Source organism: Brachybacterium phenoliresistens, from assembly GCF_039530785.1.
GTDB lineage: Bacteria > Actinomycetota > Actinomycetes > Actinomycetales > Dermabacteraceae > Brachybacterium > Brachybacterium phenoliresistens.
Genome location: NZ_BAAAOW010000011.1, coordinates 1 through 56,579 on the forward strand (window position 1 = coordinate 1; position 56,579 = coordinate 56,579).

At 74.3% G+C, this 56,579-nt stretch carries 47 protein-coding genes (1 of these 47 running past the window's edge); 25 read left to right on the top strand and 22 right to left on the bottom strand.

Annotation, left to right across the window (positions count from 1 at the left end; all coding sequences use genetic code 11):
- Positions 1–171 precede the first annotated feature (171 nt).
- The 3 genes from ABD234_RS16970 to ABD234_RS16980 all read left to right on the top strand — a co-directional run bounded on the left by ABD234_RS16970 (position 172) and on the right by ABD234_RS16980 (position 3,806).
- Positions 172–1,584, top strand: a complete 1,413-nt coding sequence (locus tag ABD234_RS16970) for a sensor histidine kinase (RefSeq protein WP_344358748.1) — start codon at positions 172–174, stop codon at positions 1,582–1,584.
- Entirely contained in the window at positions 1,581–2,252 is a 672-nt protein-coding gene (locus ABD234_RS16975) for a response regulator (RefSeq protein ID WP_038374296.1), read from the top strand. The genes ABD234_RS16970 and ABD234_RS16975 overlap by 4 nt, the downstream gene beginning before the upstream one ends.
- Before the next feature lie 87 nt (positions 2,253–2,339).
- Positions 2,340–3,806, top strand: coding sequence for an acyltransferase family protein (locus ABD234_RS16980; RefSeq protein ID WP_344358752.1), 1,467 nt, complete (start codon positions 2,340–2,342; stop codon positions 3,804–3,806).
- Positions 3,807–4,198: 392 nt separating this feature from the next.
- Here ABD234_RS16980 and ABD234_RS16985 read toward each other — a convergent pair whose 3' ends face one another.
- The 9 genes from ABD234_RS16985 to ABD234_RS17025 form a co-directional block, all read right to left on the bottom strand.
- On the bottom strand, positions 4,199–4,561 hold the full coding sequence (locus tag ABD234_RS16985) for a hypothetical protein (RefSeq protein ID WP_344358755.1): 363 nt from the start codon (positions 4,559–4,561) through the stop codon (positions 4,199–4,201).
- 597 nt (positions 4,562–5,158) lie between these two features.
- Positions 5,159–7,060: an ABC transporter ATP-binding protein gene (locus ABD234_RS16990; RefSeq protein ID WP_344358758.1), complete on the bottom strand. Its 1,902-nt coding sequence runs from the start codon at positions 7,058–7,060 to the stop codon at positions 5,159–5,161.
- On the bottom strand, positions 7,057–8,793 hold the full coding sequence (locus tag ABD234_RS16995) for an ABC transporter transmembrane domain-containing protein (RefSeq protein ID WP_344358761.1): 1,737 nt from the start codon (positions 8,791–8,793) through the stop codon (positions 7,057–7,059). The genes ABD234_RS16990 and ABD234_RS16995 overlap by 4 nt, the downstream gene beginning before the upstream one ends.
- On the bottom strand, positions 8,790–9,920 hold the full coding sequence (locus ABD234_RS17000; RefSeq protein ID WP_344358764.1) for a LacI family DNA-binding transcriptional regulator: 1,131 nt from the start codon (positions 9,918–9,920) through the stop codon (positions 8,790–8,792). Before ABD234_RS17000 ends, ABD234_RS16995 begins: the two co-directional genes overlap by 4 nt.
- Positions 9,921–9,965: 45 nt before the next feature.
- Positions 9,966–11,123, bottom strand: coding sequence for a Gfo/Idh/MocA family protein (locus tag ABD234_RS17005; protein ID WP_344358767.1), 1,158 nt, complete (start codon positions 11,121–11,123; stop codon positions 9,966–9,968).
- Positions 11,120–11,920, bottom strand: a complete 801-nt coding sequence (locus tag ABD234_RS17010) for a ThuA domain-containing protein (RefSeq protein ID WP_038374302.1) — start codon at positions 11,918–11,920, stop codon at positions 11,120–11,122. Before ABD234_RS17010 ends, ABD234_RS17005 begins: the two co-directional genes overlap by 4 nt.
- A gap of 111 nt (positions 11,921–12,031) precedes the next feature.
- Positions 12,032–12,910 carry a carbohydrate ABC transporter permease gene (locus tag ABD234_RS17015; protein WP_425546804.1) on the bottom strand — a complete coding sequence of 293 codons (879 nt, stop codon included), beginning with the start codon at positions 12,908–12,910 and terminating at the stop codon, positions 12,032–12,034.
- A gap of 5 nt (positions 12,911–12,915) precedes the next feature.
- Positions 12,916–13,884 carry a carbohydrate ABC transporter permease gene (locus ABD234_RS17020; RefSeq protein WP_344358770.1) on the bottom strand — a complete coding sequence of 323 codons (969 nt, stop codon included), beginning with the start codon at positions 13,882–13,884 and terminating at the stop codon, positions 12,916–12,918.
- 13 nt (positions 13,885–13,897) lie between these two features.
- Positions 13,898–15,127, bottom strand: coding sequence for an ABC transporter substrate-binding protein (locus tag ABD234_RS17025; protein ID WP_344358773.1), 1,230 nt, complete (start codon positions 15,125–15,127; stop codon positions 13,898–13,900).
- Between the two features lie 393 nt (positions 15,128–15,520).
- Between ABD234_RS17025 and ABD234_RS17030 the strand changes: the two genes are divergently transcribed.
- From ABD234_RS17030 to ABD234_RS17090, 13 genes are all read left to right on the top strand, one after another.
- On the top strand, positions 15,521–16,180 hold the full coding sequence (locus ABD234_RS17030) for a TetR/AcrR family transcriptional regulator (RefSeq protein WP_344358776.1): 660 nt from the start codon (positions 15,521–15,523) through the stop codon (positions 16,178–16,180).
- Between the two features lie 35 nt (positions 16,181–16,215).
- A complete protein-coding gene (locus ABD234_RS17035) occupies positions 16,216–17,139 on the top strand; it encodes an ABC transporter ATP-binding protein (RefSeq protein ID WP_344358779.1) in 924 nt (307 codons plus the stop codon).
- Positions 17,136–18,758 (top strand): ABC transporter permease, encoded by a 1,623-nt coding sequence (locus ABD234_RS17040; RefSeq protein WP_344358781.1) that lies wholly within the window; start codon positions 17,136–17,138, stop codon positions 18,756–18,758. The genes ABD234_RS17035 and ABD234_RS17040 overlap by 4 nt, the downstream gene beginning before the upstream one ends.
- Positions 18,759–18,858: 100 nt before the next feature.
- A complete protein-coding gene (locus tag ABD234_RS17045) occupies positions 18,859–20,097 on the top strand; it encodes a LacI family DNA-binding transcriptional regulator (RefSeq protein WP_344359001.1) in 1,239 nt (412 codons plus the stop codon).
- Positions 20,085–21,095, top strand: a complete 1,011-nt coding sequence (locus tag ABD234_RS17050; RefSeq protein WP_344358783.1) for a LacI family DNA-binding transcriptional regulator — start codon at positions 20,085–20,087, stop codon at positions 21,093–21,095. Before ABD234_RS17045 ends, ABD234_RS17050 begins: the two co-directional genes overlap by 13 nt.
- A 178-nt stretch (positions 21,096–21,273) precedes the next feature.
- The gene (locus ABD234_RS17055) at positions 21,274–23,295 is read left to right on the top strand and encodes a glycoside hydrolase family 127 protein (protein ID WP_344358786.1); all 2,022 of its coding nucleotides are present in this window, start codon (positions 21,274–21,276) and stop codon (positions 23,293–23,295) included.
- A 224-nt stretch (positions 23,296–23,519) separates the two neighbouring features.
- Complete coding sequence (locus tag ABD234_RS17060; RefSeq protein ID WP_344358789.1) at positions 23,520–25,157, top strand: type 2 periplasmic-binding domain-containing protein; 1,638 nt, start codon at positions 23,520–23,522, stop codon at positions 25,155–25,157.
- Between the two features lie 29 nt (positions 25,158–25,186).
- Positions 25,187–26,164, top strand: coding sequence for an ABC transporter permease (locus ABD234_RS17065; protein ID WP_344358792.1), 978 nt, complete (start codon positions 25,187–25,189; stop codon positions 26,162–26,164).
- Positions 26,165–26,175: 11 nt separating this feature from the next.
- Positions 26,176–27,111 carry a carbohydrate ABC transporter permease gene (locus ABD234_RS17070; RefSeq protein WP_051487148.1) on the top strand — a complete coding sequence of 312 codons (936 nt, stop codon included), beginning with the start codon at positions 26,176–26,178 and terminating at the stop codon, positions 27,109–27,111.
- Positions 27,111–28,046: a YesL family protein gene (locus ABD234_RS17075; protein ID WP_344358798.1), complete on the top strand. Its 936-nt coding sequence runs from the start codon at positions 27,111–27,113 to the stop codon at positions 28,044–28,046. The genes ABD234_RS17070 and ABD234_RS17075 overlap by 1 nt, the downstream gene beginning before the upstream one ends.
- Before the next feature lie 594 nt (positions 28,047–28,640).
- Positions 28,641–30,752: a serine hydrolase domain-containing protein gene (locus tag ABD234_RS17080; RefSeq protein WP_344358800.1), complete on the top strand. Its 2,112-nt coding sequence runs from the start codon at positions 28,641–28,643 to the stop codon at positions 30,750–30,752.
- 34 nt (positions 30,753–30,786) lie between these two features.
- Positions 30,787–32,052, top strand: a complete 1,266-nt coding sequence (locus ABD234_RS17085; RefSeq protein WP_344358802.1) for a sensor histidine kinase — start codon at positions 30,787–30,789, stop codon at positions 32,050–32,052.
- Positions 32,049–32,705 (top strand): response regulator, encoded by a 657-nt coding sequence (locus tag ABD234_RS17090; protein WP_344358805.1) that lies wholly within the window; start codon positions 32,049–32,051, stop codon positions 32,703–32,705. Before ABD234_RS17085 ends, ABD234_RS17090 begins: the two co-directional genes overlap by 4 nt.
- Here ABD234_RS17090 and ABD234_RS17095 read toward each other — a convergent pair.
- The 7 genes from ABD234_RS17095 to ABD234_RS17125 form a co-directional block, all read right to left on the bottom strand.
- A complete protein-coding gene (locus ABD234_RS17095) occupies positions 32,675–34,987 on the bottom strand; it encodes a heavy metal translocating P-type ATPase (RefSeq protein WP_344358808.1) in 2,313 nt (770 codons plus the stop codon). The genes ABD234_RS17090 and ABD234_RS17095 overlap by 31 nt on opposite strands.
- Positions 34,988–35,035: 48 nt before the next feature.
- Positions 35,036–36,151: a hypothetical protein gene (locus ABD234_RS17100; RefSeq protein WP_038374321.1), complete on the bottom strand. Its 1,116-nt coding sequence runs from the start codon at positions 36,149–36,151 to the stop codon at positions 35,036–35,038.
- Positions 36,148–36,360 (bottom strand): heavy-metal-associated domain-containing protein, encoded by a 213-nt coding sequence (locus ABD234_RS17105; protein WP_038374355.1) that lies wholly within the window; start codon positions 36,358–36,360, stop codon positions 36,148–36,150. The genes ABD234_RS17100 and ABD234_RS17105 overlap by 4 nt, the downstream gene beginning before the upstream one ends.
- Before the next feature lie 121 nt (positions 36,361–36,481).
- On the bottom strand, positions 36,482–37,258 hold the full coding sequence (locus tag ABD234_RS17110) for an SDR family NAD(P)-dependent oxidoreductase (RefSeq protein WP_038374323.1): 777 nt from the start codon (positions 37,256–37,258) through the stop codon (positions 36,482–36,484).
- 133 nt (positions 37,259–37,391) lie between these two features.
- Positions 37,392–39,308, bottom strand: coding sequence for a D-apionate lactonase family protein (locus ABD234_RS17115; RefSeq protein WP_344358813.1), 1,917 nt, complete (start codon positions 39,306–39,308; stop codon positions 37,392–37,394).
- Between the two features lie 138 nt (positions 39,309–39,446).
- On the bottom strand, positions 39,447–40,826 hold the full coding sequence (locus ABD234_RS17120) for an MFS transporter (RefSeq protein ID WP_344358816.1): 1,380 nt from the start codon (positions 40,824–40,826) through the stop codon (positions 39,447–39,449).
- Between the two features lie 216 nt (positions 40,827–41,042).
- A complete protein-coding gene (locus ABD234_RS17125) occupies positions 41,043–41,894 on the bottom strand; it encodes a helix-turn-helix domain-containing protein (RefSeq protein WP_344358819.1) in 852 nt (283 codons plus the stop codon).
- Between the two features lie 135 nt (positions 41,895–42,029).
- On the opposite strand from ABD234_RS17125, the gene ABD234_RS17130 reads away from it, so the two are divergent.
- Together ABD234_RS17130 and ABD234_RS17135 are read left to right on the top strand one after the other, a co-directional pair.
- Entirely contained in the window at positions 42,030–42,728 is a 699-nt protein-coding gene (locus ABD234_RS17130) for a DUF1345 domain-containing protein (RefSeq protein WP_051487203.1), read from the top strand.
- Between the two features lie 38 nt (positions 42,729–42,766).
- Entirely contained in the window at positions 42,767–43,162 is a 396-nt protein-coding gene (locus ABD234_RS17135) for a hypothetical protein (protein WP_344358823.1), read from the top strand.
- Positions 43,163–43,301: 139 nt separating this feature from the next.
- Here the strand turns inward: ABD234_RS17135 and ABD234_RS17140 are convergent, their stop codons facing one another.
- Both ABD234_RS17140 and ABD234_RS17145 read right to left on the bottom strand, forming a co-directional pair.
- On the bottom strand, positions 43,302–44,870 hold the full coding sequence (locus ABD234_RS17140) for a SulP family inorganic anion transporter (RefSeq protein ID WP_425546805.1): 1,569 nt from the start codon (positions 44,868–44,870) through the stop codon (positions 43,302–43,304).
- Between the two features lie 187 nt (positions 44,871–45,057).
- Positions 45,058–45,429 (bottom strand): MerR family transcriptional regulator, encoded by a 372-nt coding sequence (locus tag ABD234_RS17145; RefSeq protein ID WP_344359010.1) that lies wholly within the window; start codon positions 45,427–45,429, stop codon positions 45,058–45,060.
- A 176-nt stretch (positions 45,430–45,605) separates the two neighbouring features.
- On the opposite strand from ABD234_RS17145, the gene melA reads away from it, so the two are divergent.
- Positions 45,606–47,006, top strand: a complete 1,401-nt coding sequence (gene melA, locus ABD234_RS17150) for an alpha-glucosidase/alpha-galactosidase (protein WP_344358825.1) — start codon at positions 45,606–45,608, stop codon at positions 47,004–47,006.
- 167 nt (positions 47,007–47,173) lie between these two features.
- On the opposite strand, the gene ABD234_RS17155 is transcribed toward melA, so the two are convergent.
- Complete coding sequence (locus ABD234_RS17155) at positions 47,174–47,995, bottom strand: phytanoyl-CoA dioxygenase family protein (protein ID WP_344358828.1); 822 nt, start codon at positions 47,993–47,995, stop codon at positions 47,174–47,176.
- A 71-nt stretch (positions 47,996–48,066) separates the two neighbouring features.
- Between ABD234_RS17155 and ABD234_RS17160 the strand changes: the two genes are divergently transcribed.
- A complete protein-coding gene (locus ABD234_RS17160) occupies positions 48,067–48,888 on the top strand; it encodes a helix-turn-helix domain-containing protein (protein ID WP_344358831.1) in 822 nt (273 codons plus the stop codon).
- 20 nt (positions 48,889–48,908) lie between these two features.
- Here ABD234_RS17160 and ABD234_RS17165 read toward each other — a convergent pair whose 3' ends face one another.
- On the bottom strand, positions 48,909–49,682 hold the full coding sequence (locus tag ABD234_RS17165) for a TetR/AcrR family transcriptional regulator C-terminal domain-containing protein (protein WP_344358833.1): 774 nt from the start codon (positions 49,680–49,682) through the stop codon (positions 48,909–48,911).
- A gap of 121 nt (positions 49,683–49,803) precedes the next feature.
- Between ABD234_RS17165 and ABD234_RS17170 the strand changes: the two genes are divergently transcribed.
- Both ABD234_RS17170 and ABD234_RS17175 read left to right on the top strand, forming a co-directional pair.
- Positions 49,804–50,193, top strand: coding sequence for a VOC family protein (locus ABD234_RS17170; protein ID WP_038374665.1), 390 nt, complete (start codon positions 49,804–49,806; stop codon positions 50,191–50,193).
- A gap of 105 nt (positions 50,194–50,298) precedes the next feature.
- Entirely contained in the window at positions 50,299–52,029 is a 1,731-nt protein-coding gene (locus ABD234_RS17175) for an ABC-F family ATP-binding cassette domain-containing protein (protein ID WP_344358837.1), read from the top strand.
- Here the strand turns inward: ABD234_RS17175 and ABD234_RS17180 are convergent.
- The gene (locus ABD234_RS17180) at positions 51,968–52,882 is read right to left on the bottom strand and encodes a sigma-70 family RNA polymerase sigma factor (protein WP_344358840.1); all 915 of its coding nucleotides are present in this window, start codon (positions 52,880–52,882) and stop codon (positions 51,968–51,970) included. The two genes, ABD234_RS17175 and ABD234_RS17180, sit on opposite strands and share 62 nt — an antisense overlap.
- A 161-nt stretch (positions 52,883–53,043) precedes the next feature.
- Between ABD234_RS17180 and ABD234_RS17185 the strand changes: the two genes are divergently transcribed.
- Entirely contained in the window at positions 53,044–53,520 is a 477-nt protein-coding gene (locus tag ABD234_RS17185; protein ID WP_344358843.1) for a carboxymuconolactone decarboxylase family protein, read from the top strand.
- Positions 53,521–53,645: 125 nt separating this feature from the next.
- Here the strand turns inward: ABD234_RS17185 and ABD234_RS17190 are convergent, their stop codons facing one another.
- Positions 53,646–55,439 carry a glycoside hydrolase family 2 protein gene (locus tag ABD234_RS17190; protein WP_344358846.1) on the bottom strand — a complete coding sequence of 598 codons (1,794 nt, stop codon included), beginning with the start codon at positions 55,437–55,439 and terminating at the stop codon, positions 53,646–53,648.
- A gap of 191 nt (positions 55,440–55,630) precedes the next feature.
- Here ABD234_RS17190 and ABD234_RS17195 point away from each other — a divergent pair, with 191 nt between their 5' ends.
- Positions 55,631–56,326, top strand: coding sequence for a TetR/AcrR family transcriptional regulator (locus ABD234_RS17195; protein ID WP_344358849.1), 696 nt, complete (start codon positions 55,631–55,633; stop codon positions 56,324–56,326).
- Positions 56,323–56,579, top strand: the 5' end (the start) of a protein-coding gene (locus ABD234_RS17200) for an alpha/beta fold hydrolase (protein ID WP_344358852.1). 646 nt of this gene lie beyond the right edge of the window; only the first 257 of its 903 coding nucleotides appear in the window; it begins with the start codon at positions 56,323–56,325; its stop codon lies off the right edge, out of view. The genes ABD234_RS17195 and ABD234_RS17200 overlap by 4 nt, the downstream gene beginning before the upstream one ends.

Consider the following 56,579-nt stretch of genomic DNA (forward strand, 5'->3'; position numbering starts at 1 on the left):
GAGCCAGGCAATCGCCTGGCTCGAGGCCCTGGGACAGCCGTCCGTGTCCGCCGGGGGCGGGCGGGGCGGTGCGGGAGGCGGGCAGGGCGGCGCGGGAGTGGCTCGCAGGTACGGGGCGGGACGGTCCCGAGGGGTGATGCGCGCCGTGCCGGACCTCCGTAGCCTCGGGCTGTGGACTCCCCCGACCCTGAAGACCCCGCCGCGACCGCCTCTGCCGCGGCACCGGACCCGCACGGCGCCCCGGCCGCGGTGCCGCGGCGCCGACGGAGCCTCCGCCGGCCGGAGATCGTGCTGCTCGCCGCGTCGGTCGTGCTGTGCGCGGTGGCCGTGCCGGTGCACGCCGTCCTCTACGCGGTGCCGGTGCCGCTGGCCCTCGCCCTCGGGGCGGCGCTGTGCGGGGCGGCGCCCCTCGCGCTGATCCGGCCGCGCCTCGCGATCGCCGCGTTCGGCGTCGCGGCGCTCGCGCTGCCGCTGCTGGTCCCGGCCGATCTGGCGACGTCCTGGCCGTGGCCGTGGTCGGTGCCCGCGATGATCGCGGCCGTCGCCCTGGTGGCCGTCCTCGGCCTCGAGCACGGCTGGCGGACGGCCCTGGTGCCGGTGCTGATCGGCGCGGCGGGGACGATGGCCGCCCCGTGGCTGCGACCGGGCGCCGCGGCGCCGGGCGTGGCCCGCGTCGATCTCATCGTGACGGGCTCCCTGGTCCTGGCCGCGTACCTCGTCGCCGTGCTGCTGGCCGGCCGGAACCGTCTGGGCCGGGAGCTCAGCAGCCAGCGCGAGCTGACCGCGGCGGAGCAGGAGCGGCGCGTCCTGGTGGAGGAGCGGGCGAGGATCGCCCGGGAGCTGCATGACGTCGTCGCCCACGGCATGTCGCTGATCCAGGTGCAGGCCTCCACGGCGCGCTACCGCATCCCGGATCTGCCCGATGCGGCGGCCGCCGAGTTCGACGACATCGCCGCCTCCGCCCGCGGGTCCCTCACCGAGATGCGCCGGCTGCTGGGCGTGCTGCGCACCGAGCAGCAGGGCCCCGAGCTGGCCCCGCAGCAGGGCATCGCCGACATCCCGCAGCTGGTGGAGGGCCTGCGCCGCGCCGGGGCGGAGGTCGAGCTGGAGACGGCGCCGCCGCCCGAGGCCCTGCCGGCCCTCGACCTGCCGCCCTCGGTGCAGATCTCCGCCTACCGGATCGTCCAGGAGGCGCTGAGCAACGCCGTCCGCCACGCGCCGGGCGCCCTGATCCGCGTCGAGGTCGCGGCCGGCGGGCCGGCCCTGCGGCTCCACGTCCGCAACGGCCCAGCCGAGGCATCGGCCCCGGGGCCCCGTCCGGGACGGCAGGATCCCCGGCGGCAGGATCCCCGGCGGCAGGATCCGGGGCGGCAGGTCCCCTCGGCCCGAGGGCCGCATCCCGAGCAGCCGGAGCGGCCCGGGCATCCGGCCCCGCCCTCCCCCGGCCCCGGGCACGGCCTGCGGGGCATGCGCGAGCGCGCCGCGCTGCTGGGCGGCACCCTCGAGGCGGGCCCGGAGCCCGTGGGAGGATGGCGCGTCGAGGCGGTCCTCCCCGGGACGGGGACCGTGCAGGAGGGGCCATGACCATCAGCGTGCTGATCGCCGATGACCAGGGGATGGTGCGCGCCGGGTTCGCCGCGCTGCTGGACGCGCAGGAGGGGATCCGGGTCCTGGCGCAGGCGGCGGACGGCCGCGAGGCCGTGGCGGCGGCCGCCCGGCTGAGCCCGGACGTGATCCTCATGGACGTGCGGATGCCCGAGCTCGACGGGATCGCCGCCGTGCGGCAGATCCTGGATCCGCATCGGCCCTCCGCGCACGCCCCGCGGATCATCATGCTCACCACCTTCGACATCGACGACTACGTGTACGAGGCGCTGCAGGCCGGGGCCAGCGGCTTCCTGCTCAAGGACGCCGCACCGGAGGAGCTGGTCCGCGCGGTGCGCCTGGTCGCGGCGGGGGACGCGCTGCTGGACCCGAGCGTGACCGGGCGGGTCATCGCGCACTTCGCCGCGCAGAAGCCGCGGCCGCCCCGCGCCGGCGCGATCCTCGCCCAGCTCACCGACCGGGAGCGGGAGGTGCTCGTGCGGATGGCCCGCGGCATGTCCAACGCGGAGATCGCCGCCGACCTGTTCATCGCCGAGCAGACCGTGAAGACCCACGTCGGCAAGCTGCTGGCGAAGATCGGGGCGCGCGATCGCGTGCAGGCGGTCATCTTCGCCTACGACACCGGACTGGCCGCCCCCTCCCCCTGAGGTACGGGGCCGATGCGGCTCCGCAGGGTGATGTCCGCCCGGGCACCGCGTCCATAGCCTCCTCGCACATCCCCGAGGAGGAGCCCCATGGTCACCGCCACGCCGCCGCTGCGGCGCATGTCCCCGCGGCATCGCCGCCCCGTCCCGTCCCGCCGGCCCGCCCCGCGCCCGCTCACCGGCCGCGACCGCGGCATCGAGCTGGTCCGCGCCCTGTGCATCGTCGTCATCGTCTCGCTGCACGCCCTGCAGCTGGGCGTCACGGCCGATGCCTCCGGCGCGGTCCTCGACTACACCCCGGCCGGCGCCGCCTGGTACCCGCCGCTGACCTGGTTCCTGCAGGTCATGCCCCTGTTCTTCGTGATCGGCGGCTTCGCGGGCCTGCATGCGCGGCGCCGCGGCGCGAGCCGCGGCACGACGGCGGCCGGATTCGTGGCCGGGCGCGTGCACCGGCTGCTGGTGCCGGCGCTGGCCTCGATCCTCACGGCCGGCCTGGTCCTCGCCCTGCTCGGCGCCGGCGACGGGGTCCCGCCGCAGACCCTGGCCGATGCCGCCGCCCGCTACGGCCAGCCCCTGTGGTTCCTGGGCGTGTTCCTCGCCTGCCAGGCGCTGCTGCCGGCGATGCTCAGGGTGCACGAGCGCGCACCCCGGCGGTCGCTGGCCGCCCTGGTCGTCGCGGCCGTGCTCGTGGATGCGCTGCGGGTCGCCAGCGGCGTCGAGGCGTTCGGGTACCTGAACCTCGCCGTCGTCTGGCTCGCCCTCCAGCAGGCCGGGTTCCACCTGGCCGAGGGCCGGATCGACGCCCTGCCGCGCAGCGTGCGCGCCGGGGCCGGGATCGGCGCGCTCGTGCTGCTGGCCGTCGCCTGCGCGGCAGGCATCTTCTCCCCCGACCTCATCGAGAACCTCAACCCGCCGACCTCGGCGCTCCTGATGCTGGGCACCGCCCAGGTCGCGGCGTTCTCGCTGCTGCGCCCGCGGATCACGGCCCTCGCCGCGCATCCCCGCGTCGCCGCGCTCACGGAGTTCGTCTCGGCCCGCGCCATGACGATCTACCTGTGGAACCTGCCGGTTCTGCTGGTCATGGCCGCGGCCGGCGCCCTGCTCACCGCGAGCACCGGGCTGGAGATGCCCGCCCCCTCCACCGCCGCCTGGTGGATCGGCCGCCCGCTGTGGATCGCCCTCGCGCTGCTGGGGACCGCGGCGGTGGCCGCGATGATCGGCGGGCTCGAGCGACGCCCGATGCCTCCCGCCACCGACTCCCCGGCCCGCGCCGCGCAGGCGGTGCTTCTGGCCGTCCTCGGCGTCGGTCTGGTGCTGGCCGCGGGCTCCGGGCCGCTCGCGATCGCGCTCGGCGCCCCGCTGCTGGTGCTCTCCCTGCTGCGGATCCGCGCCGCCGCACCCGGGGCATCCGATGCGCCCGCTGGGCTCGATGGGCCCGCTGGGCTCGATGCGTCCGATGGGTCCGCTGGGCTCGATGCTTCTGATGCCTCCGATGCATCTGATGCATCCGCCGCGTCCGATGCGTCCGCCGCGGTCCCGGCAGGGCTCGCCCGATGAGCGGCGCGACGCTCGGCATCGCCATCGCGCTGACCAGTGCGATCATCCTCGCAGTGGGGGTCGATCTGCAGTCGCGGGCCGTCGCCGACCGCGGGGCCGGGTCGTGGCGCGCCCTGCTGCGCAGCCCCCGCTGGGTCACCGGGGTGTCCCTGCTGGGGACGTCCGTGCTGCTGAGCATCTCCTCCCTGGCGCTGGCACCGGTGAGCATCGTCCAGTCGATGAGCGTCGTCTCGCTGATCGCCTCCACGGCCATCGGCGTCCGCGCCGCGCGCATCGCCCTGACCCGGCGGCTGATCGCGGCGAACCTCGCCTGCCTGGTCGGGGTGCTCGGCGTGATCACGGTGATCGCCGCCCACGCCGGCTCGGCGCTGCCCGCACAACTCGACGGTCAGCTACATGCGGTCCTCGTCGTGCAGGCGACGGTCCTGGGCGCCGGCCTGCTGGTGATGGCCCTGGACCGCCTCCGCCGGGCCCGCACCGGTCGTCCCACGCGTGTCGGTCGAGGCGGTCGGGGCGGCGCCTCCGGGCATGGGCGGCGCGCCGCGGCGGCGCGGCGGCCGCAGCTGCTGCCGATGGCCGGCCTGGTCGCCGGGGCGACCGGCTTCGCCGGCATCGCCGTCGTGTTCAAGGTCCTCACCGGCCTGGTGCAGCGCGACGGACTGCTCGAGACGATCACCCGGCCCGACACCCTGCTCGCCCTGCCGCTGATGGGCGCGGGGGCCGCCGTCGCCGCCGTCCTGGTGCAGCGCAGCCACGCGAGCCTGCCTCCGACGGCCGTGGTCGCCGGCCTGACCATCGCCGAGACCCTCACCGCCGCGCTGGTCGGGACGCTCGTGCTGCACGAGAGCTCCCCCACCCCGGGCGCCGCCCTGGCGCTGGTGGCGCTGGGCATGCTCGCCGCAGCCGGCGTGATCGGCATCGGCCGCTCCAGCACGGCCGCCGTACCGGCGCCCGCACCGGGTATCGGTCGCACCGGCACGGCCACCGCACAGGGCATCGGTCGCACCGACTCAGCCGCACCTCCGGCTCCCGCGTCCCGGCGTGCCGCCGGCGCCGAGGGGACCGTGCAGGCCGCCGAGGGGCGACTGCGCGGGCCGCCGAGGCGTCCTGGACCCGGTCGGTGTCGTCGGGGCGCCCTCTCGTGCACGCGGGCCGTGCACGAACGGCGGTCTGAGGTCCTCGAGCCAGGCAATCGCCTGGCTCGAGGACCTCAGACCGCCATCCATGTCCGCGGCCGGCCGGAACCGCCGCATCCGTGGCCGACCAGAACCGCCGGATCCGCAGCCAGCCGGGACGACCGGGTCGACGGCCCGCAGGAACCACCGGGTCCGCAGCCCGCCGGAACCACCGGATCAGCGGGCGGTCCACGCCTCCCACAGCCGCGCATACAGGCCCTGCCCGTGGCGCAGCTCCTCGTGGGTGCCGATCTCGGCGATGCGCCCGCGCTCCATGACGATGACGCGGTCGGCGGTGACGGCCTGGGACAGCCGGTGGGCGACGACCAGGCCGCCGCGTCCGGCGAGCACCGCGCCGGCGGCCCGTTCGAGGTCGCGGGCGCCGGAGGAGCCGGCCTCCGCAGTGGCCTCGTCCAGGACGACGAAGGCCGGGTCGGCGAGGGCGACGCGGGCCAGGGCCAGCATCTGCTCCTGCATCGGGGTGAGGCGGTGCCCGCCGTCGCCGACCACGGTGGCCGTCCCCTCGGGCAGGGCGGCGACCCAGGGCGCCGCGCCCACGGCGGCGAGCGCGGCCCCGACCTCCGTGTCCGAGGCCTCGGGGCGCGGGACCCGCACGTTCTCGGCGAGGGTGGCGGCGAAGACGTGGACCTCCTGGCTGACCATGCAGATCCGGCGCCGCAGCTCTGCCGCCGGCAGCTGCCGCACCCCCGTGCCGTCCAGCAGCAAGGTGCCTTCGCGGGCGGGGACGGTGCCGGCGACGATCTGGGCGAGGGTCGACTTCCCGGCGCCGGTCGCCCCGACCACGGCGACGACCTCCCCGGGGGCGATCTCGAGGTCGATGCCCGCGAGCACGGGGCGGCCCTCCTCGTAGGAGTGGCCGATGCCGCGCAGCAGCAGTCCGGCCGGCGCAGCTGCGGACCGGGCGTCGCCGGCCGCAGACCGGGCGGCGAGCGCCGCCGACCTGACCGCGGAGCCGGCATCGGACCCGGCGGCATCGGGCCCGGCCTCGGGGGCGCCGGGCGCGGCGGCGCGCGGGGCCTCCCCGGCCAGGGCGCGCTCGGCGGCGGAGCCGGGCAGGTCGATCACGCCCACCATCCGCGCCAGGGACGCCCCAGCGGACTGGATCTCGTCGAACATGCCCACGAGGGCGCCGATGGGGTTGAACAGGCGGTGGAACAGCAGGGCGGCCGTCGCCACGCCTCCGGCGCTCAGGCTGCCGCCGTCGACGAGCCAGAACCCGGTGATGATCAGGGCGGACAGCACCACGGCCTCGGCGCGGTTGTTGCGGGAGAACGCGCGGGTGAGGAACCGGAACACGTCGATGGACAGGTCGCGGGCACGGGCGGAGGCGTCGTCGATGCGCTCGAGCTCGACGTGCTCGGCCTCGTAGGCGCGCAGCGTCGCGGCGCCGCCGATGCCGCCGAGCATCCGCTGGGACCGGACGCCGAAGGCCCGCCGCTCCTCGCGGTAGATCGGGCCGGAGCGCGGCAGGTACCAGTGCAGGGTCAACGCGTACATCGGCACGGCGATCAGGCCCACCAGGCCCAGCCGCCAGTCGACGGCGCTCATGCCGGCGGCGGAGACGACCACGACGAACAGCGACTGGAGGAACATCGGCAGGATGGTGGAGGCGGCGTCGGAGACGATGCGGGCGTCCTCGGCGACGCGGGAGACGAGGTCGCCGCGACCGCCGGTCTCGATCACGGCCGAGTCCACGTCCAGGGCCGCGTCGAGCACGTCCTCGCGCAGGGCGGCGACGGCGGGCTCGGCGAGCGCGCCCATCCACCATCGGCCCAGCCACGTCCCCACGGCGCCGAGGATCCCGGCCCCGAGGATCCAGGCGGCGCCGGTCACGACGGGCCGCAGGCCGGAGCCCGCGCCGAGCTCGTCGACGAGATCTCCCACGATCCACGGCCCGACCAGCCCGGTCAGCGCGGTGACCAGCCCGGCGACGGCGATCAGCAGCAGCAGGCCGAGGCGCCGAGCCAGCAGGGGGCGGATCGCGGCGAGGACGCGGCGGCGGCCCGCCGTGGGCAGGATCCGCGCGGCGGTCTCCGCTGCGGCGGTGGTCGCGCTCATCGGGCGCACTCCTCGGCCAGGGCGCGGTCGTCCTCGTCGGCGCGGCCGGCGCCCTCGTCCCGTCCGGGGCCCTCCCCCGGCACCGCGGCCCCGGCTCCTCCGGCCGCGGCGGTGCCACCGGGCGCGGCGTCGCTGGCCGGGATCTCCACGACCTGGTCGGCGAGGGCGCGGAACGCCGGGGAGCTGGTGATCACGACCGTGGTGCGGCCGCGGCGGTGGCGGGCGGTGCCGCGGGCGATGCTCCATTCGGTCACGGAGTCCACGGCGCTGGTGGGGTCCTCCAGCACGATCACGTCGGGGTCGGCGTGCAGGGCTCGGGCCAGGGCGATGCGCTGGCGCTGCCCGCCGGAGAGGTTGCTGCCCGCCTCGCGCACCTCGTGGTCCAGGCCGCCGGTGACCACGCCGAGCACCTCGTCGCTCGCGCTGGCGGCGAGGACGTCCTCATCGACCGGCGCGGCGGGGTCGTGGAGCATCGTGATGTTGGAGCGGATGGTGCCGGCGAAGAGGTCCGCGGCGTGCGGGGCGAGGATGAGGCAGCCGGCGAGGGGACGGGGCGCGGCGGCCCGTGACGCCCCGCCGATCCGGATGCGGTCCGCGCCCTCTCCCCCGCCGAGCGCCGCGCCGAGGCGGGCGGCGGCGGCCGGGTCGGCCACGTCGATCACGCACAGCGACCCGTCCCTGACCTGCAGGTCAAGGTGCTGGCCGGGCCCCAGGGCGAGGCCGTCGATGCGCACATCGGCCCCCTGGGGCCGGGCGCCCCCGGTGGCCTCGTCGTGGCCGGCGATGAGGAACTCGGCGATGGTGCCGGCGGCGCCGTGGGAGCGGGCGAGCACCGCCATGGTGGCGGTGAGGGTCTGGATCGGCTCGGCGAAGAACACCGCGACGCCGATCACCGAGACGAGCTGGCCGACGCTGAGGTCGCCGGTGCTGACCCGCCATCCGGCGACCACGACGACGCCCGCGAGGATCAGGCCGACGGCGACGGCCCCGAGGCCGGCCACCCGGCCGGAGACGTCGGCGGTGCGCACCCCGGCGCGGGCCGCATCGGCCGATGCCCGGCGGTAGCGGGCCGATGCCCAGGCCTCGCCGCCGATGGCGCGCAGGATGCGCAGGCCGGCCATGGTGTCCCCGGCGACGGCGCTGGCCTCGGCGACGGCGCGCTGCTGGTCGCCGCTGCGGCGGGAGATGAGACGGGAGGGACCGGCGATGATCGCGAGGGTCAGCGGCACGCCGGCGATCACGACCAGCCCCACCAGCGGGTCCGCCCACAGCAGGTAGGCGGAGGCGCCGAGGATACCGATCAGGGAGGCGCCGCCCACGCCGATCTGCCGGAACACGGTGGCGGCGACGTCGGCATCGGCCGAGGACAGCGACAGCACCGCCCCGGGGCGGCGGCCCTCGAGAGCCCCGCGGGTGAGCAGGGCGTGGCGGGCCACCTCGACGCGCAGGTCGTGCGCCTCGCGCTGCAGGGCGGTGTTCATGCGCCGAGCGCCCCAGCGGTACCCGAAGGACAGCACCGCGAACAGGGCCAGCAGCCCCAGCACCGAGATCGCCAGCGCCCCGCGGTCCCGCGGGACGACGGCGTGATCGATGATCAGGCCGATGGAGATCGGCACGAGCGCCTCGCAGATCTGCCAGGCCGCCATGAGCAGCAGGCCGGGGACCACGAGCCCGAGGCGTCGGCGCAGGGCGCGGCGCAGCAGAGCTCCGCCGGTCGCGGGGGCGGGGGTCATGGGACCTCGGTTCCTGAGGGGGCAGGCGGGGCGGAGGGAGCGGGCGGCGCGGCGTCCGCGGAGGGCGTGTCGGCGTCCGCGGTGGCCGGGGCGGCGCCCGCGGTGAGCGGGGCGGCGTCCGCGGAGGGCGGGGCGGCCCAGGCGGGCTCGACGAGCTGCACGCGGGGCGTGGCGCCCGGGGTGCGCAGCAGGCGCACGAGCTCGCGCACGGCGATCTCGCTGACCTCGACGCGGCGCGGGTCGATGCGGGGCACGTCCGCGAGCAGGGGGCTGACCTCCCCGAGCTCCTCGCCGGTCAGGGCGATCAGGGACAGGGCGGGGTCCGTGAGCGCGCCGGAGGCGGCCGCGGAGAACAGCAGCTCCGGCGCATGGCCCAGCCCGAAGACGGCGGTGCGGGAGCCGGCGGGGGTGAGGGTGCGGGCGCGGTCCAGCACCTCGGGGATCGGTGCGGCGTCGTGGACGATCTCGAGCCGGCGCCCGGGCTCGCGGGCCGCCGACTCCTCGACCTGCGCCTGGACGCCGTCGAGGAAGCGGGAGACCTCGTTGCGGTGCAGGCGCGCGGTCATGCCGCCGAACAGGAGCAGCCGCGCGCAGCCCTCGCCGAGGGCACGGTCCACGACCATCCTCCCCAGGCGCTCGAAGTCGAGGTCGACGGCGCAGATCCCGTCGAGCTGCTCCGGGATGCCGATCAGCACCACCGGCAGGCCGGAGTCCAGCACCGCGGCCACGCGCTCGTCACGGCGGTCCAGCTCCATGAGGATCAGCGCCTCGCACACGCCGGTGCGGACCACGCGATGGATCCCGGCGGCGCCCTCCTGGGCGGTGACCAGCAGGATGTCGTAGCCGTGGCGGCGCGCCTCGTGGCTGATCGCCTCGATGAAGGTGACAGCCTCGGAGCGGCCCACCCGGGCCTGCGGGATCATCAGGCCGATGACCCCGCTGCGGCGCGAGCGCAGGGAGCGGGCGCCGGAGTTGGGGTGGTAGCCGAGCTTCTCGATGGCGTCCTCCACCCGGGCGCGGGTGGCGGCGGAGATGGGACGGGAGCCGGTCAGCACATAGCTGACGGTGCTCTGCGAGACCCCGGCCAGGCGCGCGACGTCCTGGCTGGTGGGCTGCTTCCTGCGCACGGCTTCCGTCCCCTCTGGCTCAGCGGCCCGCGCCGACGGGCCGCATCAGCGCACCCTGCTCAGGCCGGACGCGCCATTTTCCCACGTCGTGAGCGCGGAGCTCCATCCCCCGGCGGCGTCGAGGGCCTTCGCCTCGGCGAGCGCCTCGTCGAGGACCTCGTCGAGGGTGACGCGGCGGCCCGCATCGGCCGAGCGCACGGCCGCCTCGACGATGGCCTGCGTCCAGATGTTCGCGTGGACCTCGGATTCGGGCGTGGTGCCCTCGCGCACCGCGCGGGCGAAGGCGTCCAGGGACGCGTCCAGCTCCCACAGCTCCTCGGCGCCCGGCGCGCGGCCCGGCAGCTGCTGCCCGTCCTCGCCCGTCGCCGAGGGCACGGTGTCCCCGTCCCAGGCCACGGTGCCGCGGGGGCAGCTGAGCGACCATCGGCCGTTCCAGCTGGTCTCCTCCCCGGGGGAGCACCAGGAGCCGGTGTAGGTGTGCGTCGCGCCCGAGGCGTAGCGGATGGTCACCGTCGCCACGGCGTCGCCGTCGTACCAGCTCCACGGCGGGTTCGCGCTGACCGCGTCGACGCTCACCGGGTCGGCGTCGATGAGCACGCGGCCGGCGTCGAAGGCATGGATGGCCATGTCGACGATCAGCGGGTGGGCCATCTCCTCGCGGAAGCCGCCGAAGCGGGGCGCCCGCGAGAAGTGGGTGGTGACCACGCCGGCGCCGCCCAGCTCCTCGGCCAGGCGCCGCGCCTCGCGCAGGTGCGGGTTGTGGCGCCGCGACTGGGAGACCATGAACAGCGTCCCGGTCGTCTCGGCGTGGCCGGCCAGGGACAGCGCCTCGGCGAGGGTCGCCGCGCAGGGCTTCTCGCCGAGCACCGGCAGGCCCGCGTGCAGGGCCTCGGTCGTCACGGGGTGGTGGGCGGCGGGGATGGTCACGTCGACGACGGCGCGCGCGCCGGAGGCCTCGACGACCTGCGCCAGGGCGGTGCCGGCGACGACGCCCTCGCGCCGCTGCGGCGGCACCGTCTCGGCGACGGCGCGCTCGGCGGCGCCGGGGACGATGTCGACCACGCCGACCAGGCGCACCGCATCGGACCGCAGCACGGTGCCGATCCAGGCGCGGCCCATGCCGCCGGCGCCGACGACCACGACGGGCAGCGGCTCGGCGCCCTGCTCCGCCGGCGGGACGGTCTGCGGCTCGGGGGCGCTCATGCGTCCTTCCCCGCGGCCTCGGCGTCGCCCACGCCCTGGCCGCCCTCACCGGTGAGGAACCAGTCGGTGGGGTAGCGGTCCAGGAAGGGGACCTCGCGGTCGGCGACGGCCGGGCGCGCCCACTGCACGCCGTTGGCGATCACGCGGCGCACGTCCGTGTGCTGGTAGACGGGGTAGTCCTGGTCGCCGGGGCTGAAGTAGAAGATCTTGCCCTTGCCGCGGCGGAAGGTGCAGCCCGAGCGGAAGATCTCGCCGCCGCTGAAGGAGGAGACGAACACCAGCTCGTCGGGCACCGGGATGTCGAAGTGCTCGCCGTACATCTCCTGCTCGGGGATGACGATGGGGTGCGGCACGCCCTCGGCGATGGGGTGGGAGGGGTTCACCGTCCACACCAGCTCGCGGTCGGACTCGTTGCGCCAGCGCAGGGTGCAGGTGGTGCCCATGAGGCGCACGAAGGGCTTGGACCAGTGCCCGGAGTGCAGGACGACCAGGCCCATGCCGGCCAGGACGTGGCGCTGGACGCGCTCGGCGACCTCGTCGGAGACCTCGTCGTGGGCCATGTGGCCCCACCAGGTGAGCACGTCGGTCTGCGCGAGGACCTCCTCGCTCAGGCCGTGCTCGGGATCGTCCAGCAGGGCGAAGCGGGTGGTCACGGCGTCGCCGAGGTTCTCGACGATGCCGTCGCGGATCGCCGCGTGCATGCCCTCGGGGTAGTGGGCTCGCACGCGCTCGTCGCGCTGCTCATGGCGGTTCTCGCCCCAGACGGTGACGCGGAGCGGGGTCGCAGGATGGGTCATGGGAGGGGTCCTCTCGGAGGGGTGGTGACGGTGCGCGGTGGTGACGGTGCGCGGTGGTGCGGCAGGCGGGGTGAGGCGGGTGGGGCGCGAGCAGGCGCCGGCGCCGGAAGGCTACTTCACGGCGCCTCCCGTGGCGCCGGCGGCGATGTAGCGCTGCGCGGCGATCATGAGGACGACGGCCGGCAGCGAGGACAGCACGGCGGTGGCCATGACGGCGCTCCAGTCGGTGTCGTTGGTGCCGATGTAGGTGTACAGCCCCAGGGTGACGGGGCGGATGCTCTCCCCCGTGGTGAGGGTCAGCGCCATGAGGAAGTCGCTCCAGGCGAACAGGAAGGAGAAGATCCCGGCGGTGATCAGGGAGTTGCGGCTGACGGGCAGGACGATCGACCAGAAGGCCCGCACGTGCCCGCAGCCGTCCACCCGCGCCGCCTCGACGATGGAGGTCGGGAAGGTCTCCAGGTACGCGCGCATGATGAGGATGGCGAAGGGGACGCCGGCGGTGGCATCGGCCAGGATCAGGCCGGGGATGGTGTTGATGAGCCCCAGCGGGGTGTACGCCGTGTACAGCGCGTTGGCGATGACGATCCCGGGGACCATCTGGCTGACCAGGATGAGGAACAGCAGCACGCCGGTGCCCTTGATCCGGAACTGGGCCAGCGCGTAGGCGCAGGGCGCGGCGAGCACGAGGGACAGGATTGCGGCGCCGATGGCGACGATCAGCGAGGTGACGAGGTTGGGGCCCTGGTCGGCGAGCGCCCGCGTGTAGCCGCCGAGGTCGGGGCGCAGCGGCAGCACGGTCGTGTTCAGGCTGTTGCCGCCGGGGGCCAGGGAGGCGTTGACCATCCAGTAGACGGGGAACAGCATGATCGCGACGAACAGGATGCCGAGGGCGGTGTGCGCGGCGGCGCGTCCCCGACGGCGGCGGGATCCGGAGCGCGGGGCGAGGCCGGGCGAGGCCGGGGAGGCGGAGGGGGCGGTGGCTGCGGTCATGGCGCTCATCCCTTCTCGGCGGCGCGGGCTCCCGCGCGCAGGTGGACGACGGTGAACAGGAGGGCGATGACGATGAGGATGTTGCTCAGCGCCGCGCCGCGGCCGAAGTCGAACTCGATGAAGGACATCTCGTAGGAGCGGGTGGCCAGGGTCTGGGTGGCGTTCGCGGGCCCGCCGCCGGTCAGGCCCAGGATCAGGTCAAGCACCTTGATGGTGTAGATGACCCCCAGCAGCAGGACCACGCCGACCACGGGGCGCAGCATCGGCAGCGTGATGTGCCAGAAGGACTTCCATCCGGTGGCGCCGTCGAGCTGGCCGGCCTCGTACAGCTCCTCGGGGATCGCCTGCAGCCCGCTGTAGAGCAGGGCCACGTTGAAGGGGATGCCCAGCCAGATGTTCACCATGATCACGGAGATCAGCGCCGTGTCGGAGGTGGTGAGCCAGCCGATGGGCTCCTGGATCAGGCCGATGCCCGTCAGCACCCGGTTCAGGACGCCGTGGTCCTGCTCGAGGATCCAGCGCCACACGGCGGCGGAGGCGATCATCGGCAGCAGCCACGGCAGCAGCAGCATCGAGCGCAGCGCCCCGGACAGCGGGAAGCGGCGCCGGAAGTACAGCGACAGGCCCATGCCGATCACGAACTGGCCGATGATCGAGCCGATGGTGAACAGGCCGGTGTTGCGCAGGGCCCGCAGGAAGATGGGGTCGGTGAGGGTGGCGGTGTAGTTCTCCAGGCCGATGAACGGCGCGTGCCCGGTGAAGAAGGTCGTGAAGTCGTAGGCCTGGAAGCCCATCACGAGGTTCTTCACGATCGGGTAGCCGAAGAAGGCCAGGACGTACACGGCGGCGGGCGCGACGAACAGGTAGCGCACGAGCGCCTGGTCGGCGCCGCGGCGGCGCCGGCGGGCGGGGGCGGGCCCCTCGGTCGCGACCGGGGCCGGGGCGCCGGGGGCGGTGGATGCGGTGGTGGTCATGGTCTCTCCTTCCTCAGTCCACGGTCCGGGCGGCCTCGGCGAAGGCGCGGGCCGGGTCGGTGCCGTCGACGAGGACCTGCTGGTTGGCGGTGTAGATCGCCTTGGCGGTGCGCGGCCAGTCGGGCCCCAGCTGCGCGGTGCGGGAGCGGGCGGTGGCGACCTGCTGGACGAAGGTGGACAGGTCGGGGCTGGCGGCGGCGAACTCCTCGGCGGCGGCCGCGTCGCCGGGGATGGTGCCGCGGGCGGTGCCCATGGCCAGCTGGTTCTGCGGGGACAGGAACAGCTTCAGCAGCGCGGCGGCGTTCTTCTGCTTCTCCTCGTCGCCGGTGACGGGGACGGTCCACACCTCTCCGCCCAGCGGGGCCACGGAGTCGTCGCCGGCGGTCGGCACGGGGATGGTCACGACCTCCCAGGGCAGGTCGGGGACGTCGGCCTTCAGCCCGGCGATGTTCCAGGGGCCGTTGACGACCATGGCGGCGCTGCCGGCCTTGAACTGGTCCATGACGTCTCCCTGGCCCCAGTTGACGACGCCGCGCGAGGCGGTGCCCTCGGCGACGAACTCCGCCCAGAGGGCCGAGGCCTCGGTGGTGCCGGGCTCGGCGATCGCGGTCTCGTCCCCGCCGTTGGACCACATGAACGGCAGGAACTGCCAGGTCCCCTCGTAGGTGGCGATGGCGGAGAAGGCCAGGCCGTAGACCCCGTCGCCGGTGAGGGCGCGGGCGGCCTCGCGCAGCTCGTCCCAGGTGGTGGGCGGGGCGACCCCGGCGGCCTCGAGCAGGGCGGTGTTGCAGAACAGGGCGATGGTGTTGACGGTGGGCGCGACGCCGTAGAGCGTGCCCTCGTAGCGGCCCAGCTCCGCGACCTGGTCGGTGAACCCGTCGGTGGAGATGCCGTGGTCCTCGAGCGGGACCAGGGCGCCGGAGGCCGCGACCTGCTGGAGGTCGGGGTTGTCGAGCATGAGGATGTCCGGCATCGTCCGCGAGGAGCCCATCTGGAGGACCTTCGCGATGAGCTGGTCGCCGGGGACCTTCTCGCGGCGGAAGGTCAGGCTCAGCTGCTCGGCGCAGGCGGCGAAGGTCGACTCGATCGCCTCGTCGTCCGCGGGGGTGCTGTAGTAGTCGACGATGCGCAGGTCGGTGGGGTCGGTGGGGGCGGAGCCGCCCCCGCAGCCGGACAGGGCCAGCAGGCCCGGGGCCGCGAGGGCGCCGAGCGCGCGGCGGGTGAGGGTGGGGGTGCGAGACATCGGTGTCCTGCTCTCGTGTCGGGTCGCCGAGGGTCGGTCGGTCGCGAGGGTCGGAAGCCTGGCGTGTCGATTCGAATCGATGATGTCGACGCTCAGGCGGGTCGTGTCGGTGATGGGGGTGTCGGTCCGGACGTCGGTGCTGCGCGTCGGCATCGGCATGCGCGCCCGTCAGCCGGATCCGGACCCATCATGGGCGCTTCCGGCGCCGGACGCAAGAGGACGGGGCGAGTTCGCAGGTCGCGGCGTCGATTCGAATCAATCATCGACCCCCTCACCCCTCCCCCGACCCCGCCCGGGAGCTCCCGCTTGCCAGGGCGTGAACACGCGTTTACGATCATCCCCAGAGGCGTGAACACGTGTTCACGCCGTGGGCCCCGTTCGGAGGAGGACGCCATGGCACCGGAGGCATCGGACGCGCATCCGATCCTGCAGGCGGCGATCGCGCGCTTCGCCCTCGACGGCGAGGCCGCGACCCTGCGCGCCATCGCGGAGGACGCCGGGGTCAGCGCCGCCCTGCTGGTCAAGCGCTTCGGATCCAAGGCCGGCCTGCGCGAGGCCTGCGACGCGGAGATCCTCGCGCGGATCGTGGAGATCAAGGAGCAGAACGTGCGCGACGCCGCGCAGCGCTCCTTCCTCAGCCACGCCCCGGGAGACCAGGAGCAGGCGCTGCTGATCCGCTACATCCTCCAGTCGGTGCGCAGCGGCGGCCCCACCGCCCGCGCGTTCCTGGACCACATGGTCGAGGACGCCGAGCGCTACATCGCCCTGGCCGTCGAGCGCGGCATCGCCCGCCCCTCCCGCGACGAGCGCGCCCGCGCCCGCTACCTCACGATCAGCGGACTCGGCGCGGTGCTGCTGTCCACGATGCTCGCCGACGGCTCCGGGCGCGAGGATCCCGCCGCCCTGCTGGACCGCATGCACCACGAGATCACCCCGCCCATGCTCGAGCTGTACACGCAGGGCTTCTTCACCGACGGCAGCATCCTCGAGGAGTACCTGCTCTACCTCTCCGACCCGCCGGAGGGCCGCCCCGAGCCCGCGCCGGAGCCGTGACCCCCGGCGCCCCCACCGTCCTCCAGGAGACCACCATGAGCGTCATCGACATCCGCGGCCTGACCAAGACCTTCGGCCGCACCACCGCCCTCGACCAGCTGGACCTGTCCGTCGCCCCCGGCGAGGTCCGCGGCTTCCTCGGCCCCAACGGCGCCGGGAAGTCCACCACCATCCGCGTGCTGCTGGGGCTGCTGCGCGCCGACTCCGGGAGCGTCCGCCTCTTCGGCGGGGACCCCTGGGCCGATGCCGTCCCCCTGCACCGCCGCCTCGCCTACGTCCCCGGCGACGTCGCGCTGTGGCCGGGACTGACCGGCGGGGAGATCATCGACTACCTGGGCCGCCTGCGCGGCACGGCGGACCGGCGCCGGCGCGACGAGCTCATTGAGCGCTTCGAGCTGGACCCGCGCAAGAAGGCCCGCACCTACTCCAAGGGCAACCGGCAGAAGGTCGCCCTGGTGGCGGCGCTGGCCTCCGACGCCGAGCTGTACGTCCTGGACGAACCGACCTCGGGGCTGGACCCGCTGATGGAGGCCGTGTTCACCGACGAGGTGCGCGCGTTGCGCGATCAGGGCCGATCCGTCCTGCTCAGCAGCCACATCCTCTCCGAGGTCGAGAAGCTCTGCGACACGGTCACCATCATCCGCGGGGGCCGCGTCGTCGAGGCCGGCACCCTCGCGGACCTGCGCCACCTCACCCGCACCCGGGTGACCGCGGTGGTGACGGGGGACCCCGCCGCCGTCCTCGCGCAGGACGGCGTCCACGACCCCCGCACCGAGGACACCGCCGAGGGCACCCGCGTGACCGTCGACGTGGACGACGCCGCCATGGGCGCGGTGCTGCCCGCGCTGACCGGCGCCGGCGTGGTCACCCTCGCCGCCACGCCGCCCTCGCTCGAGGACCTGTTCATGCGCCACTACGGCGACGACCTCGCCGCGCTCGAGAGCGAGGCCGCGCGATGAGCGGCGCCCTGGCCGGGACGGGGCAGCTGGTCCGCTTCATCCTGCGCCGCGACCGCGTGCGGATGAGCGTGTGGGCCGCCTCGATGACCGCCTTCATCGCCTACTTCTCCGTCGCCCTGAGCACCGTCTTCGACGCCCCCGCCCTGGCCGCCCGCGCCCAGGTCATGCGCACCCCCGCCGGGATCGTCATGGGCGGCCCCGGCTACGGGGTGGACCACTACACGCCGATGGTCGCCGTCGCCAACGAGGGCACCCTGTGGATGGTCGGCGCGCTCTCGCTGATGGCGATCCTGCACATGGTGCGCCACTCCCGCGCGGAGGAGGAGAGCGGCCGGGCCGAGCTCGTCCGCGCCGGGGCCATCGGCCGCCTCGCCCCCGCCGCCGCCGCGCTGACCACCCTGGCCCTGCACCTGGCCGTGATCACGGCGCTGTGCGCGCTGGCGACCTTCGCCGCCGCCGACGAGCGCTCCCTGCCCGACGCCCTCGCCCTGACCGGCGGCAGCGCCCTGGTCGCCCTGGTCTTCGGCGCCGTCGCCCTGGTCACCGGCCAGCTCGCCGCGACCGGTCGCGGCGCGCTCGGGCTGTCCCTGGCCGCGCTCGGCCTCGCGATCGCGGTGCGCGCGGCCGGGGACATGATCCGCCTCGAGGGCTCCGCCCTGTCGTGGTTCTCCCCCATCGCCTGGGCGCAGCAGATGCGCGCCTACGTCGACCTGCGCTGGTGGCCGATCCTGCTGGCCCCGGCGCTCGGGCTCGTGCTGGTGCTCGCGGCCGATGCGCTCGCCGCGCGGCGAGACCTCGGCCAGGGGCTGCTCGCCGCCCGCCCGGGACCGGCGCGGGCGCCGCAGGGTCTGCGCGGACCGCTGGCCCTGGCCTGGCGCCAGCAGCGCGGCGTGCTCGCCTGGTGCGCCGTGGGCATGGGACTGATGTGGTTCGCCACCGGCACGCTCATGAGCATGCTCGAGGACATGGCCGCGGATCTCGTCGCCGGGAACGCCGCCCTCGGCGCCCTGTTCGGCACCGACCCGACGGGCATGAGCAGCGCGTTCCTCGGCGTGATGATGCTCTTCATCGCGCTGTGCGCGGCGGTCTACGGGATCGTCGCCGCCCAGGGCGGCCCGCGCGGCGAGGAGTCCGCCGGCACCCTCGAGCTCACCCTCGCCGGCCCCGTCGGGCGCGGCCGCTGGCTGGGCGCGCAGCTGGTGCTGGCCCTGGGCGGCTCGCTGGGGCTGCTGGCCCTGTCGATCGCCGCGCTGTGGCTGGGCACGGTGGCCGTCGGCCTCCAGGAGCCGAGCCTCGCCGACCACCTGGGCGTGCTCGCCACGCAGGCCCCGGCCACCCTCGTCTTCGGGGCGCTCGCGGCGGCGCTGTACGGCTGGGCGCCGCGCTGGGCGGGCCTGAGCTGGCTGCTCGTCGCGGCGACCTTCGTGACCGGCATGTTCGGCGTCCTGCTGGACCTCCCGGAGTGGGCGCTGGGCATCTCGCCGTTCCACTGGGTGGCCGCGCCCTACACGGAGGATCCCGCGGCCGGCGGCGCGCTCGCCATGGCGGCCGTGGTGGTGGTCCTGCTGGTCCTGGCCCTGCTCGGCTTCCGTCGCCGCGCCGTGGTCACCGGATCCTGACGCCCCGAATCACCTCCGGCGGGTCTCTCGCGGTATCCTCCCGCGAGAGACCCGCGGTCAGGAACGGCACGCGGCAGGTCAGGAGGGCCACGTGCCGACGATGAAGGAGGTCGCCTCCCGCGCAGGCGTCTCGCTGAAATCGGTCAGCCGCGTGGTCAACGGGCACCCGAACACCAGCGCCGAGGTCCGCGAGAAGGTCGAGCGCGCCATCGCCGAGCTCGGCTGGCGCCCCAACACCCACGCCCGGTCCCTGCGCACGGGGCGGACCGGGCTGATCGCCCTGTCGGTCCCCGACCTGCGCACCTCCTCCGCCTCGCACCTCGCCCAGGCCCTGGTGAGCGAGGCCGAGCGCCAGGGGCTGCGGGTGGCGATCGAACCGTCCCACGGCCGCGCCGAGCGGGTGCGCCGCACGCTGGACGCCTGCGGCGCCTCCTTCGACGCGGTCGTGCACGTGGGCGCCCTGCCCGCCGGGATCGACCCCGCCTCCCTGGACCCCGCGCACCCCGTCGTGCTGGTGCGCGCCGCCGAATCCCTCGAGCCGGCCTGGGCCGATGCGCCCCCGGAAGAGGCGGCCGATGGGCCCGCCCGAGACGCGGCCGACGAGCCCGCCGGAGACGCAGCCGGCGCGACCGGCGGTTCCCGCACGCCGCGCGACGGCGCCGCCGCTGCCTCCCTGGACAGCGTCGACACCGACTCCGACGCGTCGGCCCGGGCCGTCCACCACCACCTGCGCACCGTCGGCCGCTCCCGGGTGGTGATCCTGGGCCGCGAGGCCGGTGCGGCCGACGGCTTCACCCGCGCCCTCTCCCGCGCCTTCGCCGACGCCCCCGTGCTGCGCCCCTCGCACACCGCCGACCGCGCCGCGGGGCGCGAGCTGGCCGCACAGGCCCTGGCCGCGGCCCCGGCCTCCGACGCCCTGGTCTGCGCCGAGGACGAGCTGGCCATCGGCGCGCTGTCCCTGCTGCACGAGCGGGGCATCGCCGTGCCCGGCCGCATCGCCGTCACCGGCCACGGCAACATCGACGACGGCCAGTTCACCACCCCCACCCTGACCACCATCGATCTCGGGCTGCCGTCCCTGGCCCGGCACGTGGTGGAGCAGGTCCGGGCCCGGCTGGACGGCGACCGCTCCCCGGCCCGGCGCATCGTGCTGCGCGCGCGGATCCTGCGCCGCGAGTCGACGCTGGGGCTGGGCGGCATCGGCCCGACGGGCGCCGTCGGCGGCGCCGCCGGGATCGACCCCGACCTCGGGCCCGGCTCCGGCTCCGGCCCGAGCCCCGCTCCCGATCCCGCCGTCGCGGCGGACCGAGGACCCGAGGAGGCGCCATGGCTCGGGTGAGGCTCGCCGACGTCGCCGCCCGGGCGCGCGTCTCCACCGCCACCGCCTCCCATGTGCTTCGCGGGGCGCGCAGCGGCGGGACGATCCGCGTCTCGGAGGCGACCCGCGCCGCCGTCCGGCAGGCCGCCGACGAGCTGGGCTACGTGCCCTCCGCCGCGGCGCGGGGCCTGGCCGCCGGCAGCTCGGGGCGCATCGCCATCATGGTCCCGTACCTGTACAACCCCTACTTCGCCTACATGGCGCAGACGCTGATCCTCGCCCTCGAGGAGCGGGGCATGACCACCACGCTGCGCCTGGCCCATGACGCCGAGGCGGAGCGGGACGCCGTCCTGGGCCGCACCACCCGCGACGTCGACGGCATGCTCGTGTGCCCCCACTTCCTCTCCGCCGAGATGCTCGGGGAGGCGCCGGGCCTGCCGGTCGTGCAGGTCGGCAGCGCGCCCACCGAGGGCATCGACTGCGTCGTGATGGGCGAGGAGGAGGGCATGCGGGCGGCCGTCCGCCATGTCCTCGAGCAGGGGCGGCGGCGCGTCGCCTACGTCGCGGACCCGTGGATCCCCGACCCGGGCTCGCCACGCTTCACCGGATACCGGAGGGCCCTGGCCGAGTTCGGGCTCGACGTCGACCCGGACCTGCTCATCGAGGGCGCGGACTGGGACCGCCGGGGCTCCGGCCTGGACGCGATGGTGGGCCTGCTGCGCTCGGGCACCCGCTTCGACGCGGCCGTCTGCGTCAACGACGCGGTCGCGGTCGGCGCGCTGCGCGCCATCTCCCGCGCCGGGCTGCGCGTGCCCGAGGACGTCGCGATCACCGGCTTCGACGACACGGTGGAGGTCGCCTTCACCAGCCCGCCGCTGACCAGCGTCGACCCCGGCGTGCAGCAGATGGCCGAGCTCGCGGTCGAGCTGCTCGTCGCGCGCCTGGAGGGGTCGACGGCCCCGGCCGTGCGGGTCTCCGCTCCCCCGCGACTGATCGTCCGCGCCTCGACCCTCGGCTGATCGTCCGCGCCTCGGCCCTCGGCTGATCGTCCGCGTCTCGACCCTCGGCTGACGGCGCACCGACGCAGCACCAGGACGTCACCGACCCCTCGTCGGCCATTCCATCGTTGTGTCCACTATTGACAACGCTTAATCGGATGGCCCAGGATGACGGCGTCCACGACACGAGGAGTCACCGTTGACCGCTCTGCCCGAAGCAGCCCCCGCGCCCGCCGCCGCCCCGGCGACCGCCGCCGCACCCCGCGTCGCCCCTGCCGTGCCGCGCGCCGCACGCCCCGAGCAGCGCCGGCTGCCGCTGGATCTGCGCTCCGTCCGCCTGGATCCGGCCGGGGCGCTCGGCGCCTGGCAGGAGCTCAACGCCGCCGCGACGATCCCGCACTGCATCGCCCAGCTGGAGACCTCCGGCGTGATCGACAACTTCCGCCGCGTGATCGGCGAGTCCGGCGCCCCGCACCGCGGCTTCGTCTTCGCCGACTCGGATCTGTTCAAGGTCATCGAGGCGGTGGCCTGGGAGATCGGCCGCAGCGGGACCTCCGCGCACGACGCCTGGCTCGACGAGATGATCGACCTGGTCCAGCGGGTGCAGGAGCCCTCCGGCTACCTCCACACCTGGATCCAGGGCGTGCACCCCGAGAAGAAGTTCGCCGAGCTGCACTGGGTCCACGAGATGTACGTGCTGGGCCACTGGCTGCAGGCCGCCATCGCCCTGGACCGCGCAGCCGGCCGCTCCGACCTGCTCGAGGCCGCCATCCGCATGGTCGATCTGCTGGACCGCCGCTTCGGCCCCGGCCGCGAGGACGGGATCGACGGCCACCCCGAGATCGAGACCGCCCTGGTGGAGCTGTACCGCCACACCGGCCAGGAGCGGTTCCTGCGCCTGGCCCAGCACTTCGTGGACCAGCGCGGCCGCGACCTGCTCCCGAACGAGGGCTTCGGCCACCACTACTTCCAGGACCATCTGCCGGTGCGCGAGGCGGTGGACCCCATCGGCCACGCCGTGCGCCAGCTGTACCTCAACGCCGGCGTCACCGACCTCGTGCTGGAGACCGGGGAGGAGTCCCTCGCCGCGGTGATGCGCGAGCAGTGGGACCGCGTCCACGAGCGCAAGATGTACCTCTCGGGCGCCTTCGGCTCCCGCCATCGCGACGAGTCCTTCGGCAACGACTACGAGCTGCCCAGCGACCGCGCCTACGCCGAGACCTGCGCGACCATCGCCGATCTCCACTGGACCTGGCGCCTGAGCCTCGCCGAGCACGACCCCCGCCACGCCGACGTCATCGAGCGCGAGATCCACAACGCGCTCGCCGCCTCCGTGGATGGGAGCGGGCGCCGGTTCTTCTACTCCAACCCCATGCAGCGCCGCCCCGACCGCTTCTCCGAGGAGAACGCCCCGGCCGAGCGCCAGGAGTGGTACTCCTGCGCCTGCTGCCCGCCGAACATCGCCCGCCTGGTCGCGCAGATCAGCAGCTACGTCGCCGCCGTGCGCCCCGCCCGCGACGGCGAGGGCCCCGCGCTCGAGGTGCTGCAGCTGGCCGCGGCGCAGATCGACCTGCCCGCGCAGATCGGCTCGGGCACGCTGCACGTGGACACCCGGTACCCCGCCGAGGGCACCGTCCACCTGCGCCTGGACGGCGAGCTCGTCCCCGGGGCCCGGATCGCCGTGCGCATCCCCGGCTGGGCGGGCACCGCACAGGTCACCACGGACGACGGCCGATCGCAGGAGGTCACCGGGGAGTACGTGGAGCTCGAGGCCGCCGAGGCGCGCTCGGCCCGCATCAGCCTGGACATGACCCCCCGCTGGACCGCGAACCACCCGCGGGTCGACGCCACCCGCGGCTGCCTCGCCCTCGAGCGCGGGCCGATCGTCTACTGCCTCGAGCAGGTCGACATGCCCCACGGCCTCGAGGTCGACGACGTCGCCGTCGCGCGCGGCGCGCAGGTCCAGGAGGCCCCCGCCGACGCCCGGGCGCAGTCCGCCGCCGAGACCGGCGAGGGCGAGACCCGGGCGGCGGCTCCCGGCGCCCCGGCCCTGCGCATCCCCGTGCAGGTCCACGCCGACCGGGGGCCGCTGATCCGCAGCACCTCGGCCCCGGCCGACGGCGCGGCCGTCGAGTCCGCCACCGTCACCGCCGTCCCCTTCGCGACCTGGGGCAACCGGGGCCCCGGCGCGATGCGCATCTGGATCCCCACCGCCGACTGACCGCCTCGCCGGCGGCGGCACCCCGCCGCCGGCCTGACAGCCCGCCGGGACCGGCGGGGCGGGCCGAACCCGCCCCGCCCCACCGGTCCCGACCGACCCGCAGCACCCGGCGCCGACCCGGCGCCACCCCTTGCAGGACAGCATCACCGCAGATCATCCCGCAGACCGAGGCTCCCGCCTCAGCACCCATCGGCCGCAGACGGCCCACCCCACAGGAGACGACGATGTCCTTCACCGCACCCATCCCTGCCCGGTTCCGCCCCAGCCGCCGCGGCGTCCTCGGCGGCCTCGCCGCGACCGCGGCCGTCGGCAGCACCCTCGGCCTGGCCGCCTGCGGCGGCGGCAACGCCAGCTCGAAGGAGGGCGAGCTGCGGATCCTCGTGACCAAGCACGCCCTGACCAAGCCGATGGCCGAGATGGCCTGGACGAAGCAGCTCGAGGAGGCCGCCGGCATCCCCATCGTCTGGGAGGAGGTCTCCGCCGACTGGGACCAGAAGAAGTCGACCATGCTCGCCGCCGGCGACGTCCCCGACCTCATCGTCGGCACCCAGGCCATCAACGACTCGGACCTCGCCACCTACGGCACGCTCTTCCAGGACCTCACCGAGGACCTCCCGTCCCTGCCCAACGTGCAGGCCATGTTCGAGGCGAAGCCCGAGCTGAAGGCGCTGGCCACCCAGGCCGGCGGGGAGATCTACTCGATCCCCGGCTACAAGCGCTTCTGGCCGCCGACCGTCCAGCACCAGTACATCAACCGCCAGTGGCTGGACGCCCTGGGCCTGCAGATGCCCACCACCTGGGACGAGCTGTTCGACGTGCTGGTCGCCTTCAAGGACGGCGATCCCACCGGCACCGGCCAGGCGGTCATCCCGATGGACTGGAGCCCCGTGGGCACCGGCGGCTTCGGGTACTTCCAGGCCATCCTCCTGCTGGGCTCGACCGGCCTGCCCATCAGCGGCGGCGGAGGCCAGGGCTACTTCCTCCAGGACGGCACGGTCGGCAACTTCATGATGGACGAGCGCTACAAGGAGGTCGTCGCCTTCCTGGCCCGCTGCCAGGCCGCCGGCCTGATCTCCGGCGAGGTCATGACCCAGGACTACTCGGCCTACCAGTCCGTGGGCCGCGGCCCCGGCGACGGCACGGCGACCGTCGGCTTCACCTGGGGCTGGACCCGCTCGGATCGCTTCGGCCCCGACATCGCCGAGCAGTACGAGGCGATGCCCGTGCTGAAGATGTCCGCCGACCAGTCCGACCCCGTGACCTGGTCCTACGACCAGTACGGCGAGAACTTCCCCGGCAACCAGGTGGTGCTCTCGGCGACGTCGAAGAACAAGGAGGCGGCCCTGAAGGCCATCAACGCCTTCTACGACCAGGACATGTCGATCCAGGTGCTCTTCGGGGACATCGGCCCCAACATCGAGAAGACCGGCGACTCCTCGTACAAGGTCCTGCCCGCGGCCGACGGCACCGACCCGTCCACCTGGAAGTGGACCTCCACCCTCGCCGACAACGGCCCGGTGTGGATCCGCGACGACATCGAGGTCGAGCTGCCCGCCGACCTGCAGGAGGCCATCGACGAGTCGGTGCCGCTGCAGGAGGGCATCGACAACATGGACCTCGACAAGGACGTCTACCCCGGCCTGTTCATCAAGATGAGCGCCGAGGATCTCAACGCCATGTCCCTGGTCAACACCACCCTCATGAACACCACGATGACCAAGTTCGCGGAGTGGATCACCGGCGGCAGCAGCATCGACGAGGAGTGGGACGCCTACGTCGCCACCTGCCAGGAGTCCGGGGTCGACCAGAACATCGCCACCATGCAGAAGTACTACGACGACTACATGGCCTCGAAGGGCTGAGTCGCCATGACCCGGCAGGAGGGATCGCCATGAGCGTCCGCACCGACACCCCCGCCCCGGCGCCCGACACCGCCGCGCCGCCCGCGCCCGCCCCCGGCCGGGGCGCGCGGCTGCGCCGGCACGTGGCCCGCTACTGGCAGCTGTGGGCGATGCTCGCCCCCGCGCTCGGCTTCGTCATCGTGTTCGCGTACGTGCCGATGTACGGGATCCAGCTGGCGTTCCGCGAGTTCGACTTCTCCGCCGGGCTCACCGGCGGCAAATGGGTGGGGCTGAAGTACTTCATCCAGTTCTTCGAGTCCCCGCTGTTCTGGGACCTCATGCGCAACACCGTGGTCATCTCGATGGCGACGCTGGTGCTGGGCTTCATCACCCCGATCTTCCTGGCGCTGGTGATCAACCAGATCCTCCGCAGCCGCATCAAGCGCGCCGTCCAGACGATCACGTACCTGCCGCACTTCATCTCGATCGTCGTGATCGTCGGCATGCTGCAGGTGTTCCTCTCCCCCACCAGCGGCCTCATCACCCGCGTCCTCGCGTTCTTCGGGATCGACGGCGTGAACTTCCTGGGATCGACCTCGACGTTCGTGCCGATGTACGTGATCAGCGAGGTCTGGCAGCACACGGGCTGGAACTCGATCATCTATCTCGCGGCCCTCGCGGGCGTGTCCACGCACCTGTACGAGGCGGCGAAGATCGACGGCGCCTCGAAGCTGCAGATCATCCGCCACGTGGACATCCCCGCGCTGGTGCCGACGATGGTCATCCTGCTGATCCTCAACATGGGCGGCGTGCTCAACACGGGCTTCGAGAAGGTGTTCCTCATGCAGAACACGCTCAACCTGCCGGTCTCCGAGGTCATCTCGACCTACACCTACAAGATCGGCATCCTGAGCAGCCAGTTCAGCTACTCGACGGCCATCGGCCTGTTCAACACCGTCATCAACTTCGGATTCCTCGTGCTGGCGAACCAGATCGCCAAGCGCGCCTCCGACACGTCCCTGTGGTGAAGGAGGCCCCCATGTCCACCACCATCTCCCCCGCGACCGCCCCGCTGCGGCGCCGCCGGATCGGCATCTCCCGCAGCGACATCCCCTTCGCCATCATCGTCACGCTGATCTGCGCGGCCGTCCTGTTCGCGACGCTGTACCCGATCTACTTCGTCGCCATCGCCTCGATCAGCGACCCGACCGCCGTCGCCACCGGCCGCGTCGCCTTCCTCCCCAAGGGCATCAGCCTGTTCGGCTACGAGCAGATCCTCGCCGACTCCCGCATCTGGACGGGATACCGCAACACGCTGATCTACTCGATCGTGGGCACGGCCCTGAACCTCGCGGTGACGCTGCCGGCGGCCTATGCGCTCTCGCGGCGCGAGTTCCGGCCCCGCCGGCCGATCATGCTGGGGCTGGCCTTCACGATGTTCTTCAGCGGCGGGCTCATCCCCACCTACCTGCTGTACAAGGACCTGGGCCTGCTGGACAACTGGCTGGTGTTCATCCTCCCCTCGGCCGTGAACGTCTTCAACCTCATCATCGCCCGGTCGTTCTTCGAGGCCTCCCTGCCCGAGGAGCTGTTCGAGGCGGCGATGCTCGACGGCGTGGACTACTTCCGCTTCTTCCTCACCATCGCGCTGCCGCTGTCGAAGGCGCTCATCTCCGTCATCGGCCTGTACTACCTGGTGCAGCACTGGAACGATTTCTTCACCGGCCTGATCTTCGTGCGCGACTACGACAAGCAGCCGCTGCAGATCGTCCTGCGCGACATCCTCCTGTCCAACCAGGCGTTCTCCGGCGGCGCCGGAGGCGCGGGCGGCAGCGGCGGCGCCTACGGGCAGCAGTACGCCGACCAGATCAAGTACGGCGTCATCATCGTCTCCACCCTGCCGGTCATCATCCTGTATCCCTTCCTGCAGAAGTACTTCGAGAAGGGCGTCATGATCGGATCGGTGAAGGGCTGATGACCGCCCTGCATTCCGCTCCGTCCCCCGCCCCGGCTCCCTCCGCGGCCGCAGCGATCGCCGCGGCCCGCAAGGAGGGCGCCGCGGCCCGCGCGGAAGGCACGGGGCGGGCGAAGGATGCGGAGACGACGAAGGGCGCGGGCAGTCCGGCGAGCGCAGGGCGGTCGGAGAGCGCAGGGCGGTCGGAGAGCGCAGGGCGGTCGGAGAGCGCAGGGCGGTCGGAGAGCACGGAGCCGGGCGGGCGGCGCCTCACCGCAGGCCTGGTCCGCTGGCACATGGGCCTCGGCGAGCTGGGGCTGCGCCTGTTCCTGCTGCACCTGCTGTGGATCGCCGGCACGCTGGCCGGTCTCGTGGTCGCGGGGCTGTTCCCGGCGACCGCCGCCGTCCACGCCGTGCTGCGCGAGGACCTGCGCGAGGCCGCCCGCGAGCGCGCCGGCGAGGACACGCCGCCGCGCCCCGGCCTGTGGCGCGCCTTCTGGTCGGCCTGGCGCGCCGAGCTGGGCCGGGCGAACCGGATCGGGGCGGTGCTGGTGCTGGGCTGGGCCGTCATCGCCCTCGACCGATGGATCCTCACCGGCGCCGTCGTCGGCGGCTCCTCGACGGCGGCCGATGGCGGCGTGGCCCTGGACCTCGGCGCCGCGGCGCCCTGGATCAGCGGGGTCGTCGTCGCCCTGACCATCGTGACAGCGCTGCTCAGCATCGTCGTCTGGCCGCTGGCCGCGCACTTCGACGACCCCCTCCCGCGGATCTGGCGGATGACGCTGTCGCTGCTGGTCACCCGCCTGCCGCTGACCCTTTCGATCGCCGCCGTGCTGATGGCGAGCGTCTGGGTGTGGCAGTCGATCCCCGGCCTGGTGCCGGTGTTCGGACTGGCCCTGCCGTTCTGGGCGGTCAGCATGCTCATCTGGCGATCCGGCGTCCTGCCCCGCACGTGAGTCCCGCCCCGGCGCGGGCCGCCGGACCGCCGGTGACCCCGCGGAGCGACCCCGTCGCGAAGCAATCCGGCAGACTCTCCCGTCGCGACGCAATCCGGCAGACTCTCCCGTCGCGACCGCATCGAACGGAGTGATCCCGTCGCTACGTCATCGAGCGGAGTCACTCCGTCGCTACCTCGCCGGGTAGCGACGGAATCACTCCGGCGGTTCGCGTAGCGACGGGATCACTCCGATCGTTTCACCGGCATCACTCCGATCGTTCCCCGTCCAGCCCGGCGAGTGCCCGATCGAGCCGGTGCAGAGCATCACGACCCCCCGCGCCTCGCGCCGAGGACCACGTCAGCCGCCGCTCCCGTCGCCGCCGCACCCGTCGCCGCCGACCCGGCCGCCGCCGACCCGGTCGCGGCCAGCCCGGCGGCCGCGCCGCGCGCTCCCGTCGCCGGTTGCGCCGGGGGTCGGGGGCGGCCTCCATCGGAGGTCGATATCGCAGTGCCGCCCTGCGCCCGATGTGCCCCGGGGCCCGCGCCGGAAGGATGGACGGCAGGCGGACCCGGGCGGAGCCCCGTCACGGGCCGCGGAGAGAAGGGGCTGGTCATGAACGTCGTCCATCGCGCGAGAGGACTGCTGGCGCTGCTGATCGTCGGCGTGGCCGTGCTGGCAGGGTGCGCGGGCGCCACCGGCGGTGCCGCACCCGGGACGCTGCCGGCGCCGCGGGCGGCCGAGCCCGCCTCCCCCGTCGGCCTCACCGAGCAGGACGTGAACGCCTGGCTGGACGGCCGGCTGCCGGTGGCCCTCGAGAACGGGGGCGTCCCGGGCGCCGTCGTCACCGTCGTCCAGGACGGGCGGATCCTCACCAGCCGCGGCTACGGCGAGGCGCGCACCGCCACGGCCGATGCCCCCGCCGTGCCGGTGGATCCCGCATCGTCCCTGTTCCGGGTCGGCTCCGTCTCCAAGCTCGCCACCGACGTGGCCGTGCTGCAGCTGGTCGAGGCGGGCGAGCTGGATCTCGACGAGGACGTGAGCGCGTACGTCGACGTGCCGCTGGAGCGGCGCTTCGACGGCGACATCACCCTGCGCCACCTGCTCACCCACACCGCCGGCTTCGAGGAGCACCTCGAGGGCCTCTTCGTCGCCGAGGGCGAGGAGTTCTCCCTCGAGGAGTACGTCCGGCACGAGCCGCCCACGCAGATCTACGCCCCCGGCACCACCCCGGCGTACTCCAACTACGGCCTCGCGCTGGCGGGATACATCGTGGAGGAGACCACCGGCGTGCCCTTCGAGCAGTACGTCCAGGAGCATGTGTTCGCCCCCGCCGGGATGTCCGCGTCGACCTTCGCGCAGCCCGTCCCCGACGCGCTCGCCCCGCAGGTCGCCTCCGGATACGTCACGGCCGACGGCCCCGCGCAGGACTTCGAGATCATCCCCGCCTCCCCGGCGGGCGCCATGAGCGCCTCGGGCGAGGACATGGGCCGGTTCCTGCTCGCCCTGCTCGGGCAGGGCACCGGGGAGCCGATCCTCTCGCCGGAGATGCTCGCGCAGATGCAGCAGCCGGCCCTGGACGAGTCCAGCCTGGGCACCCTCGCCCAGGGCCAGCGGATGGGGCTGGGGCTGTTCGACGAGTCCCGCCCCGGCCACCGGGCCCTCGGGCACGGCGGCGACACGAACTTCTTCCACTCCGCCCTGGAGATCTACCCGGACGACGGCATCGGCATCTTCCTCAGCCTGAACGCCACGGGCGACGACACGGCCGCCTACGCGATCCGCGACGACCTGCTCGCCGGGTTCACCGACCGGTATCTCCCGGCCGACGGCGGCGCGGGCTCCGAGCGGCCCGGCACCGTGCCGGCCGCGGGCGGGGCCTCCGATGCCGGCGGCGCCGGAGCCGAGGGTGCCGGGGCCGAGGGCGGCGCCGTCGAGCGGGCCGCGACGGTCGCCGGCAGCTACGAGTCCACGCGGGCCATGGCCACCGGCTACATGGATGCGGTCACGCTGCTGACCCCCGTGCGGATCACCGCGGTGGGCGACGGCCGGCTGGTCGCGAGCGGCCTGTCGCTGAGCGGGCCGCAGCAGTACGAGGAGATCTCCCCCTGGGTGTGGCAGGAGGTCGGCGGGCATCGGAAGCTCGCGGTGCAGGTCGAGGACGGCGAGGTGGTGCGGATCGGCCACGACTCGGCCATGTCGATCGTGCCCGTGGGGCCCGGCCGCGCGCTGCTGCTGCCGGTGCTGGCGACGGCGGCCGTGCTCCTGGTGCTGGTGCTGGCCCTGTGGCCGCTGGGCGCGATCCGGCGCCTGGCCGGGCGGGTCCTGGGCACCTCCCCCGCGGTGCCGGCGCCGCCGCTGCCGTGGACGGCGCATCTCGCCCGCGCCGGTGGGGCGGTGGCCCTGCTGGCCCTGGTCGGCTGGACGGTCGCGATCGTCTCCGCGGGCGGGTTCGCGGTGCTGCCCGCCCCGGCGATCCGCGGCATCCAGGTCGCGCAGGCGATCGGCGTGCTCGCCCTGGTGCCGGCGACGGTCGACCTGGTCCGCACGGTCCTCCCCGGACGCGCGCACGCCGGGTCCGAGGCGGCGGCCGAGGTCCGTCCCCTGCTGCGGGCGCTGCGCCGCGGGCGACGGGTGCTGGGCGCGGTGGTCCTGGTGGCGGCGCTGGCCGGCATCGCCTGGTCGGCGTGGGGGCTGCACCTGTTCAGCCTCGACGTGTCCGTCTGAGCGCAGGGACCGGGCAGAGAGGAGGATGGAGGACATGCGTGATCCCTTCTCCGGCCTGTCCGCGCGGCGCCGCGACGCCCTGCTCGCGGCCGGCACGGCGGTGCTGACGCTCGGCGGTCTGCTGCTGACGCTGCCGCTGCTGGCCGAGGAGGGGCTCGCCCCGCTGGACCCGACGCGGCGGGCGCTGCTGCTGGTCCTCGCGACAGCGCAGGCCGTTCCGCTGCTGTGGTGGCGCACCCGACCCCGGGCGGCGCTGATCGCGGTGGTGGCGGTGCAGGTCGCGGTGGTCGTCCTGCTGCAGGACTCCGAGGTGACCTACCGCGGCATCCCGACGATCCTCGTGATCGCCCGGATCGGCGCCGTCGCCGCCGTGCGGCGCGGGCTGGCGCTGGTCCTGGCGGCGGTGGCCGCGGAGGTCCTGGTCCGGGGCGTCGTCCTGGCGGGTCTGGGGCGGCCGGTGCTGGGGCCGATGCTCGAGAGCACGCTCTCCGCCGGCGGCACCTATCTGCTGGCCTTCCTGGTCGGCGTGATCATCGCCGGACGCGCGGAGAACCGGCGCCTGCAGCGGCAGCAGGAGCGGCGGGAGCAGGATGTGCGCCTGGAGGCGGCCCTCGCCGAGGAGCGCCGCCGCATCGCCGGGGAGCTGCACGACGTGGCCGCCCACCACCTCTCGGGGATGGTGGTGCAGGCCGCGGCCGTCGAGCGCCTGGTGGATCGCGACCCGGAGGCCGCGAAGGCCGGGGCGGCGTCCTTGCGCCGCCAGGGCAAGGAGACGCTCGACGGCCTGCGCTCGGTGGTCGGGCTGCTGCGCACCGGCGGCCCGGTCGCGCCTGTCGCGGGCCTGCGGGACCTCCCGCAGCTGGCCCGGGACGCCCGGGACCTGGGCGTGGGGGTGCAGCTCGAGGTGCGCGGGGTGGTGCCGGAGCTCGCGCCCCTGGTCGATGCCGCGCTCTACCGGATCGCGCAGCAGTCGCTGTCCAATGCGCTCCAGCATGCGCCGGGCGCCCCGGTGCACCTGGAGCTCGACGCGCAGGGGCCGATGCTCGCGCTGCGCGTGGAGAACCCGCTCGCCCCGGCGACCGCGCCCGAGCGGCCCGATACGGCGGACGGCCCCGGGGGCACGGGCCTCGCGGTCATGCGCGAGCGCGCCGCGGCCATCGGGGCGCGGCTCGAGGCGGGGCCCGCCGAGGGCGGGATCTGGCGGGTCCTGCTGCAGCTGCCGCGCCCGGCGGCGGGAGCGGGGCCGGGGTCGGGGGCGGCCTCCGGGCGCCCGTCGGCCGAGGACGGAGGAGCCCGATGATCCGGGTGGTGCTGGTCGATGACCAGGCGGTGGTGCGGATGGGTTTCCGGGTGCTGCTGGAGGAGCACGGCGACGTGGAGGTGGTCGGCGAGGCCTCCGGCGGCCGGGAGGCGGTCGAGGTCGTCCGCCGTCTGGCGCCGGACGTGGTCTGCATGGATCTGCGCATGGCCGACGGCGACGGCATCTCCGCGACCCGGGAGATCGTCGCGAATCGCCGCGGCGGGACGCCGGCGGTGCTGGTCGTGACCACCTTCGACCTGGACGAGGACGTGTTCGGCGCCCTCGAGGCCGGGGCCGACGGCTTCCTCCTCAAGGACTGCGAGCCCGAGGAGCTGCTGGAGGCGGTGCGACGCCTCGCCGCGGGCGAGGGCCTCGTGGACCACAGCGTCACCCGCCGGGTGATCCGCGAGTTCTCCCGCCGCCGCGGCCCGCGGGCGGCCTCCGCGCCGGCGCCGGAGCTCACGCCGCGGGAGGCCGAGATCGTGCGCCTGCTGGCGCGCGGCATGTCCAACGCGGAGATCGCCCGGGAGCTGTTCGTGGAGACCAGCACCGTGAAGTCGCACCTCACGCGGGCGATGACGAAGATCGGCGCCCGCGACCGCGTGCAGACGGTGATCTGGGCCTACCGCACCGGCCTGGCCGAGGACTCCTGAGCGCTCCCGGTGACGCTGCGGAAGCCGCGCAGGCGCAGGCTGTTGCCGACCACGAACACGCTCGAGAACGCCATCGCGGCCCCGGCGAGCATCGGGTTGAGCATGCCCAGCGCGGCGATCGGGATCGCGGCGACGTTGTAGGCGAAGGCCCAGAACAGGTTGCCCTTGATGGTGGCGAGGGTGCGGCGGGACAGGCGGATCGCATCGACCGCGCCGCGCAGGTCCCCGCGCACCAGGGTGATGTCGCCGGCCTCGATGGCGACGTCGGTCCCGGTGCCCATCGCGAGCCCCAGGTCGGCGCGGGCCAGGGCGGGGGCGTCGTTGACGCCGTCGCCGACCATCGCCACGACCTTCCCCTCCGCCTGCAGGCGCGCGATCACGTCGACCTTGTCGGCCGGCAGGACCTCGGCGATGACCTCGTCGATGCCGACCTCCGCGGCGATCCGGGAGGCCGCCGCGCGGTTGTCGCCGGTCAGCAGGACGGGCGCGAGCCCCAGCGTCTTCAGCTGCGCGATCGCCTCGGCGCTGGTGGGTCGCAGCGCGTCCGAGACCACGAGGATCCCGCGCACCTGCCCGTCCCAGGCGGCGACGACCACGGTGCGCCCCTCGGCCTCGGCCGCGGCCTGCGCGGCGGCGAGATCGGGGTCGATGGGCAGGGAGCGCTCGGCCATCAGGGAGGCGCGGCCGACGACCACGGCGGCGCCGTCGACGACGCCCTGCACCCCTCGGCCCTCGAGGTTCTCGAAACCCTCCGGCACCGGCAGTGCCCCGACCTCATCGGCCGCGCCGGCGGCGATCGCCCGGCCGATCGGGTGCTCGGAGGCGTGCTCGAGGGCGCCGGCCCGGCGCAGCAGCTCGGCGCGATCGGTGCCGGGGGCGGGGATCGCCTCGGCCAGGGTCATGGTGCCGGTGGTGACGGTGCCGGTCTTGTCCAGCACGATGGTGTCGATCGCGCGGGTGGACTCGAGCACCTCCGGGCCCTTGATGAGGATGCCCATCTGCGCGCCGCGGCCGGTGCCCACCAGCAGGGCCGTCGGCGTGGCGAGGCCCAGCGCGCAGGGGCAGGCGACCACCAGCACGGCCACCGCGGCGGTCATGGCCGCCGTCGCCCCGAAGCCGGCGCCCAGCCAGGCGCCCAGGGTGATCACGGCGATCGCGATGACGATCGGCACGAAGATCCCGGAGATCCGGTCGGCCAGGCGCTGGACCTCGGCCTTGCCGGTCTGGGCGTCCTCCACCAGGCGGGCCATCTGCGCGAGCTGGGTGTCCGCGCCGACGCGGGTGGCCCGGACCACCAGGCGGCCGCCGGCGTTGACGGTCGCGCCGGTCACGGCGGAGCCCTCCCCGACCTCGACGGGGACGGACTCTCCGGTGAGCATGGAGGCGTCCACCGCGGAGGTGCCGGTCACGACCACGCCGTCGGTGGCGATCTTCTCGCCGGGCCGCACCACGAACTCGTCGCCGACGCGCAGGTCGCCGATGGCGATGCGCTGCTCGGCGCCGTCGCGCAGCACGGCGACCTCCTTCGCGCCCATCTCCAGCAGGGACCGCAGCGCGGCCCCGGCCTGCCGCTTGGAGCGCTTCTCGAAGTAGCGCCCGGCGAGGATGAACATCGTGACCCCGGCGCCGACCTCGAGGTAGATGTTCGCGGCGCCGTCGCTGGGGGCGATGGTCAGCGCGAAGGGATGGGTCATCCCGGGGGTGCCGGCCGTGCCCAGGAACAGGGCGTACAGCGACCACAGCAGCGCGACCGCGGTGCCCATGGAGATGAGCGTGTCCATGGTGGCGGCGCCGTGGCGCAGGTTCGTCCACGCCGCCCGGTGGAACGGCCAGGCGCCCCACACGATCACCGGCGCGGCGAGCGCGAGGGAGGCCCACTGCCAGTACTCGAACTGCAACGCCGGGATCATCGCCATGGCGATCACCGGCACCGTGAGGACGACCGCGCCGATCAGCCGCTGGCGCAGCGAGGTCAGCTCCGGGTCCTCCGCCTCGGGGCCCTCGGCCGATGCTCCGTCGCCCGCAGCCCCGCCCGAGGGCGCGGGCGGGGCGTGCAGCGCGGCCGTGTAGCCGGTCTTCTCCACCTCGCCGATCAGCAGCGAGGGGTCGTAGCCCTCGGGGACGGTGACCTTCGCCTTCTCGGTCGCGTAGTTGACGCTCGCCTCGACGCCCTCGAGCTTGTTGAGCTTGCGCTCGATGCGGTTCGCGCAGGAGGCGCAGGTCATCCCGCCGACCTCCAGCTCGATGACGTCCATGCCCGTCAGGGGCCCGCTCGTGCTCATGCTCGCTCTTCCTCCGTGCCGGCCGGGTCGCCCCGGCGGGCTGTCATGTCAGTGGTCGTGGTCGCCATGGCCGCCGCCGTCGTCGGCCGACGCGCCGTCGGCTCCGCCGTCGGCCGGCGCCCCGTCGGCTCCGCCCTCGGCGGGCGCCGGGTCGGATCCGCCGTCGGAGGGTGCCGGATCGGCCCCGCCGTCGCGCGCCGGGTGCTCGGCGTCCACCACGAAGGCGGCGGTGCGCACCTGGCCCGCGACCTGGAAGTCCAGGTAGAGCAGATACCGGCCCGCGGTCGGGGCCTCGCCGACGAAGGCGACCTCCGGTCCTGCGGTCACGCCGGGCCGGGGTGCCTCGCCCTCGGGGTGGACGTGCAGGTAGGCGAGGTCCCCCTCGCGCAGGGCCACCAGGTGGCCGTAGGCGCCGAGGTAGGGCTCGAGCTCCGTGACCGGACGCCCGTCCCGGGTGACGGCGAACTCGAGCGTGCCCTCCCCGCCGGCGACCAGGCCGCCGGTGAGGGTGACCGTGTAGCCGTCGACCTCCGCCACGGTGCTCGGCTGCGGGACGACGGGGCTCAGATCGCCGGCCACCTGCACGGTGCGGCTGAGGGTGAGCCCGCCCGCCCCCTCGGTGCCGGGGGTGAAGTCGGCGTAGACGCGATAGCTGCCCGCCTCCTCCCATTGCCACGGCAGGGACCAGGTCCCATCGGCCGCGAGCTCGGGGTGGACATGGCGGAACCGCGCGCCGTCGCTGCGCACCACGATCAGGTGCAGGTCTTTCTCGTGGCTGGTGGTGTAGTCGGTGAGGGCCTCGCCGTCCGGGCCGAGGATGCGGAAGCTCAGCGCCCCCGGCTCCCCGGGCGCCGCCGGGGCGCTCACTGGCGAGAGCTGGTAGCCCTCGGCGCTCTGGGACAGGCCCGGCAGCGCCGCGGAGTCCGCGCCGCCGTCCGGCTCCGCGCCGGAACCGTGCCCTGCGTGCCCCTCCGTCGGGCCGTCGCCGGCGCCGGCGTCGTGGCCGCCCGCGGCGTGGCCCTCGGCATCGGCGGACCCGCCGCCCGAGTCCTGCCACGCCTGCACGGCGCTGTCGGGGACGAGCGCCCCGGCCAGGCCGAAGGCGCCGCCGAACGCCACCACCAGGGCCGCGCCGTAGACTCCCAGACGGCCGGCGGCGTTCATCGCACGCGGGCGGCCGAGTAGCCGGCTTCCTCGACCGCGGCGAGCACGGCGGCGTCGTCGACGGCCTCCTGCGCGCTCACGACGAGCCGGCCGGTCTGGGCGCTGACCTGGATGTCCTGCACGCCGACGATCTCCCCGACCTCCTCGCGCACCGACATCTCGCAGTGCCCGCAGGTCATGCCCGTCACCGTGTACTCCTGTGCCACCATGGTCATCGCCGCCTCTCTCGAAAAGGTACCCCTAGGGGGTATTGCGAGCTCAGGCTATACCCCTCAGGGGTACCGCGCAAGGGTGATCCGGGCGACGCCTTCCCGATCGGAGGCGCGGAGATCAGAGCGTGGTCATGCCTCCGTCGACGCGGAAGATCGCCCCGGTGGCGTAGCGCGACTCGTCGCTCGCGAGGTACACGGCGATGCCGGTGACGTCCTCGGGGGCGCCGGGGCGGCCCAGCGGGATCCGGCCGATGATCGCCGCCCGCGCCTCTGCGTCGCCGGAGATGCTCGTGACCAGGCTCGTCTCCGTGTAGCCGGGGACGATGGTGTTCACCCGGATGCCATCGGCCGCATAGGCGTTCGCCGTCGCGCGGACCAGCGCATGGATCCCGCCCTTGGACGCGGAGTAGGCGGCGAAGTCGGCGCCCTCCCCGTTCAGCCCCGTGGGGCTGCCGGTGCAGAGGATCGATCCGCCTCCGCCCGCGGCGAGCCGTGCCCGCACGGCGTGCTTGAGGGTGAGGAAGGTGCCGGTGAGGTTCACGTCCAGGGTGCGGCGCCATGCCTCCAGCGGCACGTCGCCGGTGGGGGCGTCCTGGCCGAAGAGCTGCACGCCGGCGTTGGCGACGACGACATCGGGGGTCATGCCCTGCGCGGCGAGCGCGGCGAAGGCCTGCTCGACGCTCGCCTCGTCGGCGATGTCCATCGGCACGGCGAGGGCGCCCTCCCCCGTCGCGGCCGCCCGGGCCGCGTCGAGGTCGAGGTCGGCGTAGGCGACGCGGGCGCCCTCGGCGAGGAAGCGGTCGGCCAGGGCCCGGCCGATGCCCGATGCGGCGCCGGTGACCAGCGCCGTCCTGCCTGCCAGGCGTCCGCCCTGCGGGGAACCGGTCCGATCCATGCCCATCTCCTGTGATGTCATCCCGCGCTGCGACGGCACGGAGGTGCGCCCAGGCTATGCACCGCCCACCCACTGGTCAACCAGTTGCTGGGTGTCGGCGCGAGTTCGGTCGCGGTCGGGGTCGCGGTCGTGGTCAGCCCAGCTCGTGCACCGTGCCCGGCGCCACGACGAGCTCCTCCCCCTGCGGTCCGCGCACGGCCCAGTCCTCCAGGCCCGCGTTGGCCAGGAGCACGAGGTCCTCCAGGGCGAGCACCGCGGTGCCCGGTCCGCCGGGGCCGCGCAGCACCCGGACCGGGCGGCCGCGCTGCGGGGCGAGCCGTGCGATGACCCGGCCGGCCGGGGACAGGCCCTCGGCCCCCGGCGCCGCCGCGATCATGCCCTCGGCTCCCGGATCCGCGGCGGGGGCCACGACGCCGCGGGGACCGGCCATCTCCATCAGGGACACCGACTCCGCACCGCCGGCGGCGGCCTCCGCGATCACCGCGGCGGCCCAGGCTCCCGCCCATGGGGTGTGCTGGCGCGGATCGACGGATCCGGGGGTGAGGTGCGCGCCGTAGCCGCTCGCATCGGCGCGGTCGACCAGCCCCGGATCGGTCGCGACGGCGTTGACCCGCGGGCGCAGTGTGACCGGCCCCAGCAGCAGGCGCGATTCCGGGCGCAGCTCCCGCGCGGAGGCGAGCACGTCGCCGAGGGCGGCGAGGCTGCGCGCCACGTGCCAGGTCTCGCGCATGTGCATCTGCGGGGTGCTGGGGAAGGTCAGGTGCTCGGCCTGCGGGATCACCGCGATCTGCCGGTTGAGCTCGGTGAAATGGCTGCGCGACCCGGCGACCGGCTCGATGCCGCGGCCCGCGACGGCGCCGAGCAGCCGCTCCCACAGCTCGGGCGTGGTGACATGGGCGGCCTCGTCGAACACGGCGGCGCGCACGACGACGAGCCCCGCCTCCTCAGCCCGGTCGAGGATCCCGGCGACGTCGACGTCGCCGGCGCCGGAGATCCGCAGGTCCACCGGAAGCTCCTCGGCACCGGCCTCGGCGCGCGCGGACTCCAGCACCGGCTCGAGGGGGAAGCGGTCGCTGACCTCGACGACCAGATGATCCAGCGCCTCGAGGCCCGGCTGCGGGGCGGTGAGCGCCGCGCCGTGGGCCGTGGTCGCGCCGATGCCGATGCCGGGCAGCGGGACCTCCGCCGCGGCCTCGAGGAGAGGGCGCAGATCCGTCCCGGACGCGGCGGCGGCGATCCCGACGGGGTCGGCCGGCGCGTCGAGCGCCGTGAGGACCAGCTCCTGGACCACCTCGGTGCCCGCGGGGATGCGGTACGGGAAGGGACGCTCCAGCGGGCGCGAGTAGATCTTGAAGCTCGCGTCGGTCCAGTTGCGCTGGTCCTCCATCTCGAACTCGTCGCCGGTCAGCTCGAGGCGGGCGCGCACGCCCGAGGGCGAGAGCGCCAGGGAGCGGATCCCGAACAGCGGCTGCCAGGGCGCGATCTGCCGCGGGAGGCGGACGTCGCGGTGGTGGCCGTCGACCGTGGTGAGGACGGCGTCGTGCCCGGCCATCTCCCGCGGGAGCATCGCGGTGAGCCCTGCCCGGTTGGTGACGACCTCGTCCTCGGCCGTGAGGACGAGGCGCAGGCGCAGCTCCGTCTCGCCGACGGTGAGGGTGGAGGTGGCACGGGCCGCGCCGGTCGCGTCGTCGTAGCGGACCTCGAGGGTGCGCGTCAGGACGTCGCGAACGCCGGTTGGTCCGGCGCTGTCCGCGCCCTCGCCTCCGGCGCCGCCGCCATCGGCCCCATCGACTGCGTCGGCACCGTCGGCCCCATCGGCCCCATCGGCCCCATCGGCCCCATCGGCCCAGGATTCGGCGGTGACCTGCGGCGGGATGGTCTCCCACTGCGCATCGCGCAGGGCGGGCCGGGCGGAGGCGAGCAGCTCGACCCCGTCCAGGGCGATCTCGCTGATCTCATCGGCTTCGCAGCGGAAGGTCCACCGGCCGTGGCGATGCCGGGTGCGGGGATCGGTCGCCGGGGCAGGGCGGGGCGGAGGGGTCGAGTCCACGGTGACTCCTGGTGGTGCGGGGTGGTCGTGCGGGTCGTTCTGCGCCCCGACGTCGGCGAGGCGCCTCAAGAGTGGCACAGCCCACGAGCGGTCAACCAGTTCATGGGCGTATCGGAGCCCGGCGGCGCGGCGCCCCGCTCAGGCCGGGCGGGCCCGATCCGCGGACGCGCTCCGGCGCGGGGCGCGCACGGTGAGCACGGCCAGCGGGACCAGGGCGAGGATCGCCAGCAGCGACAGCACGGAGAAGCTGGAGACGGCCATCAGCGGGCCGGCGGCCAGGGCGGCGCTCGCGCCGCACAGGTTCGCCAGGGCGTCGATGCCGCCCTGCGAGGACGCCCGGGAGCGATCCGTGATCACCGCGCTGAACAGGGCCGATGCCGAGACGTTCACGAACGACCACCCCACCCCGAGCAGGATCAGCGACACCACGATCCCGGCCGTGGAGTCGGGGCGCAGGGCCGCCAGCAGCAGCGAGGCCAGCAGGATCAGCACGCCCCCGCCGACGGCGGCGCGATGCCCGAACCGGTCCGCGAGCAGACCCACGAGCGGCGCCAGCGCGAACATGCCGGCCACGTGCAGGCTGATGGTGAGGCCGACGACCGTGATGGAGCCGCCGTGGTGCGCGATGTGCACCGGGGTCATGGTCATGATGGCGACCATGACGATCTGCGCGGTGAGGATCGCGGTGACCGCGTAGCGCGCGGGGCCGTTCGCGCGCGCCTCGGCCAGCAGCTGGCGCAGCCGCCCGCCCCGCCGCGCCGGGGGCCGGGCGGCGTCCGGGGCGGGACCGGGCGCGTCCAGGGCGGGGACGGCGTCGGCGCCGGCGGGCCCGGGTGCGGCGCCGACCTCGGCGGGTCCGGCGCCGCGGGCGGCGGCGCGCAGCAGCGGGTCGGGCCGCAGCAGCGCGAACACGAGGAACCCGGCCAGCAGCATGCAGACCGCGGCGATGAGGAACGCCCCGGCATAGACGTTCAGCCCCACCAGCTCCCCGACGGCCCCGCCGGGGATCCCGAGGTTCGGGCCCAGCACGGAGCCGAGCGTCCCCACCCACACGACCAGCGCGAGGGACCTGCCGCGGTGCGCGGGGTCGGCGAGGTCGGTGGCGGCGAAGCGGGCCTGCAGGGCCACCGCGGATCCCGCCCCGATCAGCAGCAGGCCGATGAACAGCGGCACCGTGAGGCCGGCCTGCGCGGCGAGGACCAGGATCGCGCTGCCGGTCCCGCCGACCCACCATCCGCCGGCCAGCGCCCAGCGGCGGCCGTGGCGCGCGGCGAGGCGGCCCAGCGGCAGGCCCGCGAGGGCGGCGCCCAGGGTGCTGGCCGTGCGGGCCAGCCCGGCCCAGGCCTCCGAGTCGGTCACCTCTCCGGCCAGCAGCACGCCGATCGACGGCGCGACGCCCACGCCGATGGTGCCGATGATCTGCATGGCCACGAGCACCCGCAGGGTGCGGCGCTGGATCGCGGCGTCCTGCACCGAGGACGGGGCGGTCGCCGGGGCCGGCGCCGAGGGCCGGCTCACGCGGCCGCGCCGGGTCGGGACGCGCTCCGGGCGGTCCGGTGCGCGGCGGTCCGGCGTGTCATGCGTGGTCTCCTTCGGGCAGGGAATCGGCCGCGCTCCACGCTAGGCTCCGCCGCTGCCCACCGGTAGCCAGGACTTCGTCATGGGCGCCATCACCTGCGGTGATGCACTGGCCTCGGCGGCCGGTCCGGCAGCGGCGGGCCGGGTCGCGCCGCCCTACCGGCCCTGCGCGCGGTACTGCCGGGGCGTCATGCCGCAGGCCGCGGTGACATGGGCGTAGTAGCTGCTGAGGGAGCCGAAGCCGGCCTCGCCGGCGATCTCCGCGGAGGTCTTCGCGGTCGTCAGCAGCAGGCGCTGGGCCTCGGCGACACGGCACATGACGATGTAGTCCCCGATCGTCACCCCCAGGGCGCTGCGGAAGACGGTCATCGCATGGGACGGGGTGAGGTGGACGCTGCGGGCGACGTCCGCGACGGCGATCTCCTCCCGGAAGCGCTCCACCACGAACTGCGCCATCTCGACGACGTGCCGGGTGCGGCCGGAGGGCAGCTCGCGCGGGGCGGGGCCGGGGCCCTGCGCATCGGCCGCGCGGATGATGCGGCGGATCGCCGCCTGGATCTCCAGCAGGGCGATGCCGACGGTCTCGGGCCGGGCGATCTCCTCGAGCCACAGCTCGACCATGGACTCGAGCCGGCGGCCGATGGCCCCCGCCTCGATGATCAGCGGCTGCATCCGCACCAGGGCGCTCATCTCGGGCTCGGGCAGGTGCCAGCCGATCACGTGGGACATCGGCACCTGCACCCAGGCGACGTCGCCGGGCCGGGAATGGACCAGCCCGTGCGGCTGGGCGGCCCAGAACGCCGCGATCTGCCCCTCGCGCACCACCAGGTGCCGACCGGCGAAGACGTAGTGCAGCTCGCCGCGCAGGACGAGGTTGATCTCGACGTCGTTGTGGCGGTGCATCTCCTCCATGGGCGGCGGGTCTCCGCGCCGGCACCACAGGCCGGAGGCGACGGTCACCACGCGCGGCCCGGCGGGGCGGGTCTGCTCGGGGGACGAGGCGGGCATGAGCGCACCCTATGTCGCGGGACGGGCGCCGTCGGCTAGATTCCTGGGCACGACCGGCGCGAAGGGGACGGCATGCAGGACCGGCAGCGCAGAAGACCGCGGGCGGCGCCCGCAGGGGCCCGGCGGCGCGGGGTCATGTCCGAGGGGCGGCGCACCCTGGTGTGCACGATCGCCGCGACGGTCTCGACGGCGGTGATCGAGACGATCTGGCTGGGCGTCTCCCCGCAGCTGCGCCCGCACGGCTTCGTGCTCGGCTTCGTGCTCGCCTGGACGACCTTCACCGTGCTGCACCTGGCCCTGACCCGGATCGCCTACCGCGGCCTGGACGGCGAGGCCCTGCGCGCGCAGCTGGCCGGCGATGCCTCCGGGCGGCGCGCCCGGGACTCCCGCGCCGATCGCCTGCGGCACGGTCTGCTCGACGGCTGGTGGCGCACGGAGGCGCCGTCCTGGTCCGTCCAGGTCTCGGTGCTGTCGCTGGCGGTGGTGGTGTGGATCATCGCGGTCCCGGTGCTGCACGGCTCGCAGCTGCTGCTGGGCTGGACGCTCGCGATGGTCGGCGGGTCGTGGGCCGACATCGCGGCGATGTTCGCGGTGCACTACGCGCGCCGCGACCTCGCCGAGGGCGGGCTCGACTTCCCCGGAGGGCAGACGCGCCGCTTCACCGACTACGCCTACTTCTCCCTGGGCGTGCAGGCCACCTTCGGCGCCACCGACGTCGCGGTGACCACCTCCGACATGCGCCGCACCGTCATGGTGCACACCGCGCTGGCCTTCGTGTTCAACACGGTGATCATCGCGCTCATCGTCTCGCTGCTGCTGGGGACCCTGGGCTGAGGGCGGCTGCCGGCCCGGGGTGTGCAAGCATGCGGAGCATGAGTCCCGCACCGTCGTCCTCACCGGTCGTCGAAGGGAGCCTGCCGCCTGATCGCGAGGTGTGGCGGGTGCTCTTCGGGGCCGGGGTGATCGGCTCGGTCGTGGGGATCGCGCTGGGGTGGTTCTGGATCTCCTCGGCGTACTCGAACCAGCACAACGGCACGAACGCGGACTTCTCCGATGTGGGCGGACTGGGGTGGAACTTCGGCGTCGTTCCGGTCATCGTCGTCGGAGCGCTGTACCACCTGATGGTGCTCTTCTTCGGTGTCATGGGGTATCGAGCCTGGGGCGTGGTCTGGACGCTCGTCGTCGTCGCCGACTCGGTCGTGGCGTACTCGTGCCAGATCATCCCTGGTGCGATGGCGACGGGCGGTCCGGAGAGCTACGTGCCGTGATCGCGGGCATCGTCGGGGGGTGGACAGGAGCCCCGCTGCGATGTGCCGCGGGGCTTCTGCGTGATCGGACGTCGGTGGAGGTCCGCTCCAGCGTGCGTCGTCCGTCCTGAGCCGCGGCGCCGGCCCGGTCGCGCCGCCGTCAGGCGCCCAGCCGGCCCGAGAGCCGTTCGAGGCGCTCCGCGCTCGCCCCGTCGAGGCCGATGATGCGCGCCTCCTTGCCGCGGTCGCGGTACTTCCCCTGGACGGCATCGAGCGAGGCGACCGTCGAGGCGTCCCAGACATCGGCGTCGGTGAGGTCGATGATCACCGTCGCCGGATCGCCGGCGTAGTCGAACTGGTAGACCAGATCGTTGCTCGAGGCGAAGAACAGCTGGCCGGAGACGCGGTAGCGGCGCACGTCCACGGTCCCGTCGCCGTCGATGTCGGTCTCCCACACGGGCTCGATCCGCACCAGGTGGGCGACGCGGCGGGCGAACAGCACGATCGCGGTGAGGACCCCGAGGCCCACGCCGACGGCGAGATTGTGGGTGAGCACGGTGGCGATCACGGTGACGAGCATGACCAGCGTCTCCGGGATCGGCATGCGACGCAGGGTCGAGGGGCGCACGCTGTGCCAGTCGACGGTGGACACGCACACCATGATCATCACCGCGGCGAGGGCGACCATGGGGATGCGGCCGATGATGTCCCCGGCCAGGACCACGAGGATCAGCAGGAAGGTGCCGGCCAGGAAGGTCGACACGCGCGAGCGGGCCCGGGCGTCCTTGACGGAGACGACGGTCTGCCCGACCATCGCGCAGCCGCCCTGCCCGCCGAACAGGGCTGCGACGATGTTGCCGATGCCCTGGCCGAAGGCCTCGCGCGGCTTGGAGGAGTGGGTGTCGGTGACGTCGTCGACGAGCTTCGCCGTCAGCAGCGTCTCCATGAGCCCTACCAGGGCCATGCCCAGGGCGTAGGGGAAGATCTCCTGCAGCGTCGCGAGGGTGAGCGGGACGTGCGGGATGAACAGGTCCGGCAGCGACTGCGGCAGCTCGCCCTGGTCGGCGACGTCCGCGACGTCCCAGCGGGCGATCACCACGAAGAGCGTGAGGACGATGATGGTGATCAGCGGCGCCGGGATCGCCGTGGTGATCCGCGGGACGATGATCAGCAGGGCGATGCCCGCGGCGCACAGCGGCCACACCATCCAGCTCGCCTCGGGCCCCAGGAGGTGGGGCATCTGGGCGGTGAAGATGAGGATCGCGAGCGCGTTGACGAAGCCGGTCATCACCGAGCGCGGGATGAACCGCATCAGCTTCGCGACCCCGAGGGCGGCGAGGACCACCTGCAGCACGCCGGCCAGGAGCACGGTGGCCACCAGGTAGTCGAGCCCGTTGCCGGCGGCCGCCTCGTGCTCCTGGTAGACGGGGGCGACGACCAGCGCCGTCGCGCCGGCCGCGGCGGTGACCATCGCCGGCCGGCCGCCGACGACGGACAGCGTGATCGCCATGATCGCGGCGGTGAACAGGCCGACGGCCGGGGACACCCCGATCAGGGCGGAGAACGACAGCACCTCCGGGATCATCGCCAGGGCGACGACGAGCCCGGCGAGGACCTCGGTGCGCAGCAGCGCCGGGCTGCTGAGCGCCTCGCGCACCGTCATCGGGCGCGCCTGGGAGTGCGCGGGCGCCGCACCGGGGGCGGCGACGGCAGGGCTGGGTGAGGTCACGGGGCGTCCTTGGGGAGAGGGAGCATGCTGGGGACAACCCTCACGTTACGTGAGGGTGACGGACGGGCGCACCGGGCATCCGATGCCTGGTCGGTCACAGCCACCCTGCCCGCAGAGGGCCGCCCCATCCTGTCCGGAGGAGATCATCTGCCCTCCGGACCCGCGCGCTCGCGCCGGCGGGGCGCGGTCACCCGCCGTCGGGGCCGGCCAGCTCGCGCAGGCGGGCGAGGAACTCGTCGGCCATGGCGACCTTCCGCTCGAGCGCCTCCCGACGCTCGGCGGCCTCCTGCGCGAACTCCCGCAGCCGGTCGCGGGCCGCGTCCGAGGAGCCGGGGCCGGAGATCGCGTCGGTGACCTCCAGCAGCTCGCGCATCTGCTGCAGGGAGTAGTCCAGCGGCTTCATGCGACGGATCAGCAGGATCCGCTCGACGTCGGCCTCCGTGTAGAGCCGGAAGCCGCCGCTGGAGCGCTCCGAGGGCGAGACGAGCCCGATCTCGTCGTAGTGGCGCAGCGTGCGCAGGCTCAGCGCAGTCCGCTCCGCGACCGCGCCGATGTGCATCGTCCCCTCGCGGTCATCCGTCGGCTCCACGGCACCAGTGTGCCCGACGGATGCCGCACCGCCCCGCCACGCACCCCGGCAGCCTCGCGCCGCACCCCGGAGGAACCGAAGGATCCTGGACATCCGGCGCACTGCGGCACGAGAACTCCGGCAGGGCCCGCCCATAGCGTGGCGGCATGACCGAGAATCGCTTCCTCCCCGCCCCGAAGATCACCATCATCGGCGCCGGCGGCTTCGTGTTCCCCTTCCGCCTCATCGGCGACATCCTGTCCTTCCCCGCGCTGCGCGACGCCGAGCTGTGCCTGATGGACATCCGCCCCGAGAAGCTGGGCCCCGTCGCCCAGGCCACCCGCGAGCTCATCGCCCACCACGGCTTCGACGCCACCGTGGTCGAGACCGGGGACCGCCGCGCCGCGCTCGAGGGCGCCGACATCGTCATCATCACCTTCCAGGTGGGCGGCGTGGAGGCATACCGCCACGACGTCGAGATCCCGCGGCGGTACGGCATCGACCAGACCGTCGGCGACACCGTCGGCCCCGGCGGCGTGTTCCGCTTCCTGCGCTCCGTGCCCGCCTACGACGCCATCGCGGCCGATGCCCTCGAGGTCTGCCCCGGCGCGACCTTCATCAACTACGCCAACCCCATGGCCATGGCCACCGCCTACCTCAACGCCAAGGGCCTGCGCACCGTCGGCCTGTGCCACAGCGTGCAGGGCACCACCCGGATGCTCGCCCGCACCCTGGGCGTCCCCTACGAGGAGATCTCCTACCGCTGCGCCGGGATCAACCACCAGGCCTGGATCCTCGAGTTCGTGCGCGGCCAGGAGGACCTCTACCCGGCGGTGCGTGAGACCATGTCCCGCCTCCACCAGCGCGGGCGCGGCGCCGCGGACCTCGCCGGCGACGACGGCGACCACTCCGAGGTGGCCGAGGGCGCGAACGTCTACGAGGGGGGCAACGAGCAGGTCCGCACCGCGATCATGAACGCCTTCGGCTACTTCCAGACCGAGTCCAGCCACCACGCCTCGGAGTACCTGCCCTACTTCCGCAAGTCCCCGCAGCTGACCGAGGAGTTCCTCCCCGAGCGCTGGGACTACTACGAGATCTGCGCCGCCCACGACGACCAGGGCGACATCGACGCGCAGCTCGCGAAGCTCAAGGAGGAGCTGGCGCCCTCGGTCGAGTACGGCGCGACCATCGTCAACTCGATCGTCACCGGCACGCCCAGCGTCATCCACGGCAACGTCCCCAACCACGGCTCCCTCATCGAGAACCTCCCGGCCGATGCCTGCGTCGAGGTCCCCTGCCTGGTCGACGCCCGCGGCGTGCAGCCCACGGCGATCGGCGAGCTGCCCCCGCAGCTGGCCGCCGTGAACCGCACCAACGTCAACGTCCAGACCCTCGCCGTGCGCGCGGCGCTGACCGGCGACGTCGAGAACGTGCACCACGCGGTGGCGCTGGATCCGCTGACCGCCGCCCAGGTCACCCTCGAGGACGCCCGCGCCATGACCGAGGAGCTGCTCGCCGCCCACGCGTCCCAGCTCCCCGAGGCCCTGCGCCCCGCCGCCCAGGGCTGAGCCGGCCGGCAGCCGTGCACGAACGGCGGTCTCAGAGCCGCGAGCCGGGCAATCGCCTGGCTTGAGGACCTCAGACCGCCGTTCATGCACGCCGCCGGCATCGCTCGGGTCGGTGGAGCAGGCGGCCCCGGGCCTTCAGGGCCTCACGGCGCCGGGCCCTCAAGGCCTCACGGCGCCGGGAGGTCCCGCACGTCCGCGTCGCCGCAGGCGCCGCCGCCCACGGCCTCGGTGACGTCGACGTCCGTCCCGTCGGGCCGGACCAGCGGGTTGTAGAAGGCGGCGATCTCGACGCTGTCGGCGGGGACGTAGTGGAAGATCAGCGAGCGGCGGAAGCGGTCCGTGCTCGTGTTCGGCCGGGAGCCGTGCAGCAGGCTGCCGTGGAAGAACAGGGCGTCCCCCGCGGCGAGGCGGGTCTGGTGGACCTCCATCCCTTCGGGGACGGGCACGATCTGCGGGCTGAAGGACTCGGTGACGTCCGCGGCCTCGGGGCAGACCACCTCGTGGGTGTGGGAGCCGGGGACCACCTGCAGCCCGCCGTTCTCGGCGTCGGTGTCGTCGATCGCCACCCAGGCGGCGAGGCAGGTCTCCGGGGCGGCCCGCAGGAAGAAGTTGTCCTGGTGCATGGCCTGGCCGCGGGCGCCCGGGGGCTTGAAGTAGAACATCGACTGGGCGGCCAGGCAGTCCCCGATCAGCGCGGAGACGATGCTCGTGATCCTCTCGTCGAGCAGGAACCGGCGCGCGAGCCGCCCGGCCTCGGTCTCGGCGATGCGGTGGGGGTTGATCATCCGCGGGTAGCGGCCCAGCGGCTCGTCGGGCGCGACGAGGGCGTCGAGCCGGAAGTGGGGCGAGGAGGGGCCGATCTCCGCCGTGAAGACCTCTCGGATCTGCGCGACCTCCGCGGCGGTGAGGAGGTTGCGGACGATGATGACGCCGTGGTCGTCGTAGGTCCGGCGGCGGGCCTCGGCGGGGGCTTCCAGTACCTGTGTCATGCCCCTATCGGACCACGGCCGCTGCGCGCAGAACCATGGGATCTGCCGGTGGATACCTCTAACATCCTGCTATGCCTTCGCGCCAGCAGCCGGTCCTCCTGGGATACGACGGCCCGCTCACCGCGGGCGCCATCACCGAGGGGCGGAGCTATCGGACGGTGCGCCCGGGCGGGACCGACGACTGGCTGATGATCCAGACGATCGAGGGGGCCGGGCACTTCGGCACCGTGGACGCCGCGGCGGTGGGAGCCGGCGCGGGCACGGTCGTGCTGATCCCTCCGGGCACGCCGCAGGACTACGGGACCGATCCTGCGGTCGGCCGATGGGCTCTGCGCTTCGTGCACGTCCGCGTACCCTCCGCGTGGAACCCGCTGCTGCGATGGCCGGAGGCCGGCGCGGGCATCCGGATGCTCGTCCCCGAGGGCGAGGCCGCGGGCGAGATCGCCGCCCATCTCGACGCCGTGGTGCGCTGGTCCCGCAGCGGCTGGTCCCATGGCACGGACCTGGCGCTGAACGCCCTGCACGCGGCGCTGCTGTGGGCAGAGGCGATCAATCCGGAGCACGGACAGGTCGATCCCCGGATCCGGGCCGTGGTCGACGCGATCGAGCGCGATCATCGGCGCCCCTGGTCGGTGGCGGAGATGGCCGCGCAGGCGCGCCTGTCCCCCTCACGGTTCGCGCACCTGTTCGCCGCGGAGCTGGGCACCACCCCGGCGGCGTTCGTCGAGGGGCGCCGCATGGACCTCGCCCGCCAGCTGCTGACCGTGACCCAGCTGCCGGTCGCGGAGGTCGCCGCGGAGGTCGGCTTCGAGGACCCGTTCTACTTCTCGCAGCGCTTCCGCCGCGCCGTCGGGGTCAGTCCGCGCGAGCACCGGCGCCGCCACGCGCCGTAGGCGGAGGCTGAGGCGAGGGGTCAGCCGCGCGGCTCGATGAGCGCGCCCAGTCCGTCCAGGGTCCGGGCCAGGCCGAACTCCCAGGCATGGTCGGGGTTCCAGGCGCTGCCCTGCGCCTCGCCGGCCGCGGCGCCGATGCGCACCGCGCGCGGATAGGCGGCGGGGTCCAGGGCGCGGGCGAGGATCGGCTGGTTCGCCTGCCACCAGGCGGCGTCGCTCATGGCGGTGTCGGTGGTGGCGCGGGCGGCGTCGTGGGCGGAGCGCACATGGGAGCGGACGAATCCCAGCAGATGCGCGAGGGCGGCGTCGACGTCGATATCCGTCAGGCCGGTCCCGTCGAAGGCGGCGAGCTCGTGCTCGTACTTCGCCAGGGTGCCGGGACCCAGCGGCGGCCGGCTGAGCGCGGCGACCTCGGTCATCCACGGGTGGTCGCTGAGCATCTCGCGGTTGGACCGGGCGACGGCGGCGAGGCGCTCGCGCCAGGGCGTCCCGTCCGCCCACGGCTCCCGGGGCATCCGTGCATGCAGGGCGTCGACCATGAGGTCCAGCAGCTCGGGCTTGCCGGGGACGTAGGTGTAGACCGACATCGGGGCGATGCCCACCGTCTGGGCGACGGCGCGCATGGTCACGGCGGCGAGGCCGGACGCGTCGGCGAGCGCGAGCGCGGCCTCGGTCAGCTGCGCGGGGGCGATCGAGCGCGCGGGGCCGCGCCGCGTGCCCGCCGCCGCGTCCTGCCCCCAGAGCAGCGCGAGGGTGCGGCTGGGCTCTCCTGCTCCGGTCCGGTTCTCGCTCACGGGAACAATCCTCGCATAAAAACGTTGTACACCGTACGGGGTTCCGAGTACGGTGTCCCCGCAGCCCGGCGGAGCACCGCCGTCGACGCACGGCGCCGCCCGATCGAGAGGACCCCCGCCCATGCAGATCACCGCCTCCTCCATCTCCCTCAACGTGGCCGACCCGGCGGCATCCGCCGCCTGGGCCACCCGGCATCTCGGCTTCGCCGAGGAGATGTCGGCCGATGGCTTCGTCTCCCTCGCGCATCCCGAGGCCGGCCTCCACCTCATCTACCTGCGCACCGGGCTGGAGACCTTCCAGCCCGCATCGGCCGCCGGTCCGGCGGACGGCCTCCTGGTCGTCTTCACCGTGACCGACATCGATGCGGAGCACGCCCGGCTGCAGGCGGAGGGGGCGGAGATCATCACGCCCCTGCAGACGGAGCCGTGGGGCGAGCGCTTCTTCCAGATGGCCGACCCGAACGGCATCGTCGTCCAGCTCGTCCAGTGGGTGGACGCGCCGCCGCAGTGACCGCCGGGGAGGGGGCGCGCCGCATCCGCCCGGATCCGGCGCGCCCCCTCCCCGCCCCAGCCCCGCTCCCCCGCACCCAGACCCGACCGGCCGAAGGAGATCCCCATGGCGAGCATCCATTCCGTCGTCCTCGCCGGCCTGTCGCATGCCTGGCCGGACGGCACCCCGTCCCTGCACGGGATCGACGCCGCCTTCGGCACCGGGCGCACCGGGCTGATCGGCGCCAACGGCAGCGGGAAGTCGACGCTGCTGCGGCTGATCGCCGGGGCCCTGCGGCCGACGGCGGGGACGATCTCCGTCGCCGGGAGCGTCGGCCTGCTCCCCCAGCGCCTGGATCCCCGCCGCACGGTGGCGGACCTGGTGGGGGTGCGAGAGCATCTCGTCGCCCTCCGCGCGATCGAGGCCGGGGACACCGACCCGCGCCTCCTCGAGGCCCTCGAGGAGGACTGGCTGGTCGAGTCCCGGGCCGAGGCCGCCCTCGCCGGGGCCGGGCTCGACGGCCTGGACCTGGACCGGCGGGTCGCGGAGGTCTCCGGCGGGGAGGCCGTGCGGGCGGCGCTGCTGGGCATGCGGAGGGCCGGGCACGACATCGTGCTGCTGGACGAGCCCACCAACAACCTCGACGCCGGCTCCCGGGCCCGGCTGCACGAGGACATCCTGACCTGGCCGGGGACGCTGATCGTGGTCAGCCATGACGTGGCGCTGCTGGACCTCATGGACGCCACGGCGGAGCTGCGCGAGGGGACGATCTCCCTGTTCGGCGGGCCGTACTCGGCCTTCCGCGCGCACACGCAGCGGGAGCAGGAGGCCGCCGAGCAGGCCGTCCGGACTGCGGAGCAGCACCTGCGCCGCGAGAAGGAGCAGCGCATCGCGGCGGAGACCGCGCTCGCCCGGCGCCGTCGCTACGCCCGCACGGACTTCGAGAACACGCGCCGCCCCAAGACGATCATGAAGCAGCGCGGATCGATGGCGCAGGTCTCCGCCGGGAAGCTGCGCGGAGAGCTCGCCGGGAAGTTCGACGCGGCCGAGCACGACCTCGCCGAACAGACCTCCCGGCTCCGCACGGCCGACCGGATACGCATCGCCCTGCCCGACCCGGAGGTCCCGGCCGGCCGCCGCCTGGCCGAGCTGCGCGACGCCCGCGGCGGCGCGATCCTGATCCAGGGTCCGGAGCGGATCGCCCTGCGCGGCCCCAACGGGATCGGCAAGACCCGCCTGCTGCGCGCCCTGGTCGCGGCGGGCGCGCGGTCGGAGCCGGCATCGGCCGAGGGGGCGCACGGGGCGCACGGGGCGCACGGGGCGCACGGGGCCGATGGTCCCGACGGAACCACCGGGCGTGTCGGCGCCGCTGCGGTCGGTGCGAGTGCGTGGACCGATCGCATCGGCCATCTCGCCCAGGGGCTCGGGGACCTGGATCCCGGCGCGAGCGTCCTGGACGAGGTGCGCGCGGCCGCTCCGTCGGCCGATGTCGAGTCCGTCCGGGCGCATCTGGCGCGGTTCCTCTTCCGCGGGGAGGACGCGCACCGGAGCATCGGCGGGCTCTCCGGCGGCGAGCGCTTCCGGGTGGCGCTGGCCCGGCTGCTGCTCGCGCAGCCCCCGCACCAGCTGCTGGTGCTGGACGAGCCGACCAACGATCTGGACCTGGACAGCATCGCGGTGCTCGTCGAGGCGCTCGAGGACTATCGGGGCGCGCTGCTCGTGGTCAGCCACGACGCGGCGTTCCTGGACCGGCTCGGCATCACCGCGGCATACGCGCTGGGGCCGCAGGGGCTGGTCAGCGCGGAGGTCGCGGGCCCGGATCCGGGAGCGCCGGGTCCCCGGCCAGGCGGCCGATGAGATCCGGGGCGGTGAAGGCGTCGATCTGCACGATCCGGCCGCCGGCGACGGTGAACGCCATGATGCTGAACAGCGCGCCGTCGCGGGCGATCGCCGCGCCCGGTGCACCGTTGACGAGCACCGGGTGCACGACCCGGTCCGGGTGCGCGTAGCGGAGGGCGGAGGCGGCGACCTCCTGGGCGCCCTGCGAGCGCAGCACCCCGGCGCCGAGGTCGGAGTGCACGACCACCTCGGGGTCGAGCAGGCTGATCAGGCGGGGCAGGTCGCCGTCGCGGGCGGCGGCGAAGAAGGCGTCGACCACGGCGCGCTGCGCGGCGGGGTCGGCATCGGCCTGCGGGGCCCTGCCCTGCACCCGCCGGCGGGCCCGGCTGGCGAGCTGGCGGGCGGCCTGCGGGGAGCGTCCCAGCACGGCGGCGACCTCGTCGAAGGGCACGGCGAACAGGTCGTGCAGCACGAAGGCGACCCGTTCGGCGGGAGAGAGCGTCTCCAGCACGATCAGCAGCGCGAGCCCGACGGTGTCGGCGAGGGCGACCTCCTCGCCGGGATCCCCGCCGCCCTCGCGCTCGAGGATCGGCTCCGGCAGGTGCTCGAGGCGCTCCTCGAGGGAGTCCGTGCGACGGGTGCTGCGCGAGCGCAGCATGTTCAGGGCGATGCGGGAGATCGTGGTCGTCAGCCAGCCGCCGAGGTTCTCGATCTCCGCGGCCTCGGACTCCCGGCTGCGGCGCAGGCGCAGCCAGGCCTCCTGGACGGCGTCCTCCGCATCGGCGACCGAGCCCAGCATGCGGTAGGCGACGCCGAACAGGTGGCGGCGGTGCTCCTCGAAGGCATCGTCGAGGGGGAGATCATCGGTCATCGCAGGGTCCTCTCATGCGGGCGCGGACGAAGGGCTGACCCGCCGGGCGGCCGGTCCGTGACAGGGGGCCGCGAAAGCAATCCTCGCGGGCCTGTCACATCGGCCCGCTCGCGCGGGTCAGGGATATCGACAGAGCACATCCCCTCACCGAGGAGCACCCCATGACCGACATCCAGCCCCGCATGCCCAACCCGGCCACCATCCTGCCCCAGTCCTACAAGGGGATCGGGAACCTCCTGGCCGCCGTGTCCTCCGGCGGGCTCGCCCCGGCCACCGTCGAGCTCACCGCGCTGCGGGTCAGCCAGCTCAACGGCTGCGCGACGTGCATCAACGGCCACGCGACCACGGGCGCGAAGGCCGGGCTGACCACGGCGCAGATGCTGGGCGTCTCCGCCTTCCGCACCTCGCCGTTCTTCGACGAGGCGCAGAAGGCGGCGCTCGAGCTGGCCGAGGCGCTCACCCTGGTCGCCGCGAGCCCCGAGGAGCCGCTGGACGACGCCCTGTGGGAGCGGGTGTGCGCGCACTACGACGAGACCCAGCGGGCCGCACTGATCCTCAACATCGCCACCAGCAACCTGTTCAACCGCATCAACATCGCCGTGCGCGAGGACGTCGAGAGCCCCTTCTGGCTGCGGTGACAGCGCCCGCCCGGGGCGCCCGGGCGGGTCCGGCGGGGACATCGGCCGATGGCGGAGCCGATGCCCCCGCCGGCCTGCGTCGCCGCCGGCCTGCGTCGCCGCCGGTCAGCGTCGCCGCCGGCCGCTCACCCCTCCCCGCGGCCGGTGACGATCGCGCGGATCCGCTCGGCGGGGAGCTTCGGCACCCGGTCGGCGGTGGCCAGGCCGTTGGCCTCCTGGAGGGTGTCGGTGAGCTGCGTGTAGCAGTGGCCGGCGAGCGCGGGGCTGTCGTTCAGCGCCGCGAACAGCCCGCCGACGGTGTCCGCGAACTCCTCAGGGCCCTCGACGGTCGCGTACCCCCAGGTGCCCTCGGCGGCGTAGGCGATGCCGCCGAACTCGGTGATCATCACGGGCGCGTCCTCGGTGAGGCCCTGGGCGGCGTCGTCGATGGGACGCCGGCGCTGGGGGCCGCGGGAGGCGATCGTCGCGGCGGTGGACTCCTCGCTCGCGTAGCGCTCGCGCAGCCGCGCCGGGTCGGTCTCGTAGTCGTGCAGGGCGATCACGTCGCCGCCGGTGATCTCGTAGCCGTCGTTGGAGACGACGGGGCGCGTCGGGTCCAGCGAGCGGGTCAGCGCGGTCAGCGCGATGGTGAGCTCGCGCTGCGGGGCGGAGTCGGCGAGGTCGCGGGCGCCCCACGACTCGTTGACGGGGACCCAGGTGACCACGCTCGGGTGGGCCCGCACCTGCTCGACGATCTCCGTCCATTCGTGCGTGATCGCGGCGGCGGCCCGGGGGCTGAAGGCGTAGGCGTTGGCGGTCTCGCCCCAGATCAGCAGGCCCAGCCGGTCGGCCCAGAACAGGAAGCGGGGGTCCTCGACCTTCTGGTGGATGCGGGCGGCGGTGAAGCCGAGCTCCTTGATCAGCTCGACCTCGCGGCGGTAGGCGTCCAGGCTCGGCGCGGTGAGCTGGGAGGTGGGCCAGTAGCCCTGCTCGAGCACGGAGCGCACGAAGTACGGCTCGCCGTTGAGCAGGAACCAGCCGCGGTCGATGCCGGTGGTGCGCAGGCCCAGATAGCTGGCGGCCTCGTCGACGACCTCGCCGTCCTGCAGGATCTGCACGGTGACGTCGACCAGGGTGGGGCGCTCCGGGGACCACAGCAGGCGGTCGCGGGACTGGGTGTTGCGCACGGCGGGCACGTCCACGGTCCCCTCGACCCGCGTGTCCAGGGCGGTGATCTCGCAGGAGCCGAGGACCTCGTCCCCGGCCGCGAGGCCGATGCGCACGGTCGTCCCCGGGCGGGGGCGCTGCGCGAGGCGCAGGCTCACGTCCACGCGGGCGCGGGGCATGTCGAAGTCCCAGTGGAAGCCGGTGAGGTGCTGCTCGGGGACGGTCTCCAGCCACACGCTGCGCCAGATCCCGGTGGAGCGGTGGTACCAGATGGCGTGCGGCTCCAGCTCCCAGTCCTGCTTGCCGCGCGGCAGCTCGGGATCGTGCGGGTCGTCGACGGCGCGCACGACGACCACGTGCTCGGGCCCCTCGTCCAGCAGGTCGGTGAGGTCGCAGGTGAAGGAGGTCTGGCCGCCCATGTGATGCCCGGCCAGGCGCCCGTCGACCCACACGTGGGCCTCATGGTCCACGGCGCCCAGGTGCAGCAGCACCCGCTGCCCGGGAGCGGCCGTCGCGGTGAGGGTGCGCCGGTACCAGACGATCGGGTGGAAGCCGGTCTCGTGGATGCCGGAGGCCTCGGACTCGGGCACGAAGGGCACCTCGATGGTGCGGTCGAAGACCTCGGCCGCGGCGGGCTCGTACCAGCGCCGCGCGAGCCCCACCGCCTCGTCGTCGTGGGCGAAGCCCCAGGGGCCGTCCAGCGAGGTCCAGTCCTCGCGCATGAGGGTCGGGCGGGGGTGGGTGCCGTCGTGCGTGCTGGCGCGCAGCGTCATCGTCGATCGCTCCTGGAGAAGGGGGTGTCCCACGTGGGAATCTCGGGTCCGACGATCCTATCGACGCCTCGCGGGCCGACGCACCCCGGTCCGCCATCGCATCGGCATGGGATACGATACGGTCCGTGCCGTATCACAAAGAGTCCCTCCCGCCCGCGGGATCTCCGCCGCCCGCAGAACCCCCGCCGCCCGTGCCCCCGCAGCCCCGGCGCGGCCGTCCCCGCGATGCCCAGCTCGAGCAGCGCATCGTCGCGGCCGTCCTGGCCCTGCTCGGCGAGAAGGGCTACGACGGCATCAGCATCGAGGAGGTCGCGCGGCGCAGCGGCGCCTCGAAGGCGAGCCTGTACCGCCGCTGGTCCTCCAAGCGGGACATGGTGCTCGCCGCCCTGCGCGCGGGCCCGGCGCAGGACGGCGCCGGCGAGGCCGTCGACACGGGCAGCCTGCGCGAGGACCTGCTCGAGCTGTGCCGCCGGCTCGATCGCACGATGCGGCGCACGGACGCCCGCACCGCGATGCTGCTGCTGGAGGCCGGGCTCGAGGACCCCGAGCTGTGCGCGGCGATCGAGACGGCCGTCGGGCCGACGGGAGCACGCCTCCCCCGCGCGATGCTGGAGGCCGCCGAGGCCCGCGGCGAGCTGCCGCCGGGAGCAGACCCCTTCGTCTTCGAGGAGGTCGTCGGCTCCGCCCTGCTGCTGCGCCGCACGAACGGTCTCGCCGCCGATGCCTCCTACCTCGAGGCCCTCGTCGACGCGATCGTCCTGCCCGGGCTGCGGGCGAGCGCCGCGCTGGGCCGCCCGCTGCCGGCGGGCATCTTCTCCGGCGCCCCGACCCCCGCGCCGCTCCCGGCCGCTCCCCCGCACCAGCATCCCTCCGAGGAGACCCCATGACCCGGTTCGACATCATCGACGGCTTCACGTACCAGCAGATCCCCGGGGAGGGCGGCGTCCCGATCCACGTCGCCTCCTCGGGCGAGGGGCCCGCGGTCGTGCTCCTGCACGGCTTCCCGCAGACCCACGTGATGTGGCGGCACGTCGCCCGCGATCTCGCGGCCGATCACACCGTCATCGTCCCCGACCTGCGCGGATACGGCCGCAGCGGCGCACCGTCGGGCGAGGATCCCGCGACGTACTCCAAGCGCGC

Excerpts from the sequence above, each read along its gene's own strand:
- ABD234_RS16975 (WP_038374296.1), top strand. The coding sequence starts at position 1,581 with ATGACCATCAGCGTGCTGATCGCCGATGACCAGGGGATGGTGCGCGCC.
- ABD234_RS16980 (WP_344358752.1), top strand. The coding sequence starts at position 2,340 with ATGGTCACCGCCACGCCGCCGCTGCGGCGCATGTCCCCGCGGCATCGC.
- ABD234_RS16990 (WP_344358758.1), bottom strand. The coding sequence starts at position 7,060 with ATGAGCGCGACCACCGCCGCAGCGGAGACCGCCGCGCGGATCCTGCCC.
- ABD234_RS16995 (WP_344358761.1), bottom strand. The coding sequence starts at position 8,793 with ATGACCCCCGCCCCCGCGACCGGCGGAGCTCTGCTGCGCCGCGCCCTG.
- ABD234_RS17005 (WP_344358767.1), bottom strand. The coding sequence starts at position 11,123 with ATGAGCGCCCCCGAGCCGCAGACCGTCCCGCCGGCGGAGCAGGGCGCC.
- ABD234_RS17010 (WP_038374302.1), bottom strand. The coding sequence starts at position 11,920 with ATGACCCATCCTGCGACCCCGCTCCGCGTCACCGTCTGGGGCGAGAAC.
- ABD234_RS17015 (WP_425546804.1), bottom strand. The coding sequence starts at position 12,910 with ATGACCGCAGCCACCGCCCCCTCCGCCTCCCCGGCCTCGCCCGGCCTC.
- ABD234_RS17020 (WP_344358770.1), bottom strand. The coding sequence starts at position 13,884 with ATGACCACCACCGCATCCACCGCCCCCGGCGCCCCGGCCCCGGTCGCG.
- ABD234_RS17025 (WP_344358773.1), bottom strand. The coding sequence starts at position 15,127 with ATGTCTCGCACCCCCACCCTCACCCGCCGCGCGCTCGGCGCCCTCGCG.
- ABD234_RS17030 (WP_344358776.1), top strand. The coding sequence starts at position 15,521 with ATGGCACCGGAGGCATCGGACGCGCATCCGATCCTGCAGGCGGCGATC.
- ABD234_RS17035 (WP_344358779.1), top strand. The coding sequence starts at position 16,216 with ATGAGCGTCATCGACATCCGCGGCCTGACCAAGACCTTCGGCCGCACC.
- ABD234_RS17040 (WP_344358781.1), top strand. The coding sequence starts at position 17,136 with ATGAGCGGCGCCCTGGCCGGGACGGGGCAGCTGGTCCGCTTCATCCTG.
- ABD234_RS17045 (WP_344359001.1), top strand. The coding sequence starts at position 18,859 with ATGAAGGAGGTCGCCTCCCGCGCAGGCGTCTCGCTGAAATCGGTCAGC.
- ABD234_RS17050 (WP_344358783.1), top strand. The coding sequence starts at position 20,085 with ATGGCTCGGGTGAGGCTCGCCGACGTCGCCGCCCGGGCGCGCGTCTCC.
- ABD234_RS17060 (WP_344358789.1), top strand. The coding sequence starts at position 23,520 with ATGTCCTTCACCGCACCCATCCCTGCCCGGTTCCGCCCCAGCCGCCGC.
- ABD234_RS17065 (WP_344358792.1), top strand. The coding sequence starts at position 25,187 with ATGAGCGTCCGCACCGACACCCCCGCCCCGGCGCCCGACACCGCCGCG.
- ABD234_RS17070 (WP_051487148.1), top strand. The coding sequence starts at position 26,176 with ATGTCCACCACCATCTCCCCCGCGACCGCCCCGCTGCGGCGCCGCCGG.
- ABD234_RS17075 (WP_344358798.1), top strand. The coding sequence starts at position 27,111 with ATGACCGCCCTGCATTCCGCTCCGTCCCCCGCCCCGGCTCCCTCCGCG.
- ABD234_RS17080 (WP_344358800.1), top strand. The coding sequence starts at position 28,641 with ATGAACGTCGTCCATCGCGCGAGAGGACTGCTGGCGCTGCTGATCGTC.
- ABD234_RS17085 (WP_344358802.1), top strand. The coding sequence starts at position 30,787 with ATGCGTGATCCCTTCTCCGGCCTGTCCGCGCGGCGCCGCGACGCCCTG.
- ABD234_RS17090 (WP_344358805.1), top strand. The coding sequence starts at position 32,049 with ATGATCCGGGTGGTGCTGGTCGATGACCAGGCGGTGGTGCGGATGGGT.
- ABD234_RS17095 (WP_344358808.1), bottom strand. The coding sequence starts at position 34,987 with ATGAGCACGAGCGGGCCCCTGACGGGCATGGACGTCATCGAGCTGGAG.
- ABD234_RS17100 (WP_038374321.1), bottom strand. The coding sequence starts at position 36,151 with ATGAACGCCGCCGGCCGTCTGGGAGTCTACGGCGCGGCCCTGGTGGTG.
- ABD234_RS17105 (WP_038374355.1), bottom strand. The coding sequence starts at position 36,360 with ATGGTGGCACAGGAGTACACGGTGACGGGCATGACCTGCGGGCACTGC.
- ABD234_RS17110 (WP_038374323.1), bottom strand. The coding sequence starts at position 37,258 with ATGGATCGGACCGGTTCCCCGCAGGGCGGACGCCTGGCAGGCAGGACG.
- ABD234_RS17125 (WP_344358819.1), bottom strand. The coding sequence starts at position 41,894 with ATGCCCGCCTCGTCCCCCGAGCAGACCCGCCCCGCCGGGCCGCGCGTG.
- ABD234_RS17130 (WP_051487203.1), top strand. The coding sequence starts at position 42,030 with ATGTCCGAGGGGCGGCGCACCCTGGTGTGCACGATCGCCGCGACGGTC.
- ABD234_RS17135 (WP_344358823.1), top strand. The coding sequence starts at position 42,767 with ATGAGTCCCGCACCGTCGTCCTCACCGGTCGTCGAAGGGAGCCTGCCG.
- ABD234_RS17145 (WP_344359010.1), bottom strand. The coding sequence starts at position 45,429 with ATGCACATCGGCGCGGTCGCGGAGCGGACTGCGCTGAGCCTGCGCACG.
- melA (WP_344358825.1), top strand. The coding sequence starts at position 45,606 with ATGACCGAGAATCGCTTCCTCCCCGCCCCGAAGATCACCATCATCGGC.
- ABD234_RS17155 (WP_344358828.1), bottom strand. The coding sequence starts at position 47,995 with ATGACACAGGTACTGGAAGCCCCCGCCGAGGCCCGCCGCCGGACCTAC.
- ABD234_RS17160 (WP_344358831.1), top strand. The coding sequence starts at position 48,067 with ATGCCTTCGCGCCAGCAGCCGGTCCTCCTGGGATACGACGGCCCGCTC.
- ABD234_RS17170 (WP_038374665.1), top strand. The coding sequence starts at position 49,804 with ATGCAGATCACCGCCTCCTCCATCTCCCTCAACGTGGCCGACCCGGCG.
- ABD234_RS17175 (WP_344358837.1), top strand. The coding sequence starts at position 50,299 with ATGGCGAGCATCCATTCCGTCGTCCTCGCCGGCCTGTCGCATGCCTGG.
- ABD234_RS17180 (WP_344358840.1), bottom strand. The coding sequence starts at position 52,882 with ATGACCGATGATCTCCCCCTCGACGATGCCTTCGAGGAGCACCGCCGC.
- ABD234_RS17185 (WP_344358843.1), top strand. The coding sequence starts at position 53,044 with ATGACCGACATCCAGCCCCGCATGCCCAACCCGGCCACCATCCTGCCC.
- ABD234_RS17190 (WP_344358846.1), bottom strand. The coding sequence starts at position 55,439 with ATGACGCTGCGCGCCAGCACGCACGACGGCACCCACCCCCGCCCGACC.